This is a genomic window from Aeromicrobium halocynthiae, assembly GCF_039531385.1.
GTDB lineage: Bacteria > Actinomycetota > Actinomycetes > Propionibacteriales > Nocardioidaceae > Aeromicrobium > Aeromicrobium halocynthiae.
The window spans coordinates 451,079-508,749 of the sequence record NZ_BAAAPY010000001.1 but is presented as its reverse complement, the minus strand read 5'-3'; the positions used below and the strand labels follow the sequence as shown (position 1 = coordinate 508,749).

The 57,671-nt window shown below is 71.8% G+C and carries 54 protein-coding genes and 1 tRNA gene (2 of these 55 running past the window's edge); 50 read left to right on the top strand and 5 right to left on the bottom strand.

Going from position 1 to position 57,671, the window contains the following annotated elements; translation table 11 throughout:
• The 20 genes from mraZ to ABD213_RS02355 form a co-directional block, all read left to right on the top strand.
• Positions 1-132 carry the end of a division/cell wall cluster transcriptional repressor MraZ gene (gene mraZ, locus ABD213_RS02450; RefSeq protein WP_344323855.1) on the top strand. 318 nt of this gene lie to the left of the window's left edge, so only the last 132 of its 450 coding nucleotides appear in the window; the start codon falls outside the window, past its left edge; the stop codon is at positions 130-132.
• Positions 133-290: 158 nt separating this feature from the next.
• Complete coding sequence (locus ABD213_RS02445; RefSeq protein ID WP_344323853.1) at positions 291-431, top strand: hypothetical protein; 141 nt, start codon at positions 291-293, stop codon at positions 429-431.
• On the top strand, positions 428-1,378 hold the full coding sequence (rsmH, locus tag ABD213_RS02440; protein ID WP_344323851.1) for a 16S rRNA (cytosine(1402)-N(4))-methyltransferase RsmH: 951 nt from the start codon (positions 428-430) through the stop codon (positions 1,376-1,378). Before ABD213_RS02445 ends, rsmH begins: the two co-directional genes overlap by 4 nt.
• On the top strand, positions 1,375-1,818 hold the full coding sequence (ftsL, locus tag ABD213_RS02435) for a cell division protein FtsL (protein ID WP_344323848.1): 444 nt from the start codon (positions 1,375-1,377) through the stop codon (positions 1,816-1,818). The genes rsmH and ftsL overlap by 4 nt, the downstream gene beginning before the upstream one ends.
• On the top strand, positions 1,815-3,563 hold the full coding sequence (locus ABD213_RS02430; protein ID WP_344323846.1) for a peptidoglycan D,D-transpeptidase FtsI family protein: 1,749 nt from the start codon (positions 1,815-1,817) through the stop codon (positions 3,561-3,563). The genes ftsL and ABD213_RS02430 overlap by 4 nt, the downstream gene beginning before the upstream one ends.
• A 47-nt stretch (positions 3,564-3,610) precedes the next feature.
• Complete coding sequence (locus ABD213_RS02425; RefSeq protein WP_344323844.1) at positions 3,611-5,128, top strand: UDP-N-acetylmuramoyl-L-alanyl-D-glutamate--2,6-diaminopimelate ligase; 1,518 nt, start codon at positions 3,611-3,613, stop codon at positions 5,126-5,128.
• 5 nt (positions 5,129-5,133) lie between these two features.
• A complete protein-coding gene (locus ABD213_RS02420; protein WP_344323841.1) occupies positions 5,134-6,477 on the top strand; it encodes a UDP-N-acetylmuramoyl-tripeptide--D-alanyl-D-alanine ligase in 1,344 nt (447 codons plus the stop codon).
• Between the two features lie 73 nt (positions 6,478-6,550).
• Positions 6,551-7,615 (top strand): phospho-N-acetylmuramoyl-pentapeptide-transferase, encoded by a 1,065-nt coding sequence (mraY, locus tag ABD213_RS02415; RefSeq protein WP_344323839.1) that lies wholly within the window; start codon positions 6,551-6,553, stop codon positions 7,613-7,615.
• Complete coding sequence (gene murD / locus ABD213_RS02410) at positions 7,612-9,099, top strand: UDP-N-acetylmuramoyl-L-alanine--D-glutamate ligase (protein WP_344323837.1); 1,488 nt, start codon at positions 7,612-7,614, stop codon at positions 9,097-9,099. Before mraY ends, murD begins: the two co-directional genes overlap by 4 nt.
• Before the next feature lie 3 nt (positions 9,100-9,102).
• Entirely contained in the window at positions 9,103-10,347 is a 1,245-nt protein-coding gene (ftsW, locus tag ABD213_RS02405; protein WP_344323835.1) for a putative lipid II flippase FtsW, read from the top strand.
• A 2-nt stretch (positions 10,348-10,349) separates the two neighbouring features.
• Positions 10,350-11,426, top strand: a complete 1,077-nt coding sequence (gene murG, locus ABD213_RS02400) for an undecaprenyldiphospho-muramoylpentapeptide beta-N-acetylglucosaminyltransferase (protein WP_425546008.1) — start codon at positions 10,350-10,352, stop codon at positions 11,424-11,426.
• 8 nt (positions 11,427-11,434) lie between these two features.
• Positions 11,435-12,835, top strand: a complete 1,401-nt coding sequence (gene murC, locus ABD213_RS02395) for a UDP-N-acetylmuramate--L-alanine ligase (RefSeq protein WP_344323831.1) — start codon at positions 11,435-11,437, stop codon at positions 12,833-12,835.
• Positions 12,832-13,560, top strand: coding sequence for a cell division protein FtsQ/DivIB (locus tag ABD213_RS02390; protein ID WP_344323829.1), 729 nt, complete (start codon positions 12,832-12,834; stop codon positions 13,558-13,560). The genes murC and ABD213_RS02390 overlap by 4 nt, the downstream gene beginning before the upstream one ends.
• Positions 13,561-13,739: 179 nt before the next feature.
• Complete coding sequence (ftsZ, locus tag ABD213_RS02385) at positions 13,740-14,930, top strand: cell division protein FtsZ (RefSeq protein WP_344323827.1); 1,191 nt, start codon at positions 13,740-13,742, stop codon at positions 14,928-14,930.
• A gap of 22 nt (positions 14,931-14,952) precedes the next feature.
• Positions 14,953-15,663, top strand: a complete 711-nt coding sequence (locus ABD213_RS02380; protein ID WP_344323825.1) for a purine nucleoside phosphorylase YfiH/LACC1 family protein — start codon at positions 14,953-14,955, stop codon at positions 15,661-15,663.
• Positions 15,660-16,352 (top strand): YggS family pyridoxal phosphate-dependent enzyme, encoded by a 693-nt coding sequence (locus tag ABD213_RS02375; protein WP_344323823.1) that lies wholly within the window; start codon positions 15,660-15,662, stop codon positions 16,350-16,352. The genes ABD213_RS02380 and ABD213_RS02375 overlap by 4 nt, the downstream gene beginning before the upstream one ends.
• A gap of 60 nt (positions 16,353-16,412) precedes the next feature.
• The gene (locus ABD213_RS02370; RefSeq protein ID WP_344323821.1) at positions 16,413-16,934 is read left to right on the top strand and encodes a cell division protein SepF; all 522 of its coding nucleotides are present in this window, start codon (positions 16,413-16,415) and stop codon (positions 16,932-16,934) included.
• 10 nt (positions 16,935-16,944) lie between these two features.
• A complete protein-coding gene (locus tag ABD213_RS02365) occupies positions 16,945-17,235 on the top strand; it encodes a YggT family protein (protein ID WP_344323819.1) in 291 nt (96 codons plus the stop codon).
• Between the two features lies 1 nt (position 17,236).
• Entirely contained in the window at positions 17,237-17,425 is a 189-nt protein-coding gene (locus ABD213_RS02360; RefSeq protein ID WP_344323817.1) for a DivIVA domain-containing protein, read from the top strand.
• A 135-nt stretch (positions 17,426-17,560) separates the two neighbouring features.
• Positions 17,561-18,370, top strand: coding sequence for a DivIVA domain-containing protein (locus ABD213_RS02355; protein ID WP_344323814.1), 810 nt, complete (start codon positions 17,561-17,563; stop codon positions 18,368-18,370).
• A 55-nt stretch (positions 18,371-18,425) separates the two neighbouring features.
• Here the strand turns inward: ABD213_RS02355 and ileS are convergent, their stop codons facing one another.
• Complete coding sequence (gene ileS / locus ABD213_RS02350) at positions 18,426-21,722, bottom strand: isoleucine--tRNA ligase (protein ID WP_344323812.1); 3,297 nt, start codon at positions 21,720-21,722, stop codon at positions 18,426-18,428.
• Between the two features lie 266 nt (positions 21,723-21,988).
• On the opposite strand from ileS, the gene ABD213_RS02345 reads away from it, so the two are divergent.
• The 8 genes from ABD213_RS02345 (at position 21,989) to ABD213_RS02310 (ending at position 31,463) form a co-directional block, all read left to right on the top strand.
• On the top strand, positions 21,989-22,390 hold the full coding sequence (locus ABD213_RS02345; protein ID WP_344323810.1) for a TraR/DksA family transcriptional regulator: 402 nt from the start codon (positions 21,989-21,991) through the stop codon (positions 22,388-22,390).
• A gap of 17 nt (positions 22,391-22,407) precedes the next feature.
• Positions 22,408-22,902, top strand: coding sequence for a signal peptidase II (locus ABD213_RS02340; RefSeq protein ID WP_344323808.1), 495 nt, complete (start codon positions 22,408-22,410; stop codon positions 22,900-22,902).
• Positions 22,899-23,834 carry an RluA family pseudouridine synthase gene (locus tag ABD213_RS02335; protein ID WP_344323806.1) on the top strand — a complete coding sequence of 312 codons (936 nt, stop codon included), beginning with the start codon at positions 22,899-22,901 and terminating at the stop codon, positions 23,832-23,834. Before ABD213_RS02340 ends, ABD213_RS02335 begins: the two co-directional genes overlap by 4 nt.
• 180 nt (positions 23,835-24,014) lie before the next feature.
• Entirely contained in the window at positions 24,015-25,247 is a 1,233-nt protein-coding gene (locus tag ABD213_RS02330) for a pyridoxal phosphate-dependent aminotransferase (protein WP_344323804.1), read from the top strand.
• A 114-nt stretch (positions 25,248-25,361) separates the two neighbouring features.
• Entirely contained in the window at positions 25,362-26,339 is a 978-nt protein-coding gene (locus ABD213_RS02325; RefSeq protein WP_344323801.1) for an ATP-binding cassette domain-containing protein, read from the top strand.
• Positions 26,336-27,220 (top strand): ABC transporter permease, encoded by an 885-nt coding sequence (locus ABD213_RS02320; protein ID WP_344323799.1) that lies wholly within the window; start codon positions 26,336-26,338, stop codon positions 27,218-27,220. The genes ABD213_RS02325 and ABD213_RS02320 overlap by 4 nt, the downstream gene beginning before the upstream one ends.
• A 137-nt stretch (positions 27,221-27,357) precedes the next feature.
• Entirely contained in the window at positions 27,358-30,906 is a 3,549-nt protein-coding gene (gene dnaE / locus ABD213_RS02315; protein ID WP_344323797.1) for a DNA polymerase III subunit alpha, read from the top strand.
• Positions 30,907-30,944: 38 nt separating this feature from the next.
• Positions 30,945-31,463: a hypothetical protein gene (locus tag ABD213_RS02310; protein WP_344323795.1), complete on the top strand. Its 519-nt coding sequence runs from the start codon at positions 30,945-30,947 to the stop codon at positions 31,461-31,463.
• A 3-nt stretch (positions 31,464-31,466) separates the two neighbouring features.
• Here the strand turns inward: ABD213_RS02310 and ABD213_RS02305 are convergent, their stop codons facing one another.
• Together ABD213_RS02305 and ABD213_RS02300 are read right to left on the bottom strand one after the other, a co-directional pair.
• Positions 31,467-31,961, bottom strand: coding sequence for an aminoacyl-tRNA deacylase (locus tag ABD213_RS02305; RefSeq protein WP_344323793.1), 495 nt, complete (start codon positions 31,959-31,961; stop codon positions 31,467-31,469).
• Positions 31,939-33,156: a benzoate/H(+) symporter BenE family transporter gene (locus ABD213_RS02300; RefSeq protein ID WP_344323790.1), complete on the bottom strand. Its 1,218-nt coding sequence runs from the start codon at positions 33,154-33,156 to the stop codon at positions 31,939-31,941. Before ABD213_RS02300 ends, ABD213_RS02305 begins: the two co-directional genes overlap by 23 nt.
• A gap of 44 nt (positions 33,157-33,200) precedes the next feature.
• Between ABD213_RS02300 and hisD the strand changes: the two genes are divergently transcribed.
• The 6 genes from hisD (at position 33,201) to ABD213_RS02270 (ending at position 38,388) form a co-directional block, all read left to right on the top strand.
• Positions 33,201-34,520, top strand: coding sequence for a histidinol dehydrogenase (gene hisD / locus ABD213_RS02295; protein ID WP_425546017.1), 1,320 nt, complete (start codon positions 33,201-33,203; stop codon positions 34,518-34,520).
• Entirely contained in the window at positions 34,517-35,605 is a 1,089-nt protein-coding gene (locus tag ABD213_RS02290) for a histidinol-phosphate transaminase (protein ID WP_344323786.1), read from the top strand. The genes hisD and ABD213_RS02290 overlap by 4 nt, the downstream gene beginning before the upstream one ends.
• Positions 35,598-36,242, top strand: coding sequence for an imidazoleglycerol-phosphate dehydratase HisB (hisB, locus tag ABD213_RS02285; RefSeq protein WP_344323784.1), 645 nt, complete (start codon positions 35,598-35,600; stop codon positions 36,240-36,242). Before ABD213_RS02290 ends, hisB begins: the two co-directional genes overlap by 8 nt.
• 16 nt (positions 36,243-36,258) lie before the next feature.
• Complete coding sequence (gene hisH, locus ABD213_RS02280) at positions 36,259-36,945, top strand: imidazole glycerol phosphate synthase subunit HisH (protein WP_344323781.1); 687 nt, start codon at positions 36,259-36,261, stop codon at positions 36,943-36,945.
• Positions 36,946-37,119: 174 nt separating this feature from the next.
• Positions 37,120-37,866 carry a bifunctional 1-(5-phosphoribosyl)-5-((5-phosphoribosylamino)methylideneamino)imidazole-4-carboxamide isomerase/phosphoribosylanthranilate isomerase PriA gene (gene priA / locus ABD213_RS02275; protein WP_344323778.1) on the top strand — a complete coding sequence of 249 codons (747 nt, stop codon included), beginning with the start codon at positions 37,120-37,122 and terminating at the stop codon, positions 37,864-37,866.
• Positions 37,867-37,881: 15 nt separating this feature from the next.
• Positions 37,882-38,388: a DUF1707 SHOCT-like domain-containing protein gene (locus tag ABD213_RS02270; RefSeq protein WP_344323776.1), complete on the top strand. Its 507-nt coding sequence runs from the start codon at positions 37,882-37,884 to the stop codon at positions 38,386-38,388.
• Positions 38,389-38,407: 19 nt separating this feature from the next.
• Here the strand turns inward: ABD213_RS02270 and ABD213_RS02265 are convergent, their stop codons facing one another.
• Positions 38,408-38,545 (bottom strand): hypothetical protein, encoded by a 138-nt coding sequence (locus tag ABD213_RS02265; protein ID WP_344323774.1) that lies wholly within the window; start codon positions 38,543-38,545, stop codon positions 38,408-38,410.
• A gap of 33 nt (positions 38,546-38,578) precedes the next feature.
• Between ABD213_RS02265 and hisF the strand changes: the two genes are divergently transcribed.
• From hisF to ABD213_RS02190, 15 genes are all read left to right on the top strand, one after another.
• Positions 38,579-39,355, top strand: coding sequence for an imidazole glycerol phosphate synthase subunit HisF (gene hisF, locus ABD213_RS02260; protein ID WP_344323772.1), 777 nt, complete (start codon positions 38,579-38,581; stop codon positions 39,353-39,355).
• A complete protein-coding gene (locus ABD213_RS02255; protein ID WP_344323769.1) occupies positions 39,345-41,249 on the top strand; it encodes an ABC transporter ATP-binding protein in 1,905 nt (634 codons plus the stop codon). Before hisF ends, ABD213_RS02255 begins: the two co-directional genes overlap by 11 nt.
• Positions 41,246-43,072 (top strand): ABC transporter ATP-binding protein, encoded by a 1,827-nt coding sequence (locus ABD213_RS02250; protein WP_344323766.1) that lies wholly within the window; start codon positions 41,246-41,248, stop codon positions 43,070-43,072. Before ABD213_RS02255 ends, ABD213_RS02250 begins: the two co-directional genes overlap by 4 nt.
• A gap of 160 nt (positions 43,073-43,232) precedes the next feature.
• On the top strand, positions 43,233-43,571 hold the full coding sequence (gene hisI, locus ABD213_RS02245) for a phosphoribosyl-AMP cyclohydrolase (protein ID WP_344323764.1): 339 nt from the start codon (positions 43,233-43,235) through the stop codon (positions 43,569-43,571).
• A complete protein-coding gene (locus ABD213_RS02240; protein ID WP_344323762.1) occupies positions 43,568-44,134 on the top strand; it encodes a Trp biosynthesis-associated membrane protein in 567 nt (188 codons plus the stop codon). Before hisI ends, ABD213_RS02240 begins: the two co-directional genes overlap by 4 nt.
• Positions 44,135-44,202: 68 nt before the next feature.
• Entirely contained in the window at positions 44,203-44,448 is a 246-nt protein-coding gene (locus tag ABD213_RS02235; protein WP_344323759.1) for an HGxxPAAW family protein, read from the top strand.
• Between the two features lie 5 nt (positions 44,449-44,453).
• Complete coding sequence (locus tag ABD213_RS02230; RefSeq protein ID WP_344323757.1) at positions 44,454-44,906, top strand: DUF2752 domain-containing protein; 453 nt, start codon at positions 44,454-44,456, stop codon at positions 44,904-44,906.
• Positions 44,907-45,026: 120 nt separating this feature from the next.
• Positions 45,027-45,833 (top strand): indole-3-glycerol phosphate synthase TrpC, encoded by an 807-nt coding sequence (gene trpC, locus ABD213_RS02225; protein ID WP_344323755.1) that lies wholly within the window; start codon positions 45,027-45,029, stop codon positions 45,831-45,833.
• Between the two features lie 80 nt (positions 45,834-45,913).
• Positions 45,914-47,170 (top strand): tryptophan synthase subunit beta, encoded by a 1,257-nt coding sequence (gene trpB, locus ABD213_RS02220; protein WP_344323753.1) that lies wholly within the window; start codon positions 45,914-45,916, stop codon positions 47,168-47,170.
• The gene (gene trpA / locus ABD213_RS02215; protein WP_344323751.1) at positions 47,167-47,970 is read left to right on the top strand and encodes a tryptophan synthase subunit alpha; all 804 of its coding nucleotides are present in this window, start codon (positions 47,167-47,169) and stop codon (positions 47,968-47,970) included. The genes trpB and trpA overlap by 4 nt, the downstream gene beginning before the upstream one ends.
• Entirely contained in the window at positions 47,967-48,854 is an 888-nt protein-coding gene (lgt, locus tag ABD213_RS02210) for a prolipoprotein diacylglyceryl transferase (protein WP_344323748.1), read from the top strand. Before trpA ends, lgt begins: the two co-directional genes overlap by 4 nt.
• A gap of 128 nt (positions 48,855-48,982) precedes the next feature.
• Positions 48,983-53,530, top strand: coding sequence for a glutamate synthase large subunit (gene gltB, locus ABD213_RS02205; RefSeq protein ID WP_344323746.1), 4,548 nt, complete (start codon positions 48,983-48,985; stop codon positions 53,528-53,530).
• Positions 53,523-54,992: a glutamate synthase subunit beta gene (locus ABD213_RS02200; protein ID WP_344323744.1), complete on the top strand. Its 1,470-nt coding sequence runs from the start codon at positions 53,523-53,525 to the stop codon at positions 54,990-54,992. The genes gltB and ABD213_RS02200 overlap by 8 nt, the downstream gene beginning before the upstream one ends.
• A 294-nt stretch (positions 54,993-55,286) precedes the next feature.
• Positions 55,287-56,735, top strand: a complete 1,449-nt coding sequence (gene pyk, locus ABD213_RS02195) for a pyruvate kinase (RefSeq protein WP_344323742.1) — start codon at positions 55,287-55,289, stop codon at positions 56,733-56,735.
• 51 nt (positions 56,736-56,786) lie between these two features.
• Entirely contained in the window at positions 56,787-57,194 is a 408-nt protein-coding gene (locus ABD213_RS02190; RefSeq protein WP_344324680.1) for a DUF3072 domain-containing protein, read from the top strand.
• Here the strand turns inward: ABD213_RS02190 and ABD213_RS02185 are convergent.
• Positions 57,176-57,259 (bottom strand) — tRNA-Leu (locus ABD213_RS02185). The genes ABD213_RS02190 and ABD213_RS02185 overlap by 19 nt on opposite strands.
• A 28-nt stretch (positions 57,260-57,287) precedes the next feature.
• On the opposite strand from ABD213_RS02185, the gene ABD213_RS02180 reads away from it, so the two are divergent.
• A protein-coding gene (locus ABD213_RS02180; RefSeq protein WP_344323740.1) for an ANTAR domain-containing response regulator crosses the window boundary here: on the top strand, positions 57,288-57,671 show its 5' portion. It continues 264 nt past the right edge of the window; 384 of the gene's 648 nt are visible here — the first part of the coding sequence; the start codon lies at positions 57,288-57,290; its stop codon lies off the right edge, out of view.

Below are 57,671 nucleotides of genomic sequence, written 5' to 3'. Positions count from 1 at the left end.
CGCGACGTCGTCGTCGTCGGTGCGATGGACCGGCTCGAGATCTGGGACGCCCAGCGGTGGGCCGAGTTCTCCGCCGAGCAGGAGGAGACCTTCGCCGACATGTCCGACGAGGTGATGCCCGGCATCTTCTGACCCGCGTCCGCTGTCCTCGACCTCCGGCTGTGCGCTCCTGACGTCCCTTCCCCGACGTCAGGCCGCACGGACGGGGATCCGGAACCACGGCCGCCCTCCCCACCAGCAGTCCACTCCCAGCAAGCCACCCCCCCCCCCCACCAGCACGGAGCACGCCCATGATCGAGGAGAACGTCGCCACGCGGTCGACGCGTCGAGTGCGCCACGACATGGCCGACGCCGCCCTCGTGATGGCGTTCTCCTTCGGCGCCTCGGTGGTGCTCGCCGGTGCGGTGGCACTCGCGATGAGGTTGTCGTGACCGGCGAGGAGCACGTGCCGGTGCTCCTCGGGCGGGTCCTCGAGACCCTCGCGCCCGCGATCGAGTCGCAGCACGAACCGGTCGTCGTGGATGCCACGCTCGGTCTGGGCGGGCACGCCGAGGCGCTGTTGACGCGGTTCCCGACCGTGCGCCTGATCGGGATCGACCGCGACCCGCAGGCGCGCGAGAAGGCCGGCGCGCGCCTCGCGGCATTCGGTGACCGCGTCGAGCTCGTGGGGGCGGTCTACGACGAGCTCGACGACGTGCTCGACCGTCTCGGACGACACGCGGTGGCGGGGGTCCTGTTCGACCTCGGGGTCTCGTCGATGCAGCTCGACCGGGCCGATCGCGGGTTCGCCTACGCCCAGGACGCCCCGCTCGACATGCGCATGGACCCCACCACGGGCCCCAGCGCCGCCGACGTGCTGAACACCTACTCCGCGGACGAGCTCGCCCGCGTGCTGCGGGTCTACGGCGAGGAGAAGTTCGCCCGCCGGATCGCGGATCGCATCGTCGCGGCCCGCGAGGTCCAGCCCTTCGAGAACAGCGCCCGTCTCGTCGAGCTGCTGTACGAGGCCATCCCCGCGCCCGCCCGACGGACCGGGGGACACCCCGCCAAGCGCACCTTCCAGGCCCTGCGCATCGAGGTCAACGACGAGCTCGACGTCTACCGTCGCGCCCTCCCGCAGGCGGCCTCCGCCCTCGCGGTCGGTGGGCGCGTCGTCGTGCTGGCCTACCACTCCCTGGAGGACCGCATCACCAAGCGCGAGTTCGCGGCCCTCACCACGAACGACCTGCCGCGCGACCTGCCCTTCGCCCCACCCGGTCACGAGCCGGCCTTCCGGCTCGTCACCCGAGGAGCGGAGCAGGCGACGGACCAGGAGGCGCAGGAGAACCCGCGCGCCCGGTCCGTCCGCATGCGGGTGCTGGAGAGGACCGCCGCGTGAGCGCCCACACCGCTGCCCCACGGCCGCGGCCCGGCACCGCCCGCACGGCACCGCGGCCCTCGGTCGCCGGACGCGCCCTGCCGCTGCGGCTCGTCGCCCCCGTGCGTGCGCGGACACCCCGCGCACCGTTCGTGGTCGTCGTCCTGGTCGTCCTCGGGGCCGGGCTCGTCGGGCTCATCCTCATCAGCACGGTCCTGCAGGGCCAGGCCTTCGAGATCGCCCGGCTGCAGGGCCAGGCGCAGGAGCTGCAGATCCAGCAACAGGCCCTGGAGCGCGACGTCGAGAGGCTGCAGGCCCCAGCCGGTCTGGCCGAGCGGGCGATGCGTCTCGGCATGGTCCCGAACGCCAACCCCGTCTTCCTGGACCCCGCCGCCGGCGAGGTCGTCGGCAAGGCCGTCCCGGCCGAACCGCGCTCGAACGTCGCCCGGGTGGACCGATGAGTCGCCAGCGGCTCGTGCGTCGGCGCCTCTCGGTGGCGCTCGCCGCCGTCACGCTCGTGTTCGGCGTCTTCGGGCTGCGGTTGTTCCAGATCCAGGGCATCGACGCGCAGGCCTACGCCGCGATGGCGATCGAGGCGGGCACCGCCCGATCCGTCGTCCCGGCGCCACGCGGGGAGATCCTCGACCGGAACGGGGAGGTCCTGGCCACGAGCGTCGCCGGCACCACCATCACCGCGGACCCCAGCATGACCTCCGCGGAGGCACCGCGGATCGCGAAGATCCTCGTCGACGAGCTCGGCGAGGACGAGCTCGACTACTTCGCGACCGTCGACCTGCTGCGGACCGAGGGGTCGCGGTACGTCGTCGTCGCGAAGGACCTGCCCGCGGAGCGCGCGCAGAGCGCCGTGGCAGCCGTCCGCGAGGAGGAGCTCACCGGGGTCTTCAGCGAGAAGGTGACGCTGCGCGCCTACCCCGGCAACCGGCTCGCCGCCAACCTCGTCGGGTTCGTCGACGGCGAGCGCAAGGGCGTCCAGGGACTCGAGCGCCAGTACGACGACATCCTCACCGGCAGTGACGGCGAGGCCACCTACGAGGTCTCGCCGCGTGGTCAGCGCATCCCCATGGCCGACAGCACCGTCAAGGAGATGGTGCCCGGGACCGACGTCGAGACGACGATCGACCGCGACCTGCAGTGGTACAGCGACCAGCGCCTGGTCGACGCGGTCCGCTCCTCCGGGGCCGAGTGGGGCCTGGCGATCACGATCGACGTGCGGACCGGTCAGGTCGTGCAGCTGTCCCAGGCGCCGACCTTCGATCCTGAGGACCCTCGCACGATCCAGGACTCCACGAGCGTCTCGCGGTACCTGCAGACCGTGTACGAGCCGGGCTCGGTCATGAAGCCGATCATCATGGCCGCGCTCGCCGACCTCGGCAAGGTGACGCCCGAGACGCAGATCTCCGTGCCCGGTCAGATGCTCATCGACCGCTTCCGCATCGCCGACTACTGGGAGCACGGTCGCATCAACCTCACGGCCGCCGGCGTCATCGCGAAGTCCTCCAACCTCGGCACGATCATCGCCGCGCAGCAGATGGACGACGACACGATGCACGACTACCTCGCGTCGTTCGGCTTCGGCTCGGCCACGGGGATCGCCCTCCCGGGCGAGTCGCAGGGGATCCTCCCGCCGGCGGCGGGCTGGACGCGCGCCAACCACGCCACCATCTCCTTCGGCCAGGGCGTCTCCGTCACCGCGGTGCAGATGCTGTCGGCGATCGCCGCCATCGCGAACGGTGGCGTGCTCGTCGAGCCGACCGTCGTCGGCGGGTTCGTCGACGGCGACGGCAACCGGACGCCCGTACCGGCCCCGGCCACCCGCCAGGTCGTCTCCAAGGAGGCCGCGTCGATGGCGACGCGGATGATGGAGGCGGTCACCGACGACGACGGCACCGCTCCCGCCGCCCAGATCCCGGGCTACCGCGTCGCGGGCAAGACCGGTACGGCATGGCGGGTCAACCCGCAGACCGGTCGGTACGTCCGCGGCCAGAACACGGTCTCCTTCGTCGGCTTCGCGCCGGCGGACGCGCCGCGCTTCGCGACCTACGTCGTGCTCGATCGGCCGCACCGCGACGCCGGTGGCGGCTCGACCGCGGCACCGGTCTTCCACGACATCATGTCGATGGCGCTGGAGCGCTTCGGCGTCCCTCCCACCGGCTCCGCGCGCCCGAAGGTCGAGCAGGAGTGGTGACGTGCAGCCCTCCGAGCCCGCGGGACCGGCCGGTAGGTTGGGCGCTGATGAGCACCGATCCGACCCCTCCCGAGACCATGCGGGTGCGTCCGGCCCGCCCCCCTCGCCGCAGCCTGACCGAGGTCGCCGCGCAGCTCGGCGTCCCGGCGCCCGTCGCCGACGGTGACGGTCCGGAGCTGACCGGCCTCACGCTGGACTCACGAGACGTCCGGCCCGGCGACCTGTACGTGGCACTCCCGGGTGCGAGTGCCCACGGCGCGGACTTCGCCGACGCCGCGGAGCGGGCCGGCGCGGGGGCGGTCCTCACCGACGCCGACGGGGCGCAGCGCCTCACCGCGATGCCGACGATCGTCGTCGACGAACCGCGTGCGCGTCTCGCCGGGCTCAGTGCGTGGTTCCACGACCACCCGAGCCGGGCCCTCGCGACCGTCGGCGTCACCGGCACCCAGGGCAAGACCACGACGACCCACCTCGCGGAGGCGGCGCTCGGGGTCACGGACGCGGCCGTGGTCGGGACCATCGGTACCCGGATCGGTGGCGTGGCGGCCGCGTCGACCCTGACGACGCCGGAGGCCCCAGCCCTGCAGGCCCTGTTCGCGGTCATGCGGGAGGAGGGCATCGCCACGTGCGCCATGGAGGTCTCCAGCCACGCCCTGGTCAAGGGCAGGGTCGACGGCGTCGTCTTCGACGTCGCGACGTTCCTGAACCTGGGGCGCGACCACCTGGACTTCCACGCCGACCTCGAGGACTACTACCGGGCCAAGGCGTCGCTGTTCACACCCGAGCGCGCCCGCCGCGCGGTGGTCTGCCTCGACGACGAGCACGGACGTCGACTCGCCACGGAGACGCCGCTGCCGCTCACGACCTTCTCGACCACGGGTGCCGCCGACTGGCAGGCCGTCAACGTGCGGCCGCACCGTCTCGGCACCGACCTCGAGGTGCTCGGCCCGCAGGGCGTGCGGCTCGACCTGCACGTCCCGCTGCCCGGCGTGTTCAACGTCGCGAACGCGCTCGCGGTCGTCGCCTCGCTGTCGTTGATCGGTCATGCTCCGGAGGACCTCGCCGCGGGGATCGCCCGCAGTCCCGGGGTGCCGGGTCGGATGGAGCGGGTCGAGGCCGGGCAGGAGTTCACCGCCGTCGTGGACTACGCCCACAAGCCGGACGCCGTCACGGCCGTGCTCACGGCGCTGCGCCCGGTCACGCCGGGTCGTCTGATCATCGTGCTCGGTGCCGGGGGCGACCGCGACCACGGGAAGCGTCCGCTGATGGGCGAGGCGGCAGCACGCCACGCCGACCTCGTCGTCGTCACCGACGACAACCCCCGGTCGGAGTCCCCGGCGGCGATCCGTGCCGAGGTGCTGTCCGGCGCCGCCCAGGGCCCGGGGGAGGCGCTCGAGGTCGCGGGCCGGGCCGAGGCCATCGCCCACGCCGTCGGCCTCGCGCGGCGCGGGGACACCGTGGTGGTCGCAGGCAAGGGCCACGAGCGCGGACAGGAGGTCGCCGGCGTCGTCCAGCCGTTCGACGACCGCGTCGTCCTGCGCGACGCGATCGGAGGCGTCTCGTGATCCCCATGACCGTCGCCGACATCGCCGAGGTGGTCGCAGGCACGGTGCACGGCGACCCGACGCGTCGGGTCACGGCCGCTGCCGACGTCGACTCCCGGGCCGTCGAGCCCGGTGGCCTGTTCGTCGCGATCGCCGGCGAGCGGGTCGACGGTCACGACTACGCCGCGGCAGCGCTGGAGAGCGGCGCGGCGGCGGTCCTCGCGTCCCGCCCCGTCGACGGTCCGTGCATCGTCGTCGACGACGCCACCGTCGCCCTCGGCCGGCTGGCCCGCCACGTCCTCGACCGGCTCGACGCCACGGTCGTGGCGATCACCGGGTCGCAGGGGAAGACCAGCGTCAAGGACCTCGCGACCCACCTGCTCGGCGTCCACGGTGCCGACGTCGTCGCGACGCGCGGCAACAACAACAACGAGCTGGGCGTGCCGCTGACGGTCCTGCGGGCGACGGGGACGACGCGCGCCCTCGTGGTCGAGATGGGGGCGCGCGGGATCGGCCACATCGCACGGCTGTGCCGCGTCGCCCCTCCGCACGTGGCCGTGGCGCTGAACGTCGGCTCGGCCCACCTCGGGGAGTTCGGCTCGGTGGAGAACATCGCCCGGGCCAAGGGCGAGATCATCGAGAACCTGCGACCCGGCGGCACCGCGGTCCTCAACGCCGACGACCACCGCGTGCGCGCCATGGCCGACCGCCGACCCCCGGGCACCTCGGTGCGCTGGTTCGGTCGCGGGAGCGACGCCGACGTCCGGGTCCTCGACGTCCGGGTGGACGCCGCCGGCGAGCCCGACGTCGACCTCGACGTGGAGGGCCGGCCGTGCCACGTGCACGTGCCGCTCGTCGGGTCCCACCACGCGGTCAACCTGGCCGCGGCCGTCGCGATCGCTCGATCGGTCGACCCCGACGCCCCGCTGCCAACGCTCGCGGGGTACGCGAGTCCGTCGCCCATGCGCATGCAGCGTCACCGTCGCGACGACGGCCTCGTCATCATCGACGACTCCTACAACGCCAACCCCGAGTCGGTGCTCGCCGCCCTGCGCGCCGTCGCGGACACCACCGCCGGCCGCCGGGTGGCCGTGCTGGGGGAGATGCTCGAGCTGGGCGCCGACGCCCACGCCGAGCACGTCCGAGTGGGTCGCGAGGCCGCCGCACTGGGTCTGGACCGTGTCGTCGTGGTGGGCAAGGATGCCCGGGGGATCGCCGAGGGCGCTGGTGACGTCGCCGTGCCCGTCGACGACGTCGTCGCCGCCCTCGCGGACCTGGCGTCGTGGCTGCGACCGGACGACCTCGTCCTCGTCAAGGCGTCCCGGGGTGCCCGTCTCGAACGGGTCACCGAAGGGCTGCTCGGCCGGTGACGGCATACTCGGACCGTCGCGCCGACCCCCTCGCGCGACGCACCACCGCTCCCGGAGAGGAACCGTCGCCCCCATGCTCGCCATCCTGATCGCCGGCGCCCTCGCCCTGCTGGGGACGCTCCTCGGAACGCGAGTCGCGATCGCGGTGCTGGTGCGGCGCGGGTACGGCCAGCTGATCCGCGACGACGGGCCCACGTCCCACCACGTCAAGCGCGGCACCCCGACCATGGGCGGGACGGTCATCATCCTCTCGGCGGTGGCCGCCTACGCGGTCGCCAAGCTCGTCACCGGCTTCGCCCCGTCGGCGTCGGCGCTGCTGCTGCTCTTCCTCTTCGCGGGCCTCGGCGCCATCGGCTTCCTCGACGACTACATCAAGATCTCCAAGCAGCGCAGCCTGGGCCTGCGCAGCAAGGCGAAGATGGTCGGACAGATCCTCGTCGGCCTGGTCTTCGCGGTCCTCGCGATCTCCTGGGAGGACGCCAACGGACGCACACCCATCTCCAACGCGATCTCCTTCACCCGCGACATCTCCGGCACCCAGATGCCGACGATCCTGCTCATCGTGTGGGTGCTCGTCATGATCGCCGGCGCCAGCAACGGCGTGAACCTCACCGACGGGCTCGACGGGCTCGCGACGGGTGCCTCGGTGATGGTCTTCGGCGCCTTCGTCATCATCAACATCTGGCAGTACAACCAGAACTGCGCCTTCAACCCCGGCGTGAAGTGCTACGAGGTGCGCGACCCGCTCGACCTCGCCGTGGTCGCCTCCGCCATCATGGGCGCCTGCTTCGGCTTCCTGTGGTGGAACGCCTCCCCGGCGAAGATCTTCATGGGCGACACCGGTTCGCTGAGCCTCGGTGGAGCGATGGCCGGCTTCGCGCTGATGACGCGCACCGAGCTGCTGCTCGTGCTCATCGGTGGCCTGTTCGTCCTCATCACGGCCTCGGTGATCATCCAGGTGGCGTACTTCAAGATCTCCGGCGGCAAGCGGGTCTTCCGCATGGCGCCCCTGCAGCACCACTTCGAGCTGCTCGGCTGGGCCGAGATCACCATCGTCGTCCGGTTCTGGATCATCAGCGGCCTGTTCGTCGCCACCGGTCTCGGCGTCTTCTACTGGGAGTGGGTCACGGGCGCATGAGCGGTCCCCAGGAGGACGGCGACCAGCACCGCGTCCCGGGGCGACTCGGCCGGGACGACTCCTGGGAGGGCGTAGCCGTCACGGTGGCCGGGTTCGGCACGAGCGGGGCCGGTGCCGCCGACGCCCTGCAGCACCTCGGCGCCGACGTGGTGGTCGTCGACGAGCGCGAGCCGCAGGGACCGGCGGCCGAGCGCGCGGAGCTGCTCGAGAGCCTGGGCGTGCGCTTCCGCGTCGGCCCGGGCGTCGCGTCCGACCTGCCGACCGAGGCCCCCGACCTCGTGGTCACGTCCCCGGGGTGGCGGCCGGACGCCCCCCTGCTCCGCGCCGCCGGCACGCGAGGAGTCCCGGTCTGGGGCGACGTCGAGCTCGCCTGGCGACTGAGACAGCCCGACGGACCGGCCTGGCTCGGCCTCACCGGGACCAACGGCAAGACGACGACGGTGCAGATGACCACGGCGATCCTGCAGGCGGCCGGGCTGCGCGCGGCCAGCGTCGGCAACGTCGGCCGGTCCGTCGTCGAGGCGGTCATGGATCCCGAGCCGATGGACGTCCTGGTCGTGGAGCTCTCCAGCTTCCAGCTGCACTGGACGCGGTCGACGGCGCTGGAGTCGGCGGCGGTGCTCAACCTCGCCGACGACCACCTCGACTGGCACGGCTCCTTCGCGGCCTACGCGGAGGCGAAGGGCCGCATCTACTCGGGCGTCGAGCGCGCCTGCGTCTACAACGTGCAGGACCCCGCCACCGAGCGGCTCGTGCGGGCGGCCGACGTCGCCGAGGGGGCCCGCGCGATCGGGTTCACGCTCGGCGTGCCCGAGGCGGGCATGGTCGGGGTGGTCGACGACGTGCTGGCCGACCGCGCCTTCGTCGCCGAGCGGCGCACCAGCGCCGCGCCCCTGGCCGAAGTGGGCGACCTCGACGACGATTCCCCGCACCAGGTGGCCAACGCCCTCGCCGCGGCCGCCATGGCCCGCTCCCACGGCGTCCCCACCGGTGCCGTCCGCGAGGGCCTGCAGGGCTTCCGCGCGGGGCCGCACCGCAGGGAGGTCGTCGCCGAGGCCGACGGCGTGCGGTGGATCGACGACTCCAAGGCGACCAACCCGCACGCCGCGCTCGCCTCGCTGCGGGGCGTCCAGCACGCCGTGTGGATCGCCGGCGGCCTCGCCAAGGGGGCGACCTTCGACGACCTTGTCGTCGCCGCCCGCGACCGGCTGCGCGCCGTCGTCCTCATCGGCGCCGACGCGCCGCTCATCCGGGCCGCTCTGGCGCGACACGCACCGGAGGTCCCCGTGCTCGACGGGGGGAGCGGCGAGGATGGGCCCATGCAGATCATGGCTGCGGCGGTCCGCACCGCCGAGCGGCACGCTCGCGAGGGCGACGCCGTGCTGCTCGCCCCCGGGTGTGCCTCCATGGACCAGTTCCGCGACTACGCCGCGCGGGGCGACGCCTTCGCCGCGGCCGTCCGAGCACACCTGCACCAGGACTGAGCCGTGGCCTCGACGACCGACTCCACGCCGTCGGGCCGCACGCCCACGCGCAGCGGTCCCCTGGCGCGCGTCCGCCAGCACCTCGACCGCCCCCTCGCCACCTACCAGCTGGTCCTCGGCTCCATCTCGCTGCTCGTCGGACTGGGACTGATCGCGGTCCTCAGCGCCAGCTCGGTCCTGTCCTACTACCTCTACGACGGCAACTCCTTCGCCATCGTGCAGCGCCAGGCGGTCTTCGCGGTCGTCGGCGTCGTGGGGGCCTGGCTGGTCACCCGCGTGCCGATCCCCGTGCTGCGCCGCCTCGTGCTCCCGGCCCTGGTCGTCTCCGTGCTGCTGATGATGGCGCTGTTCATCCCGGGCGTCGGCATCACCATCAACGGCAACCGCAACTGGCTGCCGATCGGGTTCGGCCAGAGCGTGCAGCCCTCGGAGTTCGCCAAGCTGGCCCTCATCCTGTGGATCGCCGACCTCTACGCCCGCCGCCAGCACCTGATGCACCGCCCGCGGTACATCCTGATGCCGATGATCCTGGTCGGGTTCGCCGTGGCCGGGCTCGTCGTGCTGCAGGACGACCTCGGCACGGCGCTCGTGGTGTTCTGCATCATCCTCGGGATGCTCTGGGTCGCCGGACTGCCGGTGCGCTACCTCGGCGTGCTGCTGGCCGGTCTCGGCGTGGTGTGCCTGTACTTCGTCGCCACGGCGCCGTACCGCGTGGCTCGCATGCTGAACTTCCTCAACCCGCTGTCGGACCCCGACCGCGACGGCTACCAGTCGATCCAGGCGATGATGGGCTTCGCTCGTGGCGGGATCGCCGGCGTCGGGCTCGGCAAGAGCCGGCAGAAGTGGGGCTCCCTGCCCGAGGCGCACACCGACTTCATCCTGGCGGTGATCGGCGAGGAGCTGGGGCTGCTCGGCACCCTGGTGGTGCTCGGACTGTTCCTGACGCTCGTCGTCGCGGGCGTGCGCATCGCGCTGCGCACCCGACAGCCCTTCGTCCGCTACGCCGCGGCCGGCATCACCATCTGGTTCGCGTCGCAGACGCTCATCAACATCGGGATGGTGCTCGGCCTGCTGCCGGTCATCGGGATCCCGCTGCCCTTCCTGTCCTACGGCGGGTCCAGCCTGATCGTCACGCTCGTCGCCGCCGGTCTGCTGCTGTCCTTCGCCACCACCGAGCCGGGCGCCGCCGCCGCCCTGCGGGCCGGGCGGGCCCGCCGTCGCCGACGCGCTGCGGCCAGGAGGAGATGACGGTGCGGGCCCTGCTCGCCGGCGGTGGTACCGCCGGCCACACCTCGCCGCTGCTCGCGACGGCCGCCGTCCTGGGCGAGCGCGGCGTGGACGTCACGTGCCTCGGCACCCCTCGCGGGCTCGAGGTCACGCTCATCCCCGAGGCGGGGTACCCGCTGGAGCTGGTGCCCCCGGTACCCCTGCCGCGTCGACCTGGCAAGGACCTGCTGGCCGTCCCCTCACGGCTGCGCTCGGCGGTCAAGGCCACGCGGGAGGTCGTCGAACGGGTGCGGCCCGACGTCGTCGTCGGGTTCGGTGGCTACGTCTCGGTCCCTGCCTACATGGTCGCGCGCCGGCTGCGGATCCCGCTCGTCGTCCACGAGGGCAACGCCGTGCCCGGTATCGCCAACAAGCTCGGGGCCCGCTTCACCGAGCACGTCGCGACGAGCTTCCCCGACACGGACCTGCGGCACGGCCGCTACGTCGGGCTCCCGATCCGCCGGCAGATCTCCACGCTCGACCGTGCCGCGTTGCGCGAGGAGGCTCGAGCGCACTTCGGACTGCGTGGGGACGCCCCGACACTGCTCGTGACGGGTGGGTCACAGGGTGCCCGGCGCATCAACCACGCCGTCGCGGCCGCCGCTCCTGCGCTCGCCGCGTCCGGGGTGCAGGTGCTGCACGCGGCGGGCCGGCCGGAGGAGGTAATGGTCGAGCCCGGCCCCCAGGACCCTCCGTACGTCGTCGAGCGCTACATCGACCGCATCGACCTCGCCTACGCCGCCGCGGACCTCGTGGTCTGCCGCGCCGGGGCCAACACGGTCACCGAGGTGGCCGCCGTGGGACTGCCCGCCGCCTTCGTCCCGCTGCCGATCGGCAACGGGGAGCAGGCGCACAACGCCCACCCCGTGGTGCGCGCGCACGGTGCGCTGCTGGTCGACGACGCGGCGTTCACCGCGGCGTGGATCGAGAACGCCGTGATCCCGCTCGTGCGCGACGCCGAGCGGCTCGAGGCGATGTCGGCCGCAGCCGCCGGTCTCGTGCCCCGCGACGCCGACGAACGGCTCGCCACGATGGTCCTGGAGGCGGCACAGCAGCGATGAGGATCCCGGTGCCCTCGACCATCGAGCCCCCGAGCGCCATCGGTCCCGTCCACTTCGTGGGGATCGGCGGAGCGGGGTTGTCGGCGATCGCGCGACTGATGGCGCAGCAGGGGGTCGCTGTCTCCGGCAGTGACGCGAACGACTCGGCGGTCGTGCAGGCACTGCGCGCCGAGGGCATCACGTGCCACGTGGGCCACGCGGCCGAGCACGTCGGGCTCGCGCGCACCGTCGTCGCCTCCACCGCCGTCCGCGAGGACAACCCCGAGGTCGTCGCCGCCCTCGAGCGCGACCTGCGGCTCTGGCCGCGCTCGGCCGGCCTCGCCTCGGTGATGGTCGGTCGTCGCACGATCGCGGTGGCGGGGACCCACGGCAAGACCACCACCACCGCGATGCTCACCGTCGCGCTGCGCGCGGCCGGCGCCGACCCGTCCTTCGCGATCGGGGCGGAGGTCGCCACCCTCGGGACGAACGCCGCGCTCGGCTCCGGGGACGTCCTGGTGGCCGAGGCCGACGAGAGCGACGGTGCCTTCCTGGTCTACTCGCCGGAGATCGCGGTCGTCACCAACGTCGATCCCGACCACCTCGACATTTGGGGGAGCGAGGCGGCCTACCACGCCGCCTTCGAGGAGTTCGTCTCCACGGTCGGCCGGGCCGTGGTGATCGGACTCGACGACCCCGGCGCAGCGGCCCTCGTCCCCATCGCGCGTGCCGCCGGCCTGGAGGTCGTGACCACGGGCACCGGTACCGGGCACGGTTCGCCCGACCTCCTCGCCGAGGACCTCGAGGTCTCGGCGACAGGGACGACGATGACGGTGCGACGTGCCGACGGCCCCGACATCGACGTCGCGCTCGCCGTGCCCGGGGTGCACTACGCGCAGGACGCGCTGCTGGCGCTCGCGGCCGGCCTGTGGCTCGGACACGACCCCGAGACGCTGGCGACGGGGCTGGCCCGTCACGCCGGTGCCAAGCGACGCATGGAGGTGCTGGGGGCCGAGGCGGGCGTCACCGTCATCGACTCCTACGCCCACCACCCCACCGAGATCCGCGCCGACCTCGCCGCCGCGCGCGCGATCGCCGGGGACCGCCGTCTCGTCGTGGCGTTCCAGCCGCACCTGGTGAGCCGCACCCGCCTGTACGGCGAGCGGATGGGCCAGGAGCTCTCGGCGGCCGACCTCGTCGTCCTGGCCGACCTGTACCTCGCCCGCGAGGACCCGGACCCCGCCGTGACCTCGGCGCTCGTCGCCGCCGCGGTCTCCGGGCCGCCGGCCCTGCTCGGGGGTGGCGTCGAGGAGCTCCCCGCGCTGCTCGTGGACCACCTGCGCGCCGGTGACCTGCTGCTCACCCTCGGCGCAGGGGACATCACGACGGTCGGCGCCGCGGTCCTGCGCGTCCTCGCGGGGCGGCCATGACCCAGGGGGTCTTCGAGCGCGTCCGGCGCCGTGACCGACGTCGCCGCGTCCTCGCGGTCCTGGTGCCCGTCGTGCTCGTCGCCGTGGCCGGTGCGTTCGTGTGGCTGGTGTGGTTCTCGAGCCTGCTCGCGGCCGAGACGGTCACCGTCGACGGTCTCGACACGCTCGAGGTCGAGCAGGTCGAGGAGGTCGCCCAGGTCCCGATCGGACGTCCGCTGGCGCGAATCGACACGGTGGGCGTCGAGGGTCGCGTGGGTGCCATGGAGCGGGTCGAGAGCGTGCGCGTCGAGCGTTCCTGGCCCTCGACCGTGCGAGTGGTCGTGCGAGAGCGCGAGCCGGTGGGCTGGGTCACCTCCGACGGTCGCATGCGGGTCGTGGACCGGTTCGGCATCGACTTTCGCACCGTGGAGCGTCGCCCGCGTCGACTCGTCGAGATACGGGTCCCCTCCATGGAGGCGCGGCAGCGTCAGCAGTCGCTCGCGAGCGCAGCAGCGGTCGTGCACTTCCTGTCGGTGAACGATCCCGCGCTCCTGGCGGACGTCCGCCACGTCGACGTCGCCTCGCGCGACTCCGTCGTCCTGGCGTTGGAGGGGGACCGAGCCGTCACGTGGGGGAGCGCGGCCCGCTCGGAGGAGAAGCTCACGATCCTCGCCTCGTTGCTGGAGGCCGTGCCGGCTGCCGGGTACGACGTGAGCGCGCCGGAGCAGCCCACGACGCGGGACTGAGCCGCGCGGACCGTCCGACGAGGATCACGTACGCCGTCGGCGGCGTGTCGCGGCGGCGGTCGTCGCCGGTCCGCGTAGCGTCAGCATCGTCGACAGGTTGACATAACTGTGAACCTCCACCTCAGGGTGAGACTTCATCCCTCCACTCCACGTTTCACTCCGCTCAGGAAGGCACGCACATGGCGGTCCAGAACTATCTCGCCGTGATCAAGGTCGTCGGCATCGGCGGCGGCGGCGTCAATGCCGTGAACCGGATGATCGAGGTCGGCCTCAAGGGCGTCGAGTTCATCGCGATCAACACCGACGCCCAGGCGCTGCTCATGAGCGACGCCGACGTCAAGCTCGACGTCGGCCGTGACTCCACCCGTGGCCTCGGCGCCGGCGCCAACCCCGACATCGGCAAGCGTGCCGCCGAGGACCACGCCGAGGAGATCGAGGCGGCCATCAAGGGCGCCGACATGGTCTTCGTGACCGCGGGCGAGGGCGGGGGCACCGGCACCGGGGGTGCCCCGGTGGTCGCGCGCATCGCCCGTTCGCTCGGTGCGCTGACGATCGGCGTCGTCACCCGCCCGTTCACCTTCGAGGGTCGCAACCGCTCCGCCCAGGCCGACCACGGCATCCAGGCGCTGCGCGAGGAGGTCGACACCCTGATCGTCATCCCGAACGACCGCCTGCTCTCGATCAGCGACCCCAACGTGAGCCTGCTGGACTCCTTCCGCCAGGCCGACCAGGTGCTGCACCAGGGCGTCTCCGGGATCACCGACCTCATCACGACGCCGGGCCTCATCAACCTCGACTTCGCCGACGTGAAGTCGGTGATGTCCGACGCCGGCTCTGCGCTCATGGGCATCGGCTCGGCGCGCGGTGAGTCGCGTGCCGCTGCCGCCGCCGAGATGGCCGTCTCGAGTCCTTTGCTCGAGGCCTCCATCGAGGGCGCGCGCGGCGTCCTGCTGTCGATCGCCGGTGGTTCCGACCTCGGACTGTTCGAGATCAACGAGGCGGCGGGCCTGGTGAGCGACGCGGTCCACGAGGACGCGAACATCATCTTCGGTGCCGTCATCGACGACGCCCTCGGCGACGAGGTCCGGGTGACCGTCATCGCCGCCGGCTTCGACGGGGGTGAGCCCAAGGCACGCGACGCCTCCCAGCCCGCGCTGCTCAAGGACGGCGAGAGGCGTCCCGGCGCTGACACTCCCACCCAGGGAGTGCAGGAATCGTCCTCGGCGGTCGCCGGGAACCACCGCTCGGAGGTGCCGGAGCCACCCCGTCGCGAGGCGCCCGACGCCTCCCGCGGGTTCCCGCCCCCGTCGGCGGAACCGCGCGAGGTGGCCTACGGCGACGACCTCGACATCCCCGACTTCCTGCGCTGAGCCGCTCGCTACGCTCGGCTGCGTGTTCTGGTTCCGCGAGACGATCGGTGAGGTGGAGGTCGCCGTCACCGACCGCCAGGGGGGCGTCAGCGTCGGTGGCCGCTCCAGCCTGGACCTCGGAGGCGCCGGCCGGGCCGCCGCGCCGGACGTCGTGACCAACCACGCCCGCCTCGCCGACGCACTCGGGGTCGAGGAGCTGCGCGCGATGTCGCAGGTCCATGGAGCCGACGTCGTCATGGTCGACGGCGCGGGACTGCCCGAGTGCGACGCGCTCGTCACCGACGTGCGGGGGGTCGCCCTGCTCGTCCGGGTCGCCGACTGCACCCCGGTGGTGCTCGCCGACGCCGCGGCCGGGCTCGTGGCGGTCGCGCACGCGGGCCGGGCGGGGCTGGTCGACGGCGTCGTTCCCGCCACGGTCGAGGCGATGCGGTCGCGCGGGGCCACCACGGTGCGTGCCTGGGTGGGCCCGCGCGCGTGCGGCCGGTGCTACGAGCTCCCCGAGGAGATGGCCGACGCCGTCGACGCGGCCGTCCCCGGGACCCGGTCCACCACCTCGTGGGGCACCCCGGCGGTGGACGTCGGTGCCGGTGTCCTGGCCCAGCTCGAGGCGCACGACGTCGAGGCCCGCGACCTGGGGGCGGACTCGTGCACGATCGAGGACGAGCGCTTCTTCTCCTACCGTCGCCAGGGCGCGGAGTCCGGCCGGTTCGGGGCCCTGGTGGTCCTGCGATGAGCCGCCGTGAGGAGCTGGCCGAGCGGCTCGCGGTCGTCGAGGAGCGGATCGACGCCGCCTGCGCGGCGGCGGGACGCCCGCGCGAGGACGTGACCCTCGTCGTGGTCACCAAGACCTACCCGGCCTCCGACGTCGAGCTCCTCGCCGGGCTCGGCGTGAGCGACGTGGGGGAGAACCGGCACCCGGAGGCCGGTGACAAGGCCGAGGAGGTCCGCGCGGACCTGCGCTGGCACTTCGTCGGTGGCCTCCAGACCAACAAGGCGGGTGCCGTCTCCCGGTACGCCGACGTCGTCCAGAGCCTCGACCGCGTGAAGCTCGCCCGCTCCCTCTCGCGGGGCGCCCAGGCTGCAGGCCGCGAGGTGGGAGTCATGATCCAGGTCGACTTCGACGGCACGGACCCCGGCCGGGCCGGGACCGCTCCCGATGACGTGTCGGCCCTCGCCGACGTCGCCGCCGAGCTCCCCGGGCTGCGCCTCGACGGACTCATGACCGTCGCGCCCCTCGGGGTGGACCCTCGCCCGGTCTTCGACCGCCTGGCCGGGCTCGCGGAGCGCGTCCGGGCGGACCACCCAGGGGCGCGGGCCCTGTCGGCAGGCATGAGCGAGGACTTCGAGGACGCCGTCGCCGCTGGCGCGACACACCTGCGGATCGGGCGCGCCGTCCTCGGCGAACGGCCTGTTCTCGGGTAATCTCACCAGTGTCATTCACACGGCGCGAGCAGGCGTCGCGACCCGATCGCAGGAGATCTCATGGCTGGCGCAATGCGTAAGGTGGGCGAGTACCTGGGACTCGTCGAGCAGGACCTCGACGGTTGGAGCGAGGACGACGAGATCGCCGAGCCCGCTCCGAAGGAGCGCTCACGACGACCCGAGCGAGCCGCGGCCGTCCCCGCCGCCGTCGCGACCCTCGACGAGCGTCGCCCGACGCGTCGTGAGCCCCGTACCGCGCCGTCGCCCGTGCCCACGGTCGCCGAGCTCGCGGACTCCTCCCCGCTGCTGCGCATCGAGACCGTCACGCCTCGCACGTACAACGACGCGCGCTCGGTCGGCGAGCACTACCGCTCGGGCGTCCCGGTCATCATGAACCTCTCGGAGATCGACGACGACGACGCCAAGCGTCTGGTCGACTTCGCCGCCGGCCTGGTCTTCGCCGTGCGCGGTAGCATCAACCGCGTGACCAGCAAGGTCTTCCTCCTGTCGCCGGAGAACGTCGAGGTCACCGACGAGGACAAGCAGCGCATCGCCGCCGGCGGCTTCTACAACCAGAGCTGACGCAGTGGAGGTGTCCGCCATCGGTGAGCTGATCCGGTTCGTCCTGTGGATCCTGATCTTCGTCCTGCTGGCCCGGATCGTCATCGACTGGGTCCAGATGCTGGCCCGCACCTGGCGTCCCTCGGGATTCGTCGCGGTGATCTGCGAAGGCATCTACACGGTCACGGACCCGCCCCTGCGAGCCGTCCGCAGCGTCGTGCCCCCCATCCGGCTCGGCGGCGCGATGCTCGACCTCTCGCCCATGATCCTCATGGTCGGGATCTACCTGCTGTTCATCGTCGTCAGCGTGAGCCTGGGCTGACGTGGACACCGCCGACGACGCCGCGCCCCGACGCCTGCGGGCCGATGACGTGCGCGCCGTGCGGTTCAGCCCCGTCCGCCTGCGCGAGGGCTACGACATGCGCGAGGTCGATCTCTTCCTCGACGACGTCGAGGCCGAGCTCCGACGCCACGAGGCCGCTCGCGCCGCCTGCCCGCACTGCGAGTCGTGACCGCCCGCCGCGCCAACCTGTGATTGTCGCGAGAATCACGCGGTCGTGCGGGACGCCGGTGGCCGTGCCCCACGGCCACCCAGTACGGTGGGTGGACCAGAGTCGAGTGACTACCAGCTACCACGAGGTGAACTGATGCCGTTGACGCCAGAGGACGTGCGCAACAAGCGCTTCACTCCGGTCCGTCTCCGCGAGGGCTACGACATGGGCGAGGTCGATGCGTTCCTCGACGACGTCGAGGCAGAGCTCGAGCGTCTCACGGTCGAGAACGAGGAGCTCCGCGCCAAGGTCGCGGCCGCCTCCACGGGTGAGCCGACGGGTCTGATCCCCGCCGTGTCCCCGGCTCAGGAGACCGCTCCGCAGCCCGTCGTCCAGGAGAAGGCCCCCGAGCCGGAGCCCGAGCCGGAACCCGAGCCCGAGCCCGTCGTGCAGGCGCCCGAGCCCGCGTCGGCTCCGGCGCGAGGCGCCTCGATGGGCGAGGCGTCCACCGCGGCCGCCCGACTGCTCGAGATCGCCTCCAACAACGCCGACCAGCTCATGGACCAGGCCAAGGAGGAGGCCGACCGCATCGTCGGCGAGGCTCGCACCAAGGCCGAGCGTCTGACCCACGAGGCCCGCGGCAAGGCCGATCGCCTCGAGACCGACGCGCGGATCCGCTCGCAGAAGCTCGACGAGGAGACCAACGAGCGTCGTCAGCAGGCCGTTGCGGCCATCGAGCGGGAGCGCTACGAGCTCCAGCGCGAGGTCGAGCACCTGCGTGCCTACGAGCGCGAGTACCGGGCCCGGCTGAAGAACTACTTCCAGAGCCAGCTGGACCAGCTCGCGGCGAACGAGAACCCGACCTCCAACCCGGTGCAGAACCCCAGCGACTCCTCCCCGAGGCGCCTGCGGTCCCTGCTGGGCGACGAGGACACGAGCACCTCGTCCTCGGGCTCCTCGCTCTGAGACCACGCGAAGCGGCCCCCTCACCCGACGGGTGAGGGGGCCGCTTCGTCGTCGGCTACACGCGCTCCAGGTCGATCGCGGCCCGTGCGCCCGTCACCTCGACCTGCGTCGTGAGGGTCGCGAGCGCGTCCTCCACGACGTCGAGGTCGACGGCCAGGGTCTCGTGGGCGATGAGCTCGCGGTGGGCCCGCGCCGCACGGACGACGGCGTCGTCGCCGCCGATCGCGAGCCGGATGCGGTCGGAGACGGCGAGTCCGGCGTCACGACGTGCCTGCTGCACGCCGCGCACGAGGTCGCGGGCCAGCCCCTCGTCGCTCAGCTCGGGGCTCACCCTGACGTCCAGGGCGACGAACCCGCTGCTCGGCAGCACCGCCACCTCGAAGCCCTCGATGGCTCCGGCGACCTGCTCGAGCGTGAACTCGCCCTCGAGGAGCGCGAGACCGCCGGCCACCACGGCCCCGTCGGCGCCGACCGACCAGTCGCCGGACTTCGCGGCGCGGATCGCGGTCTGCACGTCCTTGCCCAGCCGTGGTCCGGCCGCACGGGCGTGGACCGTCAGCCTCTGGCTGACGCCGAAGCCGGCGGCCTCGTCGCCGTCGCGCGCGATGACGCGCACCGACTGGACGTTCAGCTCGCCGGCGACGATCGGCTCGAACCCCGCGAGCCGCTCGGGGTCGTCCACCGCGACGACCAGCTCGGCGAGCGGCAGACGGGTGCGCAGACCGGCGGCCTTGCGGACCGAGGAGCCCGCGGAGCACACCTCGCGCACGAGGTCCATGGCCGCCGCCAGCGCGTCGTCCTCGGGCAGGTCGGACACGTCGGGCCAGTCGGCCAGGTGGACCGAACGTCCTCCGGTGAGCCCGCGCCAGACCTCCTCGGTGACCAGGGGCAGCAGGGGAGCCGTCGTGCGGCACACCGTCTCCAGGACCGTGTACAGCGTGTCGAACGGTTGGCGGCTCGTCTCGTCGACCGCAGCACCGTCGGCCAGCCAGAACCGTTGGCGCGAGCGTCGGATGTACCAGTTGGTGACGACGTCGAGGAACACGCGTGTCGACTCGCAGGCCTCGGCGATCGCGTAGGTGTCCAGCTGCTGGGTCACGTCCTCGACGTAGCGGCGCAGCTTGGTCAGGACGTAGCGGTCCATCGCGTGGTCGGCGGTGGTGACCGACCGGGCCACGAACGGCTCGGCGCCGTCGCCGCCGGCCAGGTTGGCGTAGAGGCCGAAGAAGTACCAGCTGTTCCACAGCGGGTTCAGCACCTGCCGCACGGTGTCGCGGATGCCCTGCTCGGTGACGACGAGGTTGCCACCGCGCAGGATCGGCGAGGACATGAGGAACCAGCGCATCGCGTCGGCACCGTCGCGGTCGAAGACCTCCGAGACGTCGGGGTAGTTCCTCAGCGACTTGCTCATCTTGTTGCCGTCGGAGCCGAGCACGATGCCGTGGCTGACGCACGCCTCGAACGCCGGCCGGTCGAACAGCGCCGTCGCGAGGATGTGCAGCGTGTAGAACCAGCCCCGCGTCTGCCCGATGTACTCCACGATGAAGTTCGCCGGGAAGTGCTCATCGAACCACTCGGCGTTCTCGAACGGGTAGTGCACCTGCGCGAACGACATCGACCCGGAGTCGAACCACACGTCGAGGACGTCGGGGACGCGGCGCATCATCGAGCGCCCGCTCGGGTCGTCGGGGTTGGGACGCACGAGGTCGTCGACGTACGGACGGTGCAGGTCGGGCACGCCGTCGCGCATCGGGAGCCGACCGAAGTCACGCTCCAGCTCGGCAAAGGATCCGTAGACGTCGATGCGCGGGTGCGCGGGGTCGTCGCTCGTCCACACCGGCACGGGCGAGCCCCAGAAGCGGTTGCGGGTGATCGACCAGTCGCGCGCGTTCTCCAACCACGTGCCGAACTGACCGTCCTTGATGTTCTCCGGCACCCAGGTGATCTGCTGGTTCAGCTCCAGCATCCGCTCCTTGATCGCGGTGACCTTCACGAACCACGACTCGACGCCCTTGTAGATGAGCGGCTCGCGGCAGCGCCAGCAGTGCGGGTAGCTGTGGTCGTAGGTCTCGCGGCGCACCAGGACGGTGCCGGGGGAGACGCTCGCGGCGTCGTCGGCGCGACCGGCGGTAGCGGCCTTGAGGTGGTCGATGATCACGCCGTTGGCGTCGAAGACCTGCATCCCCGCGTAGTCGCCGACCGGCTCGGTGAACCGTCCGTCCTTGGCCACCGGCATGACGGCCTCGATGCCCTCACGGTCGGTGACCTCCTTGTCGACCTCGCCGAAGGCGCCCGCGCTGTGGACCAGCCCGGTGCCGTCGGTGGTCGTGACGGCCTCGTCGGCGGCCACGACGCGGAACGCGTTCTCGTGCCCGGCGAAGTAGGTGAAGGGCGGGGTGTACGTCAGGCCGACGAGGTCGGCGCCGGTGCCCCGCCACACGACCGGTGGCTCCTCGCCGAGCTCTCGGGCGTAGGCGCCGAGGCGTGCCTCGGCGAGGACCACGGGGCAGGCCGATCCGTCGGGCAGGGTGTGGCTGACCGCGACGTAGTCGATCTCCGAGCCCACCATGACGGCGAGGTTGCTGGGCAGGGTCCACGGCGTGGTCGTCCAGATCAGCAGCTTGGCTCCGCGGAGGGGGCCCTCGGAGACGACGTCGAACCCGACGGTGACGGCCGGGTCCTGACGGTTCTGGTAGACGTCGTCGTCCATGCGCAGCTCGTGGTTCGACAGCGGCGTCTCGTCGTTCCAGCAGTACGGCAGGACACGGAAGTCCTGGTACACCAGGCCCTTGTCCCAGAGCTGCTTGAACGCCCAGATCACCGACTCCATGTAGTCGGGGTTGAGCGTGCGGTAGTCGTTCTCGAAGTCCACCCATCGGGCCTGGCGGGTGACGTAGGCCTCCCACTCGCCGGTGTACTTCAGCACCGACGCGCGGCACGCCTCGTTGAAGGCGTCGATGCCCATCTCGGTGATCTCGTCGGTGGTCTTGATCCCGTTCAGGCGCATGGCCTCGAGCTCGGCGGGCAGGCCGTGGGTGTCCCAGCCGAAGCGCCGCTCGACCCGGCGACCGCGCATCGTCTGGTAGCGCGGCACGACGTCCTTGACGTAGCCGGTCAGCAGGTGGCCGTAGTGCGGCAGACCGTTGGCGAACGGAGGACCGTCGTAGAAGACGAACTCGTTGGCGCCGGCGTCGCCGGTGGCCCGGGCCTCGACGCTGGCGCGGAAGGTGTCGTCCGCGGACCAGTAGTCGAGGACGCGACGCTCGATGGCCGGGAAGCTCGGGCTGGAGGGGACGCCGGCGGCGCCGTTCGGGCCGCCGTCGGGGTCGGTGGTGGTGCGGGGGTACGTCATGGCTGCTCCTGCGTCCTCGGGCCTGGGATCTCGCGTCCGGCACGAGGACGACGCCTGGGCTGCGCCGCGGTACCACCTCGCTTGCCGCCCGGTCGGGCGACCACTCCATGAGGGCTGTGACGGGCCCACCCGGCCGGTTCTACTGGGGACCCGGCAGGGTCCTGTTCTTCCGGCGGCTCGCCGCTGATGACGGCTCGAACGCTGTGCGTCGATCGTACCGCCGGTGCGCCTGTGCCCGACGAGGAGCCCGGGTGTACTGTCCCGGCATGCCCAAGTCGACGTTGGCCGTCCGCTCGGACGAGGACCCCTGGACCTCCGAGGAGAGCGCCGAGGTCCGCAGCGAGCTGGAGGCCGACCTCGTCCGCCTGCGCAAGGAGCTGGACCTCTCGGCCAAGGAGCTGCAGGACCTCCTGCGCGACGGCGTCGACGGTGCCGGCAACGACCAGGCCGACGTCGGGTCCAAGGGCCTCGAGCGCGACGCCGAGATGTCCCTCGCGGCGAACCAGCGCGAGCTGCTGATGCAGACCGAGCGTGCCCTGCAGCGTCTCGACCAGGGCACGTACGGCCTGTGCGAGATCTGCGGCGAGGCGATCGGCAAGCTGCGTCTGCAGGCCTTCCCACGGGCGACGCTGTGCAAGGAGTGCAAGCAGCGCGAGGAGCGTCGCTGACCCCCGACGGGGGCACCGTGGCCCCCGAGCGACCGAGCCAGGTGCGCCGCCTCGCGATCGGCGTCGTCGTGGCCTACGCGATCGACCAGCTGACCAAGGTCTGGGCGGTCGCCACGCTGGAGGGCGAGCCGTCGCGCGAGCTGGTGCCCGGGTTCCTCTCCCTGACCTTCCTGCGCAACCCCGGTGCCGCGTTCGGCATGGGGGCGTCGATGACGGTGATCCTGAGCGTCGTCTCGCTCGCGGTCGTCGTCGTGGTGGTGCGCATGGCGGCGCGGCTGCGCGACCCGTGGTGGACGGTCGGTCTCGGCCTGCTGCTCGCCGGCGCTCTCGGCAACCTCACCGACCGGATCCTGCGCGAGCCGGGCGTCCTGCGCGGTCACGTCGTCGACTTCATCGACTACGGGCCGTTCGTGGGCAACGTCGCCGACATCTACCTGACCGTCGCGGCCGTGGTCATCGTCGTGCGCTCGTGGCAGGGCCACGCCCTCGACGGGACGAGGGAGTCGCGATGAGCGAGGCCACCGAGCGCAAGGTCGTGTCCGTGCCGGAGGGACTCGCGGGGGAGCGGGTCGACGTCGCGGTGTCCCGTCTGCTCGGTCTGTCGCGCTCACGGGTCGGCGACCTGCTGGCCGACGGCCTCGTCGAGCTCGACGGGGAGGTGCCGCAGAAGTCCACGCGGGTCGAGCCGGGCATGCTGCTGGAGGCCACGATCCCGGCGCCACGCGTCGCGACGGTCGTCGCCGAGACGGTGGCCGGGATGCACATCGTGTTCCAGGACGACGACATCGTCGTGGTCGACAAGCCGGTGGGTGTCGCGGCGCACCCGAGCGTCGGCTGGGAGGGACCGACGGTCGTCGGGCACCTGGCGGGAGCGGGCGTGCGCATCTCCACGTCCGGCGCCCCCGAGCGTCAGGGCATCGTGCAGCGGCTCGACGTCGGCACGAGCGGGCTGATGACGATCGCGAAGTCCGAGCACGCGTACACGGTGCTCAAGCAGGCCTTCCGCGACCGCGCGGTCGACAAGACCTACCACGCGCTCGTCCAGGGCCACCCCGACCCGCACACGGGCACGATCGACGCGCCCATCGCCCGCCACCCCAAGCACGACTTCAAGTTCACCGTCCGCGCCGACGGCCGGCCGAGCATCACCCACTACGACACGCTGGAGGCGCACCGGTACGCCTCCCTGTTGACGATCGCCCTCGAGACCGGGCGCACCCACCAGATCCGCGTCCACATGAGCGCCCTGCACCACCCCTGCGTCGGCGACCTGCAGTACGGAGCCGACCCCACGCTGGCCCAGCGCGTCGGGCTCGAGCGCCAGTGGCTGCACGCCGTGCGCCTGGGCTTCGACCACCCGCGCACGGGGGAGTGGGTCGAGTTCACGACCCCCTACCCCGAGGACCTCCAGGCGGCCCTCGACGTCGTCCGCGACCTCGACTGACACCCGCCGTCCCCCCGTCACCCACCGTCCCCCCGTCACCCGCGAGTGGCGCGATCGGGGGAAAGTGAGACGGCGTGTTGCCCCGGATTGCGCCACTCGGACCCGACTGTGCGCCACTCGTGGCGTGGAATCCGCCACTCGTGGCGTCGGGGACCGACGCTGCGGTGGGAGGATGAGCCCATGACCACCTCCGCCGTGCGCCAGTCCGAGAAGCTCAGGGACGTCCTCTACGACATCCGCGGACCCGTCAGCGCACGAGCCGCCCAGCTGGAGGCCGAGGGTCATCGGATCCTCAAGCTCAACATCGGCAACCCGCAGCCGTTCGGCTTCGACGCGCCGGCGGAGATCCTCCAGGACGTCATCGCCGGTCTCCCGGCCTCGGCCGGCTACTCCGACTCGCGCGGCATCCAGTCCGCACGTCGCGCCGTCGTGCACCACTACCAGCTGGCCGACGGCTTCCCCGACATCGACGTCGACGACGTGTGGATCGGCAACGGGGTCTCCGAGCTGATCCAGATCGCCCTGCAGGCCCTGCTCGACAACGGCGACGAGGTGCTGATCCCGGCCCCGGACTACCCGTTGTGGACCGCCGTCACGAACCTCGCCGGCGGTGTCCCGGTCCACTACCTGTGCGACGAGGAGAACGACTGGAACCCCGACCTCGCCGACCTCGAGGCCAAGATCACCGATCGCACGCGCGTCATCGTCGTGATCAACCCGAACAACCCGACCGGCGCGGTCTACTCGCGCGAGACGCTGCAAGGCATCGCCGACCTCGCCCGCAAGCACGGCCTGATCCTCATGGCCGACGAGATCTACGACAAGATCCTCTACGACGACGCCGTGCACGTGCCGATGGCCAGCGTCGCGCCCGACGTCCTGACGCTCACCTTCAACGGTCTGTCCAAGGCCTACCGGGTGTGCGGCTACCGGGCGGCGTGGCTCGTGGTGACCGGACCGCTGGAGACCGCGCGCGACTACCTCGAGGGCATCACGCTGCTCGCCTCGATGCGGCTGTGCCCGAACGTCCCGGCGCAGAACGCGATCCAGGTGGCGCTCGGTGGCTACCAGAGCATCAAGGAGCTGATCCTGCCCGGCGGACGGCTGCTCGAGCAGCGCGACACCGCCCTCGCCGAGCTCGAGAAGATCCCCGGCGTGAGCGTCGTTCGACCGCGCGGCGCGCTGTACGTCTTCCCGCGCCTCGACCCCGAGGTGCACCCGATCGTCGACGACCAGCAGCTCGTGCTCGACCTCCTGCTGAGCGAGAAGATCCTGCTCACGCAGGGCACCGGCTTCAACTGGCCGGCCACGGACCACGTGCGCATCGTGACCCTGCCGTGGGCGCGCGACCTCTCCGACGCCATCCAGCGACTGGGGAACTTCCTGTCCTCCTACCGGCAGGTTCGCACCTAGGTCGCTGCGACATCGGGAATTCATCCTGAAGGACGATGGTTCTGTCGGCAGGGCGCGGCATGATCGAGCCGTGAACTTCTCGAGGAGGCAGCCTGCTGCCGGACGGGTGACGTGATGACGGACATGATCGTGGCTCGGGGGTTGGTCAAGCGGTACAAGGAGGTCGAGGCCCTCAAGGGTCTGGACCTCACCGTCCCCGAGGGCAAGGTGCTGGGGCTGCTCGGCCCCAACGGCGCGGGCAAGACCACCGCCGTGCGCATCCTCGCCACCTTGCTGCAGGCCGACGGCGGGTCGGCGACGGTCGCCGGCGTCGACGTCATGGCCGACCCGGTCGGCGTGCGCTCGCGCATCGGCCTGTCCGGCCAGTACGCCGCCGTCGACGAGCACCTGACGGGCTACGAGAACCTCGAGATGGTGGGCCGTCTGTACGGGATGGGTCGCCAGGCCGCCTCCGCGCGCGCCCGCGAGCTGCTCGAGCGGTTCGCTCTCGCCGACGCCGGCGACCGGCCCTCCAAGACGTACTCCGGCGGCATGCGCCGTCGCCTCGACCTCGCCGGGGCCCTCGTCGCCGCACCGCCGGTGCTCATCCTCGACGAGCCCACGACCGGCCTCGACCCCCGCAGCCGCCAGCAGATGTGGGGAGTCATCCAGGACCTCGTCGCCTCCGGCGCCACCTTGCTGCTGACCACCCAGTACCTGGAGGAGGCCGACCTCCTCGCCGACGACATCGTCGTCATCGACCGCGGCGAGGCGATCGCGCGCGGCACCGCCGACGAGCTGAAGGCCCAGGTCGGCGGCGAGCGCATCGAGATCGTCCTCAAGGACGAGTCCCGCGCCGAGGAGGCCGCAGCGCTGCTGCGGCCGCTGGCCATCGGCGAGGTCGGCGTCACCGGAGGAGGTCGCGACGTCTCCGCCGCCGTCGAGGGCGGTGCGGCCGAGCTCGCCCGCGTGCTCGCGGGGCTGGAGTCAGCCGGGCTGGACGTCTACGAGGTGGGGCTGCGCCGGCCCACGCTCGACGACGTCTTCCTCTCCCTCACCGGGCACGTCGCCGAGGACGAGTCCGCCGACCAGACGCAGGAGGTCGCCCGATGAGCGTCCAGCCCTCCACCCACGGTTCCAACGCAGGGTCCACGGACCGGTCGTCGCGTGGGTTCGTCCCCGACACGACCCCCGGCGGGCTCGGCCGTGCCCTGTCCGACGGCTGGGTCGTGGCCAAGCGCAACGTCATCAAGATCAAGCGGGTCCCCGAGATCCTCGTCTTCGTCCTGATCTCGCCGATCATGTTCGTGCTGCTGTTCGCCTTCGTCTTCGGTGGCGCGATCAGTCCCGGCGACGGCGTGAACTACCGCGAGTTCCTCATCGGCGGCATCTTCGCCCAGACGGTCGTCTTCGGTGCCACCTTCACCGGTGCCGGCCTGGCGGAAGACATGCAGAAGGGCATCATCGACCGGTTCCGGTCGCTGCCGATGTCGCAGTCGGCCGTGCTCGTCGGACGCACGACGTCGGACATCATCTACAACGTCCTGTCGTTGATCATCATGGCGCTCACCGGCCTGCTGGTCGGGTGGCGGGCTCGCGAAGGCGTGCTCGACATGCTCGCCGGGTTCCTCCTGCTCCTGCTGTTCGCCTACGCCGTCAGCTGGATCATGGGCTACGTGGGTCTGCTGGTGCCGAGCGTCGAGGTCATCAACAACGCCTCGTTCATCGTCATCATGCCGTTGACGTTCGTGTCCAACGCCTTCGTCCCAACCGAGAGCTTCAACTCCGTCCTGCGCCCGTTCGTGGAGTGGAATCCCGTGTCGGCGGTCACCCAGGCGTGCCGCGAGCTCTTCGGCAACACCGGCGCCCTCGACGCGTCCGCGCCGTGGTCGCTGCAGAACCCGGTGCTGTACACGCTGATCTGGGTGGCCCTGATCCTGGTGGTCTTCGTGCCTCTGTCCGTGCGCCAGTACGCGATCTCCAGCGCCCGCTGAGCCGGTCCCGGTCAGGTCCGCGGGACCGTCCCGCGTGCCTGACCGGGAGCGTCGGGGCGCTCGCGTAGGCTGAGGCCCTTCCCCTCCACCCGCCCCTCGGGGCCGTCCGTCCGCCATGTCTGGAGGCGCATCACCCGATGCCGAGCGACTCGTCCTTCGTGCACCTGCACAACCACACGGAGTACTCGATGCTCGACGGGCACGCACTCCTGGACGGGATGTTCGCCCGCACCGCCGAGCTCGGCATGCCGGCCATCGCGATGACCGATCACGGCAACCTCCACGGTGCGTACGACTTCTGGTCCAAGGCCAGGAAGCACGGCGTCAAGCCGATCATCGGCATGGAGGCGTACCTGACTCCCGGCACCCACCGCAGCGAGCGCCGCAAGGTGCGCTGGGGCAAGGGCGACGCCGCCGAGGAGGGTGGCAAGGACGTCGCCGGAGGCGGTGCGTACACCCACATGACGATGCTCGCCTCGAGCACCGAGGGCATGCACAACCTGTTCCGCATCTCCTCGCTGTCGAGCCTGGAGGGCTACTACTACAAGCCGCGCGCCGACCGCGAGCTCCTGCAGCGCTACGGCACGGGACTCATCGCCACGACCGGGTGCCCGTCGGGGGAGATCCAGACCCGGCTGCGCCTCGGCCAGTACGCCGAGGCGCGTCAGGCCGCCGCCGACTTCCAGGACATCTTCGGCAAGGAGAACTTCTTCCTCGAGCTGATGGACCACGGCATCGCGATCGAGCGGGAGACCCGCGACGCGCTGCTGCGTCTGGGCAAGGACCTCGGCCTTCCCCCCGTCGCCACCAACGACTGCCACTACACCCACCCCGACGACGCCGCCGCGCACGACGCGCTCATCTGCGTCGCGTCGGGCAAGACCGTCGCCGACCCCAACCGCCTGCGGTTCGAGGGCGGCGGGTACTACGTCAAGTCCGCGCACGAGATGCGCGAGCTCTGGGAGGACCGCTACGACATGAAGGAGGCGTGCGACAACACCCTCCTGATCGCCGAGCGCTGCGACGTCGAGTTCACCGAGTCCAACGGCGGCTACATGGCGCGCGCCGACGTCCCTCCGGGCGAGGACGAGGAGAGCTGGCTGACCAAGGAGGTCTGGCGCGGCATCGAGAGCCGCTACCCGGGCGAGGCGTTGACGCAGGAGGTCCGTGACCGCGTCGAGCTCGAGCTCGGCGTCATCAAGGCCAAGGGCTACTGCGGCTACTTCCTCGTCGTGGCCGACTTCATCGGCTGGTCGAAGGACAACGGCATCCGCGTGGGTCCGGGCCGCGGGTCCGGCGCCGGCTCCATCGCCGCCTACGCGCTGCGCATCACCGACCTCTGCCCCCTCACGCACGGCCTGATCTTCGAGCGCTTCCTCAACCCCGAGCGACCGTCCATGCCCGACTTCGACATCGACTTCGACGAGCGTCGTCGAGCCGAGGTCATCCGCTACGTCAGCGACAAGTACGGCTCGGACCGCGTGGCCTACATCGCCACCTTCGGCCGGTTGAAGGCCAAGGCCGCCATCAAGGACGCCAACCGTGTCCTCGACTACCCCTTCGCCATGGGCGAGCGCATCACCAAGGCGCTGCCGGCCGACGTCATGGGCAAGGGCGTGCCGCTGTCGCAGCTGTTCGACTCCTCGCACAAGCGCTACAGCGAGGGCAAGGAGTTCCGCGACCTCCACGAGTCCGACGCCGAGGTCCGCAAGATCTACGACACCGCCCTCGGCCTGGAGGGCCAGATCCGCAACTGGGGCGTGCACGCCGCCGGCGTGATCATGAGCAGCGAGCCGCTCGTCGACATCGTGCCGATCATGAAGCGCGAGCAGGACGGCGCGATCATCACGCAGTTCGACTACCCGATGTGCGAGTCGCTCGGGCTGGTCAAGATGGACTTCCTGGGGCTTCGCAACCTCACGGTCCTCGACGACGCCCTCGTCAACATCAAGGCCAACCGCGGGGAGGACGTCGTCCTCGAGGACCTCGCCTTCGACGACCCGGCCACCTACGAGCTGCTCTCGCGCGGCGACACGCTCGGCGTCTTCCAGCTCGACGGCGGCCCGATGCGCGCCCTGCTGCGCAGCATGCGTCCCGACAGCTTCGAGGACATCTCCGCCGTCGGTGCGCTGTACCGCCCCGGACCGATGGGCGCGGACTCCCACAACAAGTACGCGCGCCGCAAGAACGGTCGCGAGAAGATCGAGCCCATCCACCCGGAGCTGGAGGAACCGCTCAAGGACGTCCTCGGCGAGACGTACGGCCTGATCGTCTACCAAGAGCAGGTCATGGAGATCGCCCAGGTCCTGGCCGGCTTCAGCCTCGGCCAGGCCGACAACCTGCGTCGGGCGATGGGCAAGAAGAAGAAGGAGGAGCTCGACAAGCAGTACGCCGGGTTCCAGAGCGGCATGCTCGAGCGCGGCTACTCCCAGCCGGCCATCACGGCCCTGTGGGAGATCCTGCTGCCGTTCTCGGACTACGCCTTCAACAAGGCGCACTCCGCGGCGTACGGCGTCATTTCCTACTGGACGGCCTACCTCAAGGCCAACTACCCGGCCGAGTACATGGCTGCCCTGCTCACGAGCGTCAAGGGCGACAAGGACAAGTCGGCGATCTACCTCAGCGAGTGCCGCCGGCTCGGCATCCAGGTGCTGCCGCCGGACGTCAACGACTCCGTCGCCAACTTCGCCTCCGTCGGCGAGGACATCCGCTTCGGCCTCTCGGCCATCCGCAACGTCGGCGACAACGTGGTCTCCGGCATCGTGGCGGCGCGTGAGGAGGAGGGAGCCTTCACGGACTTCACCGACTTCCTCGACAAGGTCCCCACCCACGTGTGCAACAAGCGGGTGCTCGACTCCCTGATCAAGGCGGGGGCCTTCGACTCCCTCGGGCACGGGCGACGTGCCCTCACGACCATCGCCGAGGACGCCGTCGACCAGTACATCGACCTCAAGCGCAACGCCGCGATCGGCCAGGACTCGCTGTTCGGCGGGCTCGACGACGCCTTCACCGGCACCACGGTCAGCGTGCCGACGATGCCGGAGTGGGACAAGACCCAGCTGCTCGCCTTCGAGCGCGACATGCTCGGCCTCTACGTCTCCGACCACCCGCTGCTGGGGCTCGAGCACGTGCTCAAGGCCAGCAGCGACTGCAGCGTGGGCCAGCTGCTCGCCGAGACCGACCGCGCCGACGGCTCGACGGTCCGGCTCTGCGGGCTCATCACGGGAGTGCAGCGCCGCCTCACCAAGAAGGGCGACACGTGGGCCTCCATCACCCTGGAGGACCTCGAGGGCAGCGTCGACGTGATGGTCTTCCCCGCCGCCTACAACCTCGCGGCGCCCACTCTCGTGCCCGACACCGTCGTGGTCGTCAAGGCACGGCTGCGCCGCAAGGACGACGACGAGCTCGACCTGCACGCCCAGGAGATCACCCTGCCGGCCATGGGTGCGGCCCAGGCCGAGGCGCCCGTCGTGGTCAGCCTGCCCGTCGCGCGCTGCACGTCCGACGTCGTCGCGGAGTTCAAGCGGGTGCTCGCGGCCTATCCCGGCCCCACCGACGTGCACCTTCGTCTCGTGGGCAACGGCACCACCAAGGTGATGCGCCTCGACGACACCCTGCGCGTCACTCCGTCCTCGGCCCTCATCGCCGACCTCAAGGAGCTGCTCGGACCACGGTGCCTGTCGTGAGGGGCCTGTCGTGAGGGGCCTGTCGTGAGGTGCCTGTCGTGAGGGGCTGGCGCACGGTCGGGGGCGCCGTCCTCGTCCTGGTGGCAGCGTCCGCGCTCGCGGGAGTGGCGTGGTCCTCCTGGGCGGAGCCGGGTACGTGGCAGGTGACCGAGCAGGGCGTCGTGCTCACCCAGGAGGCCTCGCAGGGCCAGTTCGACGTCGAGGTCCTGTTCGTGGGCATCGGCGTCGTGCTCTGCCTGGTCTGGGGACTCGCGGTCGGCGTGGCCGGTCGCTCGCTGGGGTGGCCGGTCGTGCCCGTCACGGCCGCCGCGGCGGCACTCGCCTCGCTCGTGGCCTGGACGGTGGGGCTCTCGCTCGGTCCGCCGGACCCGCAGACGGTCCAGGGGCTCTCCCTCGGGGACTCCTTCCCCGACCAGCTCGCCGTCTCCTCGTTCTCGTCCTTCGTCGCGTGGCCCGTCGCCGCCCTCGGCGGTCTCGTCGTGGGTCTGCTCCTCACGGTCGACCGGGCGGCCCTGGCCGAGCGTCCCGGCGAGGAGACGTCGACCGCCCACCCCTGATCCCTACTCGCGGGCGATCGGGACCACGAGCGCGTCGCACACGCGGACGAGGTCGTGCGGGTCCAGCTCGACCTCCAGGCCCCGACGCCCGGCAGAGACGAGGACCGAGCCGTGGGCGAGGGCCGAGCCGTCCAGCAGGACCCGTCGGACTCCTCGCACCCCGATCGGGGAGATCGCTCCGACCCGTGACCCGGTGACCCGCTCGGCGCGTCGAGGCTCGGCGAGGGCGACCCTCTTGAGCCCGAGGGCAGTCGCCGTCGCCTTCAGGTCGAGGGTCGCGGAGACGGGCACGACGGCCGCCGCCAGGTCGCCGGCGCCGGTGGTCACGACGAGGGTCTTGAGCACGCGTCGCGGGTCGAGACCCAGGGCGTCGGCGGCTTCCGCACCGAAGGACGCGGCGCGCGGATCGTGCTCGAAGGTATGGATGTGCGCCTCGACGCCGGCCGCCGCAAGCACCTGCAGGGCGGCGGTCGCCTTACGGCCGGGGCGGCGTGCCACCGTCGTCTCCCTCGTCGGTCGGCTCCTGCACAGGACCGGAGCGTTCGAGCACGCCGCGGACGGCCAGTCCCAGGACGAGGGCCCAGAAGGCCGCGCCGACGCCCAGCACCTGCATCCCGGACCCGGCCACGAGGAAGGTGACCACCGAGCTGGTGCGGTGCCGCTCGATCGACAGTGCTCCGAGGACGGCGGCGGCGAACGGCGTCAGCAGGGCGAGCCCTGCGACCGTCTCGACGATGCCGGCCGGGGCGGTGGCCGTGACAGCCACGAGCGCCCCGGAGACCAGGGCCAGCACGAGGTAGGAGGTCCCTGCGCTGACGCCGGCGACCCACCGCCGTGATCGCTCGCCCGCCTCGGGGCCGGCCGCGAGCGCTGCCGACAGGGCCGCCAGGTTGATGGCGTGACCCCCGAGGAACCCTGCCACCGACGTGCCGGCCCCGGTGGTCACCATCGCCGCTCGCCACGGCACCGTGAATCCGAAGGACCGCATGACGGCGACGCCCGGGACGTTCTGCGAGGCCATCGTCACGACGGTGAGGGGCACGGCGATGCCGACCACGGCTGCGACGGTCAGGGTCGGCGTCGTCGGGTCGACCCGGGGCACGAGGTCGGCAGCAGCGACACCCACGTCCGTCGTGAGGGCCGAGACGGCGATGACCACGAGCGCGGCGCCGAGTGCCAGGGGGACGGCCCATCGGGGCAGCCAGCGCTGGGCGACCAGCCACACGAGCACGACGGGTGCGACCCAGCCGGGGCTGTCGGCGAGGGCGACGAAGGGCGCCAGGCACAGCTGCAGCAGGACGCCGGCGAGCATGGCCTGCGCCAGCGGCACCGGGATGGCGGAGGCCAGACGACCGAGCGCGGGGACCAGCCCGGTGAGTGCTAGGAGCACGCCCGTCAGCACGAAGGAACCCACCGCGGCCGCCCAGCCACCCTCGACGGTGCCGGTCGAGACGAGCAGCGCGGCACCAGGTGTCGACCAGGCCAGGGTGACGGGGGAGCGGGTCCGCCACGACAGGCCGATCATCGCGAGCCCGAACACGACCGAGAGCGCCAAGAGTCCGCTCGCGGCCTCGGCATCCGTCGCACCTGCGGCCCGCAGACCCGCCAGCACGACGGCGAAGGAGGACGTGAAGCCCACGAGCGCCGCGACGACGCCGGCGACCACGGGCTGCTGCAGCGACGTCTGGCTCACCGTCGCATCGTAGGGGCGCCTAGAATCTGCCCGTGAGCCCTTCCCTGATCCGCCGCCTCGACCTGCGTCACGACGACACCCAGGACCTGCCCCGGGCGCCTCTGGACGTCGCGCGGGCGCTCGACGTCGTCGCTCCCCTGTGCGACGACGTCCGCGACCGCGGCGAGGTCGCGGTCCTCGACTACGGTGAGCGCTTCGACGGTGTGCGCCCGACGTCGCTGCGGGTGGCTCGGGAGCACCTGGTCGACGCGCTGGCCGGTCTCGACCCGGCGATCCGGGCGGCCCTGGAGGTCTCGATCGCGCGGTTGCGGGTCACGTGCGAGGCCGAGCTGGAGTCCACCGTCGTGACCACCGTCGCCGAGGGCGCCACCGTCGAGCGGCGCATCGTCCCGATGTCGCGCGTGGGCCTGTACGTGCCGGGTGGGCTCGCGCCGCTCGTGAGCAGCGTCGTGATGAACACCGTGCCCGCGCAGGTCGCCGGCGTCGGCTCGATCGCCCTCGCCACGCCGCCGCAGGCCGAGTTCGGCGGGTTGCCGCACCCGACCATCCTCGCCGCGTGCGAGCTGCTCGGCATCGAGGAGGTCTACGCCGCCGGCGGTGCCCAGGCGGTCGCGATGCTGGCCCACGGCACGCTCGCCACCGGCGGCGACGTCCGGCCGGTCGACCTCGTCACGGGGCCGGGCAACATCTACGTCGCCGCCGCCAAGCGCCACCTCCGCGGAACGGTCGCGATCGACAGCGAGGCCGGGCCCACCGAGATCGCGGTCGTCGCCGACGACACCGCCGATGCCGCCTTCGTCGCGGCCGACCTGATCAGCCAGTCCGAGCACGACCCGAACGCCGCGAGCGTGCTCATCACCGCCAGCGAGGACCTCGCCGCGGCGGTCGAGTCCGAGCTCGCGCGCCAGGTGCCTCGTGCTCGCCACCACGAGCGCATCACCACCTCCCTGGCCGGTCCGCAGTCGGCGATCGTGCTCGTGCGCGACCTCGACCACGCCGTCGAGGTCGCCGACGCCTACGCCGCCGAGCACCTGGAGATCCAGACCGCCGACTCCGCCGCGGTCGCGGCACGCATCACCAACGCCGGCGCGATCTTCGTCGGCGGCTTCACGCCGGTCTCCCTGGGCGACTACGCCGCCGGATCGAACCACGTGCTGCCGACGGCCGGGTGCGCCTGCCACTCCTCGGGCCTGTCGGTGCGGGCGTTCGTCAAGAACGTCCACGTCGTCACCTACACCGAGGCCGCGCTGCGGGAGGTCGGGCACCACGTCGTCGCCCTCGCCGAGGCCGAGGACCTCCCGTCGCACGGTGCGGCGGTCAGCGCCCGCACCGGGGCGCCGGCCCGCGCCGGCGAGTCGACGTGAGCGCCCCGGCCTGGCTTCCGCTGCGTCCTGAGCTGCGTGAGGAGGAACCGTACGGTGCGCCGCAGATCGACGTGCCGGTGCGGCTGAACACCAACGAGAACCCGTACGGACCGAGCGAGGCGGTCGCAGCCGACGTCGCGGAGTCGGTGCGTGCCGCGGCTCTCGGGCTGAACCGCTACCCCGACCGCGAGGCCACCACGCTGCGCGAGGCGCTCGCCGGGTACCTCTCGCGCGAGGTGCCCGGCCTCGACGCGTCGAGGGTGTGGGCCGCCAACGGGTCCAACGAGGTCATGCAGCAGATCCTCCAGGCCTTCGGTGGGCCCGGGCGCACGGCGCTGTCGTTCGCGCCGACGTACTCGATGTACCCCGAGTACGCGCGCAACACCCACACCCGCTGGGTCACCGGACGCCGGCGCGACGACTTCGGCATCGACGTCGACACCGCCCTGGAGCTCATCGCCGCCGAGCAGCCGGACGTCGTGTTCCTCACCTCGCCGAACAACCCGACGGGCACCGCCCTCGACCCCGAGCACACGAGAGCGGTGCTCGACGCCGCACCCGGCATGGTCGTGGTCGACGAGGCGTACGCGGAGTTCCGCCGCGCCGGCACGCCCACGGCGCTGGAGCTGCTCGACGGGCACCCGCGACTGGTCGTGACGCGCACCATGAGCAAGGCGTTCGCGCTCGCCGGGGGCCGGCTCGGCTACCTCGCGGCGCACCCCGACGTCGTCGACGCCCTGCGCATCGTGCGGCTGCCGTACCACCTGTCCGCCGTCACCCAGGCGACCGCGGTCGCGGCCCTGAGGCACACCGACGAGCTGCTGGCCCAGGTCGACGCGTTGCGCGCCGAGCGGGACCGCACCGCCGAGCGCCTGCGCGGGGCCGGCTTCACCGTGGCCGACTCCGACGCGAACTTCGTGCTGTTCGGGATGTTCGACGACCGGCACGCCACGTGGCAGGCGCTCGTCGACCGTGGCGTCCTCGTGCGCGAGACCGGGCCCCTAGGATGGTTGCGCGTCTCGATCGGCACGCCCGAGGAGATGGACGCCTTCCACACCGCCCTGACGGAGGTCACCGATGTCTGACCCCATGCCTGTCGACGACCGGCCCACCGAGGCCCCACGGGCTCGCCGCGCGCGCATCGAGCGCACCACCTCGGAGTCCAGCGTCCTCGTCGAGCTCGACCTCGACGGCACCGGTCGTGCTGACGTGTCCACCGGGGTCGGTTTCTACGACCACATGCTCACCGCCCTGTCGCGGCACTCGCTGATCGACCTGACGGTGCGCACGGAGGGCGACCTGCACATCGACGCCCACCACACCGTCGAGGACACCGCGATCTGCATCGGCGACGCCTTGCGCGAGGCGCTCGGCGACAAGGTCGGCATCACCCGGTACGGCACCGCGACGATCCCTCTTGACGAGGCGATCGCGACGGCGACCGTCGACGTGTCGGGACGGCCCTACTTCGTGCACTCCGGGGAGCCGGAGCGTCAGATCACCGTCGTCATCGGCGGGCAGTACTCCGGGTCGCTGACGTCGCACGTGCTCGAGTCGATCGCGCACCACGCGGGCATCACGCTGCACGTGCGGTTGCTCGAGGGACGCGATCCCCACCACATCGCCGAGGCGCAGTTCAAGGCGCTCGCCCGCGCGCTGCGCCAGGCCGTGGCCATCGACCCGCGCGAGAGCGGCGTGCCCTCCACCAAGGGCGCGCTGTGACGCGGCGTACCTCCTCGTGAGCGACGAGGGCCGACCCCTGGTCGCCGTCCTCGACTACGGCTCGGGCAACGTCCGGTCCGTCGTGCGTGCCGTCGAGCGTGCCGGTGCGCGCGTCGAGCTGACCGCCGACCGGTCGGTCACCGAGCGCGCCGACGGTCTCCTGGTGCCGGGCGTCGGTGCCTTCGCGGCCTGCATGCACGGTCTCCGGGGGGCCGACGGGGTCGGTCTGATCGAGCGTCGCCTCATCGCGAACCGGCCCGTGCTGGGGATCTGCGTGGGGATGCAGATCCTGTTCGGCGAGGGCATCGAGCACGGCGTCCGCACCGAGGGGTGCGGTGAGTGGCCGGGCACGGTGGAGCGGCTGCAGGCGCCCGTCGTGCCGCACATGGGGTGGAACACCGTCGCGCCGCCGCAGGACTCGACGATGTTCGCCGGCATCGAGGAGGAGCACTTCTACTTCGTGCACTCCTACGGCGTGCGCCGTTGGGAGCTGGGCAACCCGACGGGTGTCGTCGGGCCGGTGCCTGCGGACGCGCAGGTCGACACGCCGCTGCGACGACCGCTGGTGACCTGGACCGAGCACGGCGGCGACCACGTCGTCGCGGCCGTCGAGCACGGCCCTCTCTGGGCCACGCAGTTCCACCCCGAGAAGTCCGGCGACGCGGGTCGCCGCCTGCTCGAGAACTGGATCGCCACGCTCTGAGCCGTCCGGGTGACCGATTCCCATGACCTCGTGGGAATCGGTCGGCGTGTCACGGTTTTCCTGCGTTGGCACGGGTTGCTTCCCGCGCATGCCGCAGATTCCCACGTCGTCCTGGGAATCGGCAGCCGGGTGTACCCCGGGCGTCGCCCGGGGACCGGCAGATACGATCGGGCGGTGAGCGACTACCTCCAGCTGCTGCCCGCCGTCGACGTCAAGGACGGCCAGGCCGTGCAGCTCGTGCAAGGCGTCGACGGGTCGGAGAAGCGCTTCGGCGACCCGGTCGAGGCAGCGCTGCGCTGGCAGTCCGCGGGGGCCGAGTGGATCCACCTCGTCGACCTCGACGCAGCCTTCGGGCACGGCCACAACCGCGACCTCCTCGCCGAGATCGTCGGTCGTCTGGACATCGACGTCGAGATGTCAGGGGGGATGCGCGACGACGAGTCGCTCGGTGCGGCCATGGCTGCGGGGTGCCGCCGGGTCAACATCGGCACCGCCGCCCTCGAGGACCCGCAGTGGTGCGCCTCGGTCATCGCCGAGTGGGGTGACCGCGTCGCCATCGGCCTCGACGTGCGCGGCACCACCCTGGCGGCACGTGGCTGGACCCGTGACGGTGGTGACCTGTACGAGACCCTCGCCCGCCTCGACGCCGAGGGCTGTGCCCGCTACGTCGTCACCGACGTGAACAAGGACGGCATGCTCCAGGGCCCGAACCTCGACCTCCTGCGCGACGTGTGCTCGCGCACTGACCGACCCGTCATCGCCTCCGGTGGCGTCACGACCCTCGCGGACGTCGAGGCGCTCATGGGCCTGGTCGACATCGGCGTCGAGGGCGCCATCGCCGGGACCGCGCTGTACACCGGTCAGTTCACCCTCGAGGACGCCCTGGCCCTGACCCGCGGGGCTCCGGCCCGCGACCACTGAGACGCCCGGTCACCGATGAGCGGGCGCGACGTGTGGTCGAGGTTCTCCTCCGACCCGCGCGCCCGCGCCGCCGGTGAGCTCCGTGCCACCGACGCCGACCGCGACGTCGTCCTCGAGGTCCTGTCGATCGCCTACTCCGAGGGCCGGCTCGACCGCGCCGAGTACGACACCCGCAGCGACGCCGCCCTCGCCCTCCGCACCCTCGGGGAGGTCCGTCCCCTCGTCGGTGACCTCGTCGCCCTCCCGGCGGTCCGGGGAGCAGGCCAGGAGGTCCGGGAGGAGGCCGTGACGCGGTTGCACCGAGAGGTCCGCGACGCACGTCTCGGCTTCCTCGCCGTCTCCGGCGTCACCACGACGATCTGGGCCGTCACCGCGCTGGTCGTCGGGTGGCACTTCTTCTGGCCCGCCGTCCCGATCGCCGTGCTGGGCGCCGGTTGGCTGGCGAGCCGCTGGGGCACGGAGTCGCGCCTGGAGACGCTCGAGCAGGAGATCCGCGAGCGCCGCCGCCGCGACCGGCCCTGACCGGCCGTCCCGCAGGTGCTCAGGCGAGGCCGAGCAGCGTGACGACCCCCAGACCGGCCCCGATCACCAGCGCGAAGACCGCCACCGAGGCGACGAGGACGGCGATGACCAGACCGAGCCCCTTGCGCCAGTCGCCGTCGTCGTCGTGGTCGCTCACGGAGCCACGCTATCGCGTCGGTAGGCTCGGCTGGTGAGTGTTGCCGTCCGCGTGATCCCCTGTCTCGACGTCGACGCCGGCCGCGTGGTCAAGGGCGTCAACTTCGTCGACCTCGTCGACGCCGGGGACCCGGTCGAGATGGCGCGCGTCTACGACGACGCCGGGGCCGACGAGCTCACCTTCCTCGACATCACCGCCTCGTCGGGCAGCCGCGAGACCACGTACGACGTGGTGTCGACGACGGCCGAGGAGGTCTTCATCCCCTTGACCGTCGGGGGAGGGGTGCGCACCGTCGACGACGTCGACCGGCTCCTGCGCGCCGGGGCCGACAAGGTCGGCATCAACACCGCCGCCATCGCCCGACCCGAGGTCATCGCCGAGATCGCCCACCGGTTCGGCAACCAGGTGCTCGTCCTCAGCGTCGACGCCCGCCGCGCCCCTGCGCACGGCGAAGGCGCCCAGCCGAGCGGGTTCGAGGTGACCACCCACGGTGGGCGGCGCAGTGCCGGGATCGACGCCGTGGAGTGGGTTCGACGCGCTGACGAGCTGGGCGTCGGGGAGGTCCTGCTGAACTCGATGGACGCCGACGGGACACGCGACGGGTACGACCTGGAAATGATTCGGGCGGTCCGCAGCGTTACACAGGTGCCGCTCGTCGCGAGCGGCGGCGCCGGTCGGCTCGAGCACTTCGCTCCCGCCGTCGAGGCCGGTGCCGACGCCGTGCTCGCCGCGAGTGTGTTCCACTTCGGCGTGCTCACGATCGAACAGGTGAAGCAGACCTTGCGAGCAGCAGGACACCGTGTCAGGTAGGACCACCACCGAGGTGCGTGAGGACGGCACCGTCCCGGGCGAGCAGCCGCTGGACGACGCCGTCGCGGCCGAGTCCGGTGCCGAGCCCGACCGGGGCGGCCTCGGCTCGGCCACGCCGGACCGCATCATGCGTCGCGGCTTCGGCCTGCTCGGTCGTGGCATCAGGGAGCAGAAGCTCCTGTTCACGATCTCCGCGGTCGGCAGCGTCCTGTTCGGCGCGATGACGGTGGCGGACGCCTGGGTGCTGGGCTGGGCCACCGACAACGTCATCCGGCCGTCGTTCGCTGCCGGCGAGGTCACCACCGGCGCGCTGTGGGTCGCGGTGCTGCTGTTCATCAGCGTCGCGCTGCTGCGCGCGCTCGGTGTCATCGCCCGGCGCCTCATCGGCGGCATCGTCTACTACCGCCTGGTCGCCACCTACCGCCGCAAGGTCACCCGCAAGTACCTCGTGCTGCCCATGTCGTGGCACCACCGCCACCCCACGGGCCAGCTGCTGTCCAACGCCAATGCCGACGTCGAGGCCGCGTGGGCGGTCTTCATGCCGCTGCCGATGGCCGTGGGCGTCATCGCGATGCTCGCCGCGGCGCTCGTGGCGATGCTCGAGGCCGACGTCGTGCTGACCCTCGTGGGTCTCGTCGTCTTCCCGGCGCTGTTCGGCATCAACGTCTTCTACCAGCGGTGGCTCTCGCCCAAGGCCGCTCGTGCCCAGGCGCTGCGCGGTGACCTCAGCGCCGTCGCGCACGAGTCCTTCGACGGTGCCATGGTGGTCAAGAGCCTCGGTCGCGAGGCCGACGAGACCGAGCGCTTCGCGCGGGCCACCGACGAGCTGCGCGACGCGAACATCGAGGTCGGGAGGATCCGCAGCATCTTCGACCCCCTGCTGGAGGCGTTGCCCAACCTCGGGGTCCTGCTCGTGATCATCCTCGGTGTCGGACGCGTCGCCTCGGGGGCGGCCGAGCCCGGCGACGTCGTGCAGGTCGCCTACCTCTTCACCGTCGTGGCCTTCCCGGTGCGCGCCATCGGCTGGGTGCTCGGCGAGCTGCCGCGCAGCGTCGTCGGGTGGGACCGCGTCGAGTCCGTGCTGTCCTCGCAGGGCCAGATGCCGTACGGCGACCGCGAGCTGAGCGGGCAGGGCCCGGCCCGCCTCGAGCTCCGCGACGTCGCCTACCGCTTCGACGACGCCGACCGCGACGTGCTCTCGGGCTTCGACCTCGACGTCCCTGCCGGCAGCGTCACGGCGCTCGTCGGGTCGACGGGCAGCGGCAAGAGCACCGTCACGACGCTCCTCTCGCGTCTGGTCGACCCCACGCACGGGCGGGTGCTCCTCGACGGCGTCGACCTGCGCGACCTCACCCACGCGGCGGTCGCGGACGCCGTCGCCGTCGTCCCACAGGGCACGTTCCTGTTCGACGACACGGTCCGCGAGAACGTCGCACTCGGGACCGACGTCGACGACGAGGCCGTGTGGGCGGCGCTGCGGACGGTCCAGGCCGACGCGTTCGTCGCCCGGCTCCCGAAGGGACTCGACACCCAGCTCGGCGAGCGAGGCACCACGCTGTCCGGCGGCCAGCGCCAGCGCCTCGCCCTGGCCCGCGCCCTCGTGCGGCGCCCGCGCCTGCTCGTAATGGACGACGCCACGAGCGCGGTCGACCCCGAGGTCGAGCAGCGCATCCTGCGGGCCTTCGCCGAGCGGACCCGCGGCGCGGGTGGCACCGGCCCGACCGTCCTCGTCGTCGCCTACCGCAAGGCCACCATCGCCCTGGCCGACGACGTCGTGCTGCTGGAGTCGGGCCGCATCGTCGAGCGCGGCACCCACACCGAGCTGACGGAGCGCTCCGAGCGCTACCGGGACCTCGTCGACGCCTACGACCAGGCCAGGGAGGCTCGCTCATGAGCGCCGCGAGCGGAACCACCGACGTCAGCCTGCCGGGGGTCACGACCGTGCGCGAGGGCGGCTTCACGGTGGTGCGGCGCGGCCTCGCGCTCTCGCCGTCGATCCGCGTCGGGCTGCCGTTCACGATCCTCCTGGCGGTGCTCAGCACCGCAGGAGGCGCCGTCGTGCCGGTCCTCATCCAGCGCACGATCGACGCCGGACTCGCCGACGGCGGGGACCTCACGGTCTCCGACGTCGCCGACACCCTGACGGTCGCGCTGGTGCTCGTGCTGCTCACGGCCGTCGTCGCCTACTGGATGCGCGTCCGCCTGTTCATCGCCAGCGAGCGCGGGCTGGCCGAGCTGCGCGTCACCGCCTTCCGGCACGTGCACGACCTCTCGATGCTGACCCAGAACGCCGAGCGGCGCGGGGCGCTCGTCTCACGGGTCACCTCCGACGTCGACCAGGTCTCCATCTTCTTGCAGATGACCGGCATCATGATCGTGCTCAGCCTGGGGCAGATGGCCGTCGCCACCGTGATCATGGCGTTCTACTCCTGGCAGCTGACGCTCGTGGTCTGGTTCTGCTTCCTGCCGCTGGTGGTGAGCCTGAAGTACTTCGCCTCCCGACTGAGCCGGGCCTACGACCGGGTCCGTCGCACCGTCGGGGAGATGCTGGCCGTCGTGGCCGAGCCGGTGGTGGGTGCGTCCGTCGTCCGCGCGCACGCCATCGAGGACCGCACCCAGTCCCGCGTGGACGGCGGCATCCAGGGCAACCTCGACGCGAACGTCAGGGCGCAGAAGCTCGTGGCCGTGACATTCGCGTCCGCCGGGCTCGCCGGCGGCCTGGCCAACGCCGGTGCCGTCGCCGCGGGGGTGCTGCTCGGCGTGGCCGGGAACCTCTCCATCGGCACCGTCATCGCGTTCGCCTTCCTGGTCGGGCTGCTCGTCGGGCCGGCGCAGATGGCCACCCAGGTGCTCACCGAGGCGCAGAACGCGGTGGCCTCGTGGCGGCGCGTCATCGAGCTGCTGGACACCCCCGCCGACGTCGTCGACCCGGGCGCGGCGGGCCAGAGCCTGCCCGATGAGGTCCTCGGGGCGCGCTTCGAGCACGTGCGCTTCGCCTACCCCGACGGTCCGGTCGTCCTCGACGACGTCGACGTCGAGATCGCGCCGCGCCAGCGGGTGGCGGTCGTGGGCGAGACCGGCTCGGGCAAGACGACGTTCGCCAAGCTGCTCACCCGTCTCATGGACCCGGTGGAGGGCACCGTGCGCCTCGGCGAGACCGACATCGCGCAGGTGTCCTTCGACGAGCTGCGCCGGCACGTCCTGATGGTGCCGCAGGAGGGGTTCTTGTTCGACGCGACGCTTCGCGAGAACCTGCGCTACGGCCGCGACGGCGCCACGGACGCCGACCTCGTCACCACGATCGAGGACCTCGGCCTCGAGGACTGGTACGCCTCGCTCCCTGCGGGCCTCGACACCCGTGTCGGCCAGCGCGGTGAGTCCCTGTCGGCGGGGGAGCGTCAGCTCGTCGCTCTCGTGCGCTCTGCGCTGGCCGACCCGGACTTCCTCGTGCTCGACGAGGCCACGAGCGCGGTGGACCCGCAGACCGAGCTGCGCGCCACCCGGGCACTGGAGAAGCTGCTCGACGGTCGGACGAGCGTGACGATCGCACACCGGCTGAGCACGGCCGAGAACGCCGATCGGGTGCTGGTCTTCGACGCCGGGCGCCTCGTGGAGGACGGTCCGCACGACGACCTCGTCGACGCCGGCGGGGTCTACGCGCGCCTGCACGCCAGCTGGGTCGCTCAGGCCTCGCTCGGTGGGATCGACCCGGCCTGATCGGGCCCATCCTCGTCGAGCCGGTGCGTCGGTAGGACGCGTCGAGCAGCTCGGGTCGTCGTCGGAACGTCCGCGGGTGCGCTGTCGTCGTCGGTCTCTCGTGGAGCAGGTCCAGGATGCCGCAACGGGCGGGTCGTGGGTCGGTTGAGACAATGGTGTGGTGACCACCCTCGACCCTGCCGTCGCCGACCGGCTCAAGCGCACCGACGACGGGCTCGTCGCCGCGATCGTGCAGGACGCCACGACGCACGCGGTGCTGATGCTCGCGTGGATGAACGACGAGGCGCTGCAGCGCACGCTCAGCACGGGACGCGGGACGTACTGGAGCCGGAGCCGGGGCGAGCTGTGGGTCAAGGGCGAGACGTCCGGCCACGTGCAGCACGTCCGTGAGGTCCGGCTCGACTGCGACGGCGACGCCCTGCTGCTCGTCGTGGACCAGACGGGTCCGGCCTGCCACACCGGGGCCACCACCTGCTTCGACGCGGACCGGTTGCTGTGACCCCTCGCCGCCTCTACGGCCCGGTCGTCCTCGCGACGCTTGCTGCCGGTGGTGCCGTCGTCCTCACCTCGGGACGACCGTGGGCCCGCACCACCGTCGGGGGCGCCGGTGTCCCCGACGACGCGCTCGGGGTCACCGGGACCCAGGCCGTGCCGCTCGTCGCGGCGCTCGGCGTGGTCGTCGTGACCGCAGCGCTCGGCGTCCTGGCCACGCGGGGTCTCGGACGTCGGATCGTGGGTGGTCTCGTCATCGCCCTCGGGCTCGGGATCGTCCTGCTCGTCGCGACGGCGGCCGAACCGCTCGCCTCGGCGGTCGACGACGCGGTCGCGGCCTCGCCGTCCTTCACCGGGGCGAACGACCCAGGAGAGGTAGAGCGCACTGCGTGGCGGTGGGTGACGCTGCTGTGCGGGGTGGCCGTGGCGGCCCTCGGCGTCGTGGTCGTGCGGTTCGCGTCGACCTGGCCGGGCCTGTCCGGCCGGTACGAGGCGCCGCGCGGCACCCGCGAGGACACCGACGACGACATCTGGAAGGCACTCGACGACGGGCGCGACCCCACCGAGTAGGCTTGCGCCTGATCGACCGCCCGCGCGGAGCAGCCCGTGCGGACCTGCCCCGAGGAGTACCCAGCACCATGTCGCACGGATCATCGAAGGCCTCCTGGACCGCCGTCCTCGTCTGCCTCGCAGGCATCCTCATCGGCGGCATCGCCCTGATCCCGGCCCCCAACTGGGTGCTCTTCACCATCGGCGCCGTGATGACGCTGCTGGCCGGCCCGATCGGCCTGATCATGTCGCGTGCCGGGCTCGGTGCCGAGCGTGCACCCGGACACGGCCGCACCGAGCAGGGCGTCGACGAGCACCGCTCCACGCTGGACTGATCCTCGTGGCCGGGCCCGCAGGCGAGGTGAGCGGCCCGATCGCGGCGACGTCTGCGCGTCGTCGCCGCGACCGGCTGGTCGCGCCGGCCCTCACCGGGGTGGGCGCGGCGACCGTCGTCACGGCGCTCGGCGTGCGCGACCCGCACGTCGAGGGGTCGTGGGGGTTCTGCCCTTTCCTGCTGCTCACCGGAGCGCCGTGCCCCGGTTGCGGGGGTCTGCGGGCCGTGCACGACCTCACCCGGCTCGACGTCCCCGCGGCGTTGTCGTCCAACGCGGTCGCGGTCCTGCTGCTGCTCGGCGTCGTCGTCGCCTGGACGCTGTGGACCGTGCGACGGTGGCGCGGGAGCGAGGCCCCGATGGTGCGCCTCGGCGTGCGGACGAGCCTGCTCCTCGTCGGCGTCTGGGCGGTCTTCTCGGTGGTCCGCTGGACCTCGTGGGGTGCGGGACTCGCGCCGTGACGGCACACGGTCCCTGGGTGTCGAACCGGCCCGCGGCGCCGTCCACGAGGGCCGGGTCTACCCTGGAGGGCAAGTGATCAGGCCGTCGATGCAGCCGGCGAACCCGAGGGGAGGGCCACCGTGAGCGTTCTCGACGACATCGTCGCCGGCGCCCAGGCCGACCTCGCGGTCCGCATGGAGACCACGTCGATCGACGACCTCAAGGCCGCCGCGCACCGCCAGGACCCGGCACTCGATCCGATGCCCGCGTTCCGCGCCGACGGCGTCAGCGTCATCGCCGAGGTCAAGCGGGCCAGCCCCAGCAAGGGGGCGCTGGCCTCCATCGCCGATCCCGCGGCGCTCGCGCAGAACTACGCCGCCGGTGGTGCGGCAGCGATCAGCGTCCTGACCGAGCAGCGCCGCTTCAACGGCTCGCTCGAAGACCTGCGGGCCGTCCGCGCCCAGGTGGGGGTGCCGGTCCTGCGCAAGGACTTCATCACCACCTCCTACCAGCTGTGGGAGGCGCGGGCCGCCGGTGCGGACATGGCGCTGCTGATCGTCGCCGCCCTCGAGCAGGACGCCCTCGTCAGCCTCATCGAGCGGTCCCGCTCGATCGGGCTGACGCCCCTCGTCGAGGTCCACGACGAGGAGGAGACCGCACGCGCGGTCGAGGCCGGGGCCGACCTCATCGGCGTCAACGCCCGCAACCTCAAGACCCTCGAGGTCGACCGGGGGACGTTCGAGCGGCTCGTGCCCGCGATGCCCGACCACGTCGTCTCGGTCGCCGAGTCCGGTGTCCGCGGTCCGCACGACGTCATCGAGTACGGCCGGCTCGGCGCCGACGTCGTGCTCGTCGGGGAGACCCTCGTCCGCGGCGACGACCCGCGTGCCTCGGTGGCCGACCTCGTCGCCGCAGGTGCTCACCCGGCCCTGCAGCACCGTGGCTGACATGCTGGTGACGAGGCGATGGTGACCCTCCCGCCACCGCCCCCTGCCCCCTGCCCGCTCCCGCCCACGAGGATCGTGTGATGTCCGCTCCCGCCACCCCCCAGGCGTCCGACGCCTACGCCCAGCCCGATGCGACCGGCCACTTCGGCCGCTTCGGCGGTCGCTTCATGCCGGAGGCGCTCGTCGCGCCGCTCGACGAGCTGGCCGAGGCGTGGGCCGACGCCCGCCAGGACCCGACCTTCACGGCCGAGCTCGACCGCATGTTCCGCGAGTACGCGAACGTGCCGAGCCCGCTGTACGAGGCGCACCGCTTCTCCGAGGCGGTCGGCGCCCGTGTCCTGCTCAAGCGCGAGGACCTCAACCACACCGGCGCCCACAAGATCCGCAACGTGCTCGGCCAGGCCCTGCTGGCCAAGCGCATCGGCAAGCCGCGCGCCATCGCCGAGACCGGCGCCGGCCAGCACGGCGTCGCCTCGGCCACCGCGTGCGCGTACCTCGACCTCGACTGCACCGTCTACATGGGAGCCGTCGACACCGAGCGGCAGGCCCTCAACGTGGCCCGCATGAAGATGCTCGGCGCCGAGGTCGTCGCCGTGGAGTCGGGCAGCCGCACCCTCAAGGACGCCATCAACGAGGCGCTGCGCGACTGGGTCGCGAGCGTCGACCACACGTCGTACCTGTTCGGCACCGCGGCCGGCCCGCACCCGTTCCCCTCGATGGTCCGCGACCTGACCCGCGGCATCGGCGACGAGGCCCGGGCACAGTGCCTGGAGCTCACCGGCTCCCTGCCGGACGCGGCCATCGCGTGCGTCGGCGGCGGGTCCAACGCGATCGGCCTGTTCACGGCGTTCATCGACGACGCCGACGTCCGCCTGCTCGGCGTGGAGGCCGGCGGTGACGGCGTCGCGTCCGGCCGGCACGCAGCCACCATCACCGGTGGTGACGTCGGCGTGCTGCACGGCGCGCGCTCCTACCTGCTGCAGGACGAGGACGGCCAGACGCTGGAGTCGCACTCGATCTCGGCGGGGCTCGACTACCCCGGGGTCGGTCCGGAGCACTCGCACCTGGCCCACATCGGGCGCGCGCAGTACGTCCCGGCCACCGACACCGAGGCCATGGAGGCCTTCGACCTGCTCTGCAGGACCGAGGGCATCATCCCCGCGATCGAGACCGCGCACGCCCTCGCGGGCGCCGTCCGGCTCGCCGAGGAGCTCGGACCCGACGCCACCTTGCTCGTCAACCTGTCCGGCCGCGGCGACAAGGACGTCCACACCGCGGCCCAGTGGTTCGGGTTGATCGACGAGCCGGTCGTGCTCGACGAGGGGGTCGAGGAGTGAGCGCAGGTCCCATCGCCGAGCTCTTCGAGCGCACGCGCGCGCAGGACCGAGCCGCGCTCGTCGGCTACCTGCCGGCCGGCTTCCCCGACGTCGAGACGTCCAAGGCCGCCATCGCGGCGCTCGTGGAGGGCGGCGTCGACCTCGTCGAGGTGGGACTGCCGTACAGCGACCCGGTGATGGACGGTCCGGTCATCCAGGCCGCGGCCGAGCAGGCCCTCGCGGCCGGGTTCCGCGTGCGCGACGTGTTCGACGTCGTGCGGGCGACGGCCGCGACGGGTGCGCCGACGGTCGTCATGACGTACTGGAACCCGGTCGAGCGGTACGGGGTGGAGCGGTTCGCCGCCGACCTCGCCGCGGCCGGCGGAGCGGGCATGATCACGCCCGACCTGATCCCCGACGAGGGAGCCGAGTGGGACGCGGCCTCGCGCGAGCAGGGCCTCGACCGCGTCTACCTGGTCTCGCCGTCCTCGGCGGACGCGCGTCTGGCGATGACGGCGGAGCAGGCCAGCGGGTTCATCTACGCCACGGCGGTGATGGGCGTGACCGGTCAGCGCGACCAGTCGAGCTCGCACGCCGAACCGCTCGTCTCGCGCCTGCGCCAGGTGACCGACAAGCCGGTGGGCGTCGGCATCGGCGTCAGCAACGCAGAGCAGGCGCGCGAGGTGGCGCAGTTCGCCGATGCGGTGATCGTCGGGTCGGCGATCGTGCGGACGTTGCTCGAGGCGCCGTCCCCGGCCGAGGGCGTCGACGCCGTCCGCGAGCTGGCGCGCGAGCTGCGCGCGGGGGTGGAGCGGTCGTGAGCCTCGCCTCGAACGCCGGTGCCGGCCTGGCCGCGTCGATCCCCAGCCCGGAGACGGGGGTGCTGTACCTCGGTCCGGTGCCGCTGCGCGCGTACGCCTTCGCGATCATCCTCGGGGCGGTCGTCGCGATCTGGATGACGGAGCGGCGCTACGTGGCACGGGGTGGCCGCGCCGGTGCGGTCAGCGACGTCGCGATCTGGGCCATCCCGTCGGGGATCGTCGGCGCGCGGATCTATCACGTGGTGACGTCGCCGGAGCTGTACTTCGGCGAGGGTCGCAACGCGGTGGAGGCGTTCTACATCTGGAACGGCGGCCTGGGCATCTGGGGTGCGGTGCTGGGCGGCGCGCTGGGAGCGGCGGTGGCGTGTCGCCTCTACGGGGTGAACATCTGGACCCTGGGCGACTCGCTGGCGCCGGGCCTGCTGGTCGCGCAGGCGATCGGCCGGTTGGGCAACTACTTCAACCAGGAGCTGTTCGGCCGCCCGACGGACCTGCCGTGGGGCCTGGAGATCGACCCGCCGAACCGGCCGTCGGGCTTCGCGGAGTTCGCGACGTTCCACCCCACGTTCCTGTACGAGATGATCTGGAACCTCGCGGCGGCAGCGCTGATCCTGCTGATCGACCGGAGGGCGCGACTGACGCACGGTCGGGCGTGGTGGCTGTACGTGATGCTGTACACGGCCGGTCGGGTCTGGATCGAGGCCCTGCGCATCGACACCGCCAACCTAATCGGCCCGTTCCGGCTGAACGTCTGGACGTCGATCATCGTCTTCGTCGTCGGAGCCGCGATGTTCTGGTGGGCGACGAGGCGCAGCCGTCACGAGCCCGAGGTCGTCGGCGAGCAGCAGGCCGAGGAACGGCAGTCGCCCGCCCGCGACGAGTAGACCGGCCCCCCGGACGCTCGCCTCGCGTGCACTCGCCGTGTAACCTGACTCTGCTTGGGCCAACGTCGTCCCAGGGGAGCGCTTCGGCGTTCCGTCACCGCATCCACCGACGACGCTGAGGGGTTCCGATGCATTTCTCGTCCCAGCCGACCGCGCAGGGCCTGTACGACCCGAGCAACGAGCACGACGCCTGCGGTGTCGCGTTCGTCGCGACCCTGACGGGCACGCCGAGCAACGAGATCGTCCAGCACGGCCTGACCGCGCTGCGCAACCTCGACCACCGTGGCGCCGTCGGCGGCGAGCCCGACACCGGAGACGGTGCGGGCATGCTCATGCAGGTGCCGGACCGTTTCCTGCGCGCCGTCGCGCAGGAGGCTGCCGGCGTCGAGCTGCCCGAGGCCGGGTCCTACGCCGCGGGCATGGCGTTCCTGCCCGTCGAGGCCGAGGAGGCCGCGCAGGCGCGCGCCGACATCGAGGCGCTCGCCACCGAGGAGGGCCTGGAGGTCCTGGCCTGGCGCGACGTGCCTGTCAACCCCGACATCCTCGGCTCCATGGCCCGTGGTGCGATGCCGTCGTTCGCTCTGATGTTCGTGGCCGCGACGGGTGAGCCCCGCACGGGCATCGAGCTCGACCGCCTCGCCTACTGCCTGCGCAAGCGTGCCGAGCACGAGGCCAAGGTGTACTTCCCGAGCCTGTCGGCCCGCACCCTCGTCTACAAGGGCATGCTCACGACCGAGCAGCTCGACGAGTTCTTCCCCGACCTGCGCGACGAGCGCATGGAGTCGGCTCTGGCCATCGTGCACAGCCGCTTCTCCACCAACACCTTCCCGAGCTGGCCGCTGGCGCACCCGTTCCGGTTCGTGGCGCACAACGGCGAGATCAACACCGCCCGCGGCAACCGCAACTGGATGCGCGCCCGCGAGGCCACCCTCGAGAGCGACCTCATCCCCGGCGACCTCGACCGGCTCTTCCCGATCGTCGACCCCGAGGGTTCGGACACCGCGTCCTTCGACGAGGTCCTGGAGCTGCTGCACCTCGGTGGCCGCGAGCTGCCGCACGCGGTCATGATGATGATCCCCGAGGCGTGGGAGAACGACGCCGAGATGGATCCGGCCCGTCGGGCCTTCTACGAGTTCCACTCGAACGTGATGGAGCCGTGGGACGGTCCCGCCTGCGTGTGCTTCACCGACGGCACCCAGATCGGCGCGGTCCTCGACCGCAACGGCCTGCGGCCCGGTCGCTACTGGATCACCGACGACGGCCTCGTCGTGCTCGCCTCCGAGTCCGGCGTCCTCGACCTCGACCCCGCCACCGTCACCCGCAAGGGTCGCCTCGAGCCCGGACGCATGTTCCTGCTCGACCTCGACGAGGGACGCGTCGTCGAGGACGAGGAGATCAAGGGGCGCCTCGCCGCCGAGCAGCCCTACGACGAGTGGCTGTACTCCGGGTTGGTCCGGTTCGAGGACCTGCCCGATCTCGAGCACATCATCCACACCCACGCCTCGGTCACCCGCCGTCAGCAGGTCTTCGGCTACACCGAGGAGGAGCTGCGCAAGCTCATCGCGCCCATCGCGCGCACCGGTGCCGAGGCGATCGGCTCCATGGGCACCGACACGCCTATCGCCGCCATCTCGGATCGTCCGCGGACGCTGTTCGACTACTTCAGCCAGCTGTTCGCGCAGGTCACGAACCCGCCACTGGACGCCATCCGTGAGGAGGTCGTCACGTCCCTGGCCGGCACGATGGGTCCGGAGACGAACCTGCTGGCCCCGAGCCCGGCGTCGTGCCGGATGCTGCAGCTGCCGTTCCCGGTCATCGACAACGACGAGCTCGCCAAGATCCGTCACCTCAACCGCGACGGCGACATGCCCGGGTTCGCCACGCACGTCGTCCGCGGCCTGTACGACGTGCACGGTGGGGGAGCGGCCATGGCCGCCACGCTCGAGGAGATCTGCGCCGACGTCTCGGCCGCGGTCGCCGACGGTGCACGGATCATCGTCCTGTCGGACCGGCACTCCAACGCCGACCTCGCCCCCATCCCGTCCCTGCTGCTCACCGGCGCCGTGCACCACCACATGGTGCGCGAGAAGCTGCGCTCGCAGGCCGGACTCATCGTCGAGGCCGGCGACGTCCGCGAGGTGCACCACGTCGCGCTGCTCATCGGCTACGGCGCCACCGCCGTCAACCCCTACCTGGCGCTGGAGTCCGCGGAGGACCTTGCCCGCGAGGCCGTCTTCGTCACCGGCGTCGAGCCCGAGCAGGCACTGCGCAACCTCGCGTACGGCCTGGGCAAGGGCGTGCTCAAGGTGATGAGCAAGATGGGCGTCTCCACCGTCGCGTCCTACACGGGTGCGCAGATCTTCGAGTGCGTCGGTCTGTCCCACGAGGTCATCGACGCCTACTTCACCGGTACCGCCAGCAGGCTCGGCGGCGTCGGCCTCGACGTCATCGCCGCCGAGGTCGCGTCGCGCCACGCCAAGGCCTACCCGACCCAGGGCATCGCCGGTCGACGTCGCACCCTCGACGTCGGCGGCGAGTACCAGTGGCGCCGCGAGGGCCCGGAGCACCTGTTCGACCCCGAGACGGTCTTCCGGCTCCAGCACTCGACCCGCACCGGCCGCTACGACATCTTCAAGCAGTACACGAGCCGCGTCGACGACCAGACCGAGCGACTCATGACGCTGCGCGGGCTGTTCTCCTTCGCCGACGGCGTCCGCCCGCCGGTGCCGATCGACGAGGTCGAGCCGGTCAGCGAGATCGTCAAGCGCTTCTCCACCGGCGCGATGAGCTACGGCTCGATCAGCCAGGAGGCGCACGAGACGCTCGCGATCGCGATGAACCGCCTCGGTGGCAAGTCCAACACCGGCGAGGGCGGTGAGCACCCGGACCGCCTCTACGACCCCGAGCGTCGCTCGTCGATCAAGCAGGTCGCGTCAGGCAGGTTCGGCGTCACGAGCGAGTACCTGTCGAACGCGGACGACATCCAGATCAAGATGGCCCAGGGCGCCAAGCCCGGCGAGGGCGGCCAGCTGCCCGGCCCCAAGGTGTACCCGTGGGTGGCGGAGACCCGTCACTCCACGCCCGGCGTCGGCCTGATCAGCCCCCCGCCGCACCACGACATCTACTCCATCGAGGACCTCAAGCAGCTCATCCACGACCTCAAGAACGCCAACCCGTCGGCCCGCGTCCACGTGAAGCTGGTCTCCGAGGTCGGCGTCGGCACGGTCGCGGCAGGCGTCTCGAAGGCCAAGGCCGACGTGGTCCTGATCTCCGGACACGACGGCGGCACCGGCGCCTCCCCGCTCACCTCGCTCAAGCACGCGGGCGGTCCGTGGGAGCTGGGCCTGGCCGAGACGCAGCAGACGCTGCTGCTCAACGGCCTGCGCGACCGCATCGTCGTGCAGTGCGACGGCCAGCTCAAGACCGGCCGCGACGTCGTCGTCGCCGCGCTGCTGGGAGCCGAGGAGTACGGCTTCGCCACCGCCCCGCTCGTGGTGAGCGGGTGCATCATGATGCGCGTGTGTCACCTGGACACGTGCCCGGTCGGCGTCGCGACGCAGAACACGCTGCTGCGCGAGAAGTACTCCGGCAAGGCCGAGTACGTCGTGAACTTCTTCGAGTTCATCGCCGAGGAGGTGCGCGAGTACCTGGCCCAGCTGGGCTTCCGCTCCCTCGACGAGGCGATCGGTCACGTCGAGATGCTGCGCACCCGCGAGGCCGTCGACCACTGGAAGGCCTCGGGACTGGACCTCTCGCCGATCCTGTACGCGCCGGAGCTGCCCGAGGGCACGTCCCTGCGCTGCACCACCGGCCAGGACCACGGACTCGACGTCGCCCTCGACGCCGAGCTCATCGAGATGTGTGCCCCGGCGCTGGAGTCCGGCGAGCCGGTGCGCGCCCAGATCGGCATCCGCAACGTCAACCGCACCGTCGGCACGATGCTCGGACACGAGCTCACCAAGCGCTACCGCGGCGAGGGCCTGCCGGAGAACACGATCGACCTGACGTTCCTCGGCTCGGCCGGGCAGTCGTTCGGTGCGTTCGTCCCGCGCGGCATCACCATGCGGTTGGAGGGCGACGCCAACGACTACGTCGGCAAGGGTCTGTCCGGTGGTCGACTCATCGTGCGTCCTCCGCGCGACGCCGGGTTCGAGGCCTCGACCCAGATCATCGCCGGCAACGTCATCGGCTTCGGTGCGACGAGCGGGCAGATCTTCCTGCGTGGTGTCGTCGGCGAGCGGTTCTGTGTCCGCAACTCCGGTGCCAGCGCCGTCGTCGAGGGGGTGGGCGACCACGCGTGCGAGTACATGACCGGTGGGCGCGTCGTCGTCCTCGGTCCCACGGGTCGCAACGTCGCCGCGGGCATGAGCGGCGGCACGGCCTGGATCCTCGACCTCGACCACTCGCTGGTCAACCCCGACATGGTGGAGCTGCGCGACGTCAAGGGCGACGCCGCCGACGAGCTGCTGGCCTTTGTGCGTCAGCACGCCGAGGAGACCGGTTCCGACGTCGCCGAGGCGCTGCTGCAGGACTGGGACGCCTCGGTGGTGCGCTTCACCGAGATCATGCCCGTCAACTACCGCAAGGTCCTCGAGGCCAAGGAGCAGGCCGAGGCCGAGGGCCTCTCCGACGAGGACACGACCGCACGCATGATGGAGGTGGCCGCGAATGGCTGATCCCCGAGGTTTCATCACCACGCCCCGCGAGGTCGCCGAGCGGCGGCCCGTCGAGGAGCGCGTCAAGGACTGGAACGAGGTCTACCCCGGTGGGCCCGGCAAGGCCCTGCTGCCGATCATCACCGAGCAGGCCGGACGGTGCATGGACTGTGGCATCCCGTTCTGCCACCAGGGCTGTCCGCTGGGCAACCTGATCCCGGAGTGGAACGACCTCGTCTGGCGCGACGACTGGAACGAGGCCATCGACCGTCTGCACGCCACCAACAACTTCCCGGAGTTCACCGGACGGCTGTGCCCGGCACCGTGCGAGACGGCCTGCGTCGTGGGCATCAACCGCGACCCGGTGACCATCAAGAACGTCGAGGTCTCGATCATCGATCGCGCCTGGGAGTGGCGCAACGTGCGTCCGGAGCCGCCGGAGTGGCTGACGGGCAAGACCGTCGCCGTCGTCGGGTCCGGACCGGCCGGTCTCGCCGCGGCACAGCAGCTGACCCGCGCCGGGCACACCGTCGCGGTCTACGAGCGCGACGACAAGCCCGGTGGCCTGCTGCGCTACGGCATCCCCGAGTTCAAGATGGAGAAGGTCCACGTCGATCGCCGCATCGACCAGATGCGCAAGGAGGGCACGGTCTTCCGCTCCGGCGTGGCCGTGGGGGAGAGCATCACCGGTCCGCAGCTGCGCGAGCGCTACGACGCCGTCGTGCTCGCCATCGGCTCGACCGTCCGCCGTGACCTCCCGGCTCCCGGACGCGAGCTCGCTGGCATCCACCAGGCGATGGACTTCCTGCCGCAGGCGAACCGGGTCGCCCTCGGCGAGGAGGTGGCCGACCAGATCGTCGCCACCGACAAGGACGTCGTGATCATCGGTGGTGGCGACACGGGCGCGGACTGCCTCGGCACGTCCATCCGCCAGGGTGCCCGCTCGGTCACCAGCCTCGAGATCATGCCGCAGCCGGGCGAGGACCGTCCCGAGAACCAGCCGTGGCCCACCTACCCGATGGTCTACCGCGTCGCCTCGGCTCACGAGGAGGGCGGTGAGCGCACCTACGCCGTCTCCACCAAGGAGTTCCTCGGCGACGACGACGGCAACGTCTCGGGCCTGCGGATCGTCGAGGTGGAGATGAAGGACGGCCGCTTCGAGGAGGTCGCGGGCAGCGAGAAGACGATCCCCGCGCAGCTCGTGCTGTTCGCGATGGGCTTCACCGGTCCGCAGAAGGAGGGTCTCGTCGAGCAGCTGGGCGTCGATCTCGACGAGCGCGGCAACATCCGCCGCGACCGCTCCTACATGTCGAGCGTCCCCGGCGTCTTCGTCGCCGGCGACGCCGGGCGCGGGCAGTCGCTCATCGTGTGGGCCATCGCGGAGGGTCGCTCGGCCGCCGCCGGCGTCGACGCCTACCTCGGCACCGGCCAGAGCCCCCTCCCGCGTCCCATCAACCCGAACGACCGGCCACTCGTCGTCTGACCCGGGGTCGCCCGGCCGTCGCCCCGGGGTCGCCCTGCCGTCGCCCTGGGACCGGGAGCCGACGTCGCGCTGATTCCCAAGAAATGATGGGAATCAGCACGACGTCGCCGATCGAGGCACTTCGCATGGTTCCCTGGTGCTCATCGTGGGTCGCAACGCGTGACAGGTGGTGGACTTCTGTGCAGAGCTCGCCTTCAATCGATGATTCCCATGAATTCATGGGAATCATCGATGCGGGCCCGTGCCGCCCCCGGGTAACTCGCCGGTAGACCACCGGGTCGATAGGGTCGAGACGTGCGTAGAGCCAAGATCGTCTGCACCCTCGGACCCGCCGTCGACACGGCGGACCGCATCCTCCAACTGGCCGAGGCCGGCATGGACGTTGCGCGGCTCAACATGAGCCACGGTGACCACGCCGACCACGAGAGCAACATCGCCCACGTGCGCGCCGCCGCCGAGCGGACGGGCAAGGCCATCGCGCTGCTCGCCGACCTCCAGGGCCCCAAGATCCGGCTCGGCCGGTTCTCCGGTGGCCCGGTCGAGCTGACGCTCGGTGATCGCTACACCATCACGACCGACGACGTCGACGGTGACGGCACGCGGTGCTCCACCACGTACAAGGGCCTCCCGGGCGACGTCTCGCCCGGCGACGAGATCCTCATCGACGACGGCCGCGTGCGCCTGCGTGCCCTCGAGGTCAACGGCAACGACGTCGTCACCACCGTCGAGGTGCCCGGCGCCATCAGCAACAACAAGGGGCTCAACCTGCCCGGCGTGGCGGTGAGCGTCCCGGCGATGAGCGACAAGGACGTCACCGACCTCCGGTTCGCCCTCGAGCAGGGCGTCGACTTCGTCGCTCTGTCGTTCGTGCGCAACGGCCGTGACGCCGACGACGTGCGTCGCGTCATGCGCGAGGTCGACATCCACCGTCCGGTGATCGCCAAGATCGAGAAGCCGCAGGCGGTGGAGAACCTCGACGAGATCATGGACGCCTTCGACGGCGTCATGGTGGCGCGCGGCGACCTCGGCGTGGAGCTGCCGCTCGAGGACGTCCCGATCGTGCAGAAGCTCATCGTCGAGAAGGCCCGCCGCAACGCCAAGCCGGTGATCGTGGCCACCCAGATGCTGGAGTCGATGATCGACGCCCCGCGGCCCACCCGTGCGGAGGCCTCCGACGTCGCCAACGCCGTCCTCGACGGTGCCGACGCCGTGATGCTGTCGGGGGAGACCAGCGTCGGCAAGTACCCGATCCAGACGGTGCGCACCATGGCCCGCATCATCGGCTCCACCGAGGAGCACGGCCTGCCGCGCATGGCCGCCTACACGTGGACGCCCAAGACCCGCACCGGCATCATCGGCCGCGGGGCGTCGCAGGTGGCCGAGGCCATCGGAGCCCGCTACGTCGTCGCCTTCACCACCATCGGTGGGTCGGCGCGCCGCATGGCCCGCTACCGCTCCGACATCCCCATCATCGCCTTCACCCCCGACCCGCTGACCCGCAACCAGCTGGCCCTCACGTGGGGCGTCGAGACGTTCCTCGTCCCGGAGGTCAAGCACACCGACGAGATGGTGATGCAGGTCGACAAGGCCCTCCTGGAGGTCGCCCGGTGCGACGAGGGCGACGAGGTCGTCATCGTCGCCGGCGCGCCTCCCGGCATCCCCGGCTCCACCAACGCCCTGCGCATCCACCGCATGGGCGACGCCATCAACCGCGTCGTCCCCGCGTACAACCTGCCCGAGTAGTCGTTCGGCTCGCAATCGGCCGGGTGCGAGGTAGCGTCGAGGCATGAGCGAATCGAACACAGGAACGAAAGCAGGGCCGCGCGCCGACGAGAGCCCGTCGTCGGACGACGTGATCGGCGCGAGCGCCCCGCGGCCAACACGACCGAGAAGGATCCCGACGACTGGGTCACCGGCGACGAGCCCATGACCGGCGCACAGCGCAGCTATCTCGACACCCTCGCCCGCGACGCCGGCGAGACCCTCCCCGCCGTCGTGCGGCGTGGGGACAGCGGTCTGGTGCGCCCGGACCTCTGCGGTGGCGGCACCCAGCCCTTGCGGCGCGCTCCTCGGGGCGAGCGGGGGCTTCGCGAGCCTTGTGCCGGCGAGCCGGCACCGGGTCGGGCGAGCTTTGCACCGTGCCTGGTCGCGGCTCGGTCGATTCGCTACCTGCTGACTTGGGGTGCCGGGTGCGGGACTTGAACCCGCACGCCCTCTCGGACAACGGTTTTTGAGACCGTCGCGTCTACCGATTCCGCCAACCCGGCTCACCACACGGCCGGATAACCTTCTCACGTGGACGACACCGCAACGGCACCAGCCCCCGACCACCCCCGCGTCGTCATCGCCGAGGACGAGGCCCTCATCCGTCTCGACCTCGCCGAGATGCTCGCCGAGGAGGGCTACGACGTCGTCGGACAGGCCGGCGACGGCGAGCAGGCCGTCCGTCTCGCCCGGGAGCTGCGCCCCGACCTCGTCGTCATGGACGTCAAGATGCCCCGCGTCGACGGCATCACCGCCGCCCAGGAGATCGCCGACGAACGCATCGCCCCCGTCGTCATGCTCACCGCGTTCAGCCAGCGCGACCTCGTCGCACGTGCCAGCGCCGCCGGGGCCATGGCCTACCTCGTCAAGCCGTTCTCGGCCACCGAGCTCGTCCCCGCCATCGAGGTCGCTCGT

Bases quoted from the DNA above. Each gene is read 5' to 3' on its own strand.
- ABD213_RS02445 (WP_344323853.1), top strand. From the start codon at position 291: ATGATCGAGGAGAACGTCGCCACGCGGTCGACGCGTCGAGTGCGCCAC.
- ABD213_RS02430 (WP_344323846.1), top strand. From the start codon at position 1,815: ATGAGTCGCCAGCGGCTCGTGCGTCGGCGCCTCTCGGTGGCGCTCGCC.
- ABD213_RS02425 (WP_344323844.1), top strand. From the start codon at position 3,611: ATGAGCACCGATCCGACCCCTCCCGAGACCATGCGGGTGCGTCCGGCC.
- ABD213_RS02420 (WP_344323841.1), top strand. From the start codon at position 5,134: ATGACCGTCGCCGACATCGCCGAGGTGGTCGCAGGCACGGTGCACGGC.
- mraY (WP_344323839.1), top strand. From the start codon at position 6,551: ATGCTCGCCATCCTGATCGCCGGCGCCCTCGCCCTGCTGGGGACGCTC.
- murD (WP_344323837.1), top strand. From the start codon at position 7,612: ATGAGCGGTCCCCAGGAGGACGGCGACCAGCACCGCGTCCCGGGGCGA.
- ABD213_RS02390 (WP_344323829.1), top strand. From the start codon at position 12,832: ATGACCCAGGGGGTCTTCGAGCGCGTCCGGCGCCGTGACCGACGTCGC.
- ftsZ (WP_344323827.1), top strand. From the start codon at position 13,740: ATGGCGGTCCAGAACTATCTCGCCGTGATCAAGGTCGTCGGCATCGGC.
- ABD213_RS02375 (WP_344323823.1), top strand. From the start codon at position 15,660: ATGAGCCGCCGTGAGGAGCTGGCCGAGCGGCTCGCGGTCGTCGAGGAG.
- ABD213_RS02370 (WP_344323821.1), top strand. From the start codon at position 16,413: ATGGCTGGCGCAATGCGTAAGGTGGGCGAGTACCTGGGACTCGTCGAG.
- ABD213_RS02355 (WP_344323814.1), top strand. From the start codon at position 17,561: ATGCCGTTGACGCCAGAGGACGTGCGCAACAAGCGCTTCACTCCGGTC.
- ileS (WP_344323812.1), bottom strand. From the start codon at position 21,722: ATGACGTACCCCCGCACCACCACCGACCCCGACGGCGGCCCGAACGGC.
- ABD213_RS02345 (WP_344323810.1), top strand. From the start codon at position 21,989: ATGCCCAAGTCGACGTTGGCCGTCCGCTCGGACGAGGACCCCTGGACC.
- ABD213_RS02335 (WP_344323806.1), top strand. From the start codon at position 22,899: ATGAGCGAGGCCACCGAGCGCAAGGTCGTGTCCGTGCCGGAGGGACTC.
- ABD213_RS02330 (WP_344323804.1), top strand. From the start codon at position 24,015: ATGACCACCTCCGCCGTGCGCCAGTCCGAGAAGCTCAGGGACGTCCTC.
- ABD213_RS02325 (WP_344323801.1), top strand. From the start codon at position 25,362: ATGACGGACATGATCGTGGCTCGGGGGTTGGTCAAGCGGTACAAGGAG.
- ABD213_RS02320 (WP_344323799.1), top strand. From the start codon at position 26,336: ATGAGCGTCCAGCCCTCCACCCACGGTTCCAACGCAGGGTCCACGGAC.
- dnaE (WP_344323797.1), top strand. From the start codon at position 27,358: ATGCCGAGCGACTCGTCCTTCGTGCACCTGCACAACCACACGGAGTAC.
- hisB (WP_344323784.1), top strand. From the start codon at position 35,598: ATGTCTGACCCCATGCCTGTCGACGACCGGCCCACCGAGGCCCCACGG.
- ABD213_RS02270 (WP_344323776.1), top strand. From the start codon at position 37,882: ATGAGCGGGCGCGACGTGTGGTCGAGGTTCTCCTCCGACCCGCGCGCC.
- ABD213_RS02250 (WP_344323766.1), top strand. From the start codon at position 41,246: ATGAGCGCCGCGAGCGGAACCACCGACGTCAGCCTGCCGGGGGTCACG.
- ABD213_RS02235 (WP_344323759.1), top strand. From the start codon at position 44,203: ATGTCGCACGGATCATCGAAGGCCTCCTGGACCGCCGTCCTCGTCTGC.
- trpB (WP_344323753.1), top strand. From the start codon at position 45,914: ATGTCCGCTCCCGCCACCCCCCAGGCGTCCGACGCCTACGCCCAGCCC.
- gltB (WP_344323746.1), top strand. From the start codon at position 48,983: ATGCATTTCTCGTCCCAGCCGACCGCGCAGGGCCTGTACGACCCGAGC.
- ABD213_RS02200 (WP_344323744.1), top strand. From the start codon at position 53,523: ATGGCTGATCCCCGAGGTTTCATCACCACGCCCCGCGAGGTCGCCGAG.